Annotated in this window: 50 protein-coding genes and 1 riboswitch (2 of these 51 running past the window's edge); of the genes, 29 read left to right on the top strand and 21 right to left on the bottom strand. The window is 53.4% G+C overall.

Annotation, left to right across the window (positions count from 1 at the left end; genetic code table 11):
* Positions 1–332, bottom strand: the start of a protein-coding gene (gene lptD, locus OGY15_RS21790) for an LPS assembly protein LptD (RefSeq protein WP_151216721.1). 2029 nt of this gene lie to the left of the window's left edge; the window shows 332 of its 2361 coding nt (coding positions 1–332); the start codon lies at positions 330–332; its stop codon lies off the left edge, out of view.
* Positions 333–586: 254 nt separating this feature from the next.
* On the opposite strand from lptD, the gene djlA reads away from it, so the two are divergent.
* Positions 587–1402 carry a co-chaperone DjlA gene (gene djlA / locus OGY15_RS21785; protein ID WP_005124510.1) on the top strand — a complete coding sequence of 272 codons (816 nt, stop codon included), beginning with the start codon at positions 587–589 and terminating at the stop codon, positions 1400–1402.
* Positions 1403–1561: 159 nt separating this feature from the next.
* On the opposite strand, the gene rluA is transcribed toward djlA, so the two are convergent.
* The 6 genes from rluA to araB form a co-directional block, all read right to left on the bottom strand.
* A complete protein-coding gene (rluA, locus tag OGY15_RS21780; RefSeq protein ID WP_003018849.1) occupies positions 1562–2221 on the bottom strand; it encodes a bifunctional tRNA pseudouridine(32) synthase/23S rRNA pseudouridine(746) synthase RluA in 660 nt (219 codons plus the stop codon).
* A gap of 11 nt (positions 2222–2232) precedes the next feature.
* On the bottom strand, positions 2233–5139 hold the full coding sequence (gene rapA, locus OGY15_RS21775) for an RNA polymerase-associated protein RapA (RefSeq protein WP_151224541.1): 2907 nt from the start codon (positions 5137–5139) through the stop codon (positions 2233–2235).
* Positions 5140–5270: 131 nt separating this feature from the next.
* Positions 5271–7622 carry a DNA polymerase II gene (gene polB / locus OGY15_RS21770; RefSeq protein ID WP_286541062.1) on the bottom strand — a complete coding sequence of 784 codons (2352 nt, stop codon included), beginning with the start codon at positions 7620–7622 and terminating at the stop codon, positions 5271–5273.
* Positions 7623–7713: 91 nt separating this feature from the next.
* Positions 7714–8409 (bottom strand): L-ribulose-5-phosphate 4-epimerase, encoded by a 696-nt coding sequence (gene araD / locus OGY15_RS21765; RefSeq protein WP_286541061.1) that lies wholly within the window; start codon positions 8407–8409, stop codon positions 7714–7716.
* A 97-nt stretch (positions 8410–8506) separates the two neighbouring features.
* Positions 8507–10009 carry an L-arabinose isomerase gene (gene araA / locus OGY15_RS21760; protein WP_151224542.1) on the bottom strand — a complete coding sequence of 501 codons (1503 nt, stop codon included), beginning with the start codon at positions 10007–10009 and terminating at the stop codon, positions 8507–8509.
* Positions 10010–10019: 10 nt separating this feature from the next.
* On the bottom strand, positions 10020–11729 hold the full coding sequence (gene araB / locus OGY15_RS21755) for a ribulokinase (RefSeq protein WP_187253714.1): 1710 nt from the start codon (positions 11727–11729) through the stop codon (positions 10020–10022).
* Positions 11730–12069: 340 nt separating this feature from the next.
* On the opposite strand from araB, the gene araC reads away from it, so the two are divergent.
* Positions 12070–12915 (top strand): arabinose operon transcriptional regulator AraC, encoded by an 846-nt coding sequence (gene araC, locus OGY15_RS21750; protein WP_151216725.1) that lies wholly within the window; start codon positions 12070–12072, stop codon positions 12913–12915.
* Positions 12916–13034: 119 nt separating this feature from the next.
* The gene (locus OGY15_RS21745; RefSeq protein ID WP_151224543.1) at positions 13035–13802 is read left to right on the top strand and encodes a DedA family protein; all 768 of its coding nucleotides are present in this window, start codon (positions 13035–13037) and stop codon (positions 13800–13802) included.
* A 57-nt stretch (positions 13803–13859) separates the two neighbouring features.
* Here the strand turns inward: OGY15_RS21745 and thiQ are convergent, their stop codons facing one another.
* The 4 genes from thiQ to sgrR form a co-directional block, all read right to left on the bottom strand.
* A complete protein-coding gene (thiQ, locus tag OGY15_RS21740; protein ID WP_286541058.1) occupies positions 13860–14561 on the bottom strand; it encodes a thiamine ABC transporter ATP-binding protein ThiQ in 702 nt (233 codons plus the stop codon).
* On the bottom strand, positions 14545–16155 hold the full coding sequence (gene thiP / locus OGY15_RS21735) for a thiamine/thiamine pyrophosphate ABC transporter permease ThiP (RefSeq protein WP_151216728.1): 1611 nt from the start codon (positions 16153–16155) through the stop codon (positions 14545–14547). Before thiP ends, thiQ begins: the two co-directional genes overlap by 17 nt.
* On the bottom strand, positions 16131–17114 hold the full coding sequence (thiB, locus tag OGY15_RS21730; RefSeq protein WP_151216729.1) for a thiamine ABC transporter substrate binding subunit: 984 nt from the start codon (positions 17112–17114) through the stop codon (positions 16131–16133). The genes thiP and thiB overlap by 25 nt, the downstream gene beginning before the upstream one ends.
* A 30-nt stretch (positions 17115–17144) precedes the next feature.
* A riboswitch (TPP riboswitch) is annotated at positions 17145–17268 on the bottom strand.
* Positions 17269–17301: 33 nt separating this feature from the next.
* Positions 17302–18957: an HTH-type transcriptional regulator SgrR gene (sgrR, locus tag OGY15_RS21725; protein ID WP_151224546.1), complete on the bottom strand. Its 1656-nt coding sequence runs from the start codon at positions 18955–18957 to the stop codon at positions 17302–17304.
* Positions 18958–19056: 99 nt separating this feature from the next.
* On the opposite strand from sgrR, the gene sgrT reads away from it, so the two are divergent.
* Both sgrT and OGY15_RS21715 read left to right on the top strand, forming a co-directional pair.
* The gene (gene sgrT, locus OGY15_RS21720) at positions 19057–19185 is read left to right on the top strand and encodes a glucose uptake inhibitor SgrT (RefSeq protein WP_003018817.1); all 129 of its coding nucleotides are present in this window, start codon (positions 19057–19059) and stop codon (positions 19183–19185) included.
* A gap of 108 nt (positions 19186–19293) precedes the next feature.
* A complete protein-coding gene (locus tag OGY15_RS21715; protein ID WP_252838418.1) occupies positions 19294–20472 on the top strand; it encodes a sugar efflux transporter in 1179 nt (392 codons plus the stop codon).
* Positions 20473–20514: 42 nt separating this feature from the next.
* Here the strand turns inward: OGY15_RS21715 and leuD are convergent, their stop codons facing one another.
* The 5 genes from leuD to leuL all read right to left on the bottom strand — a co-directional run bounded on the left by leuD (position 20515) and on the right by leuL (position 25372).
* Positions 20515–21120, bottom strand: a complete 606-nt coding sequence (gene leuD, locus OGY15_RS21710) for a 3-isopropylmalate dehydratase small subunit (RefSeq protein ID WP_151224548.1) — start codon at positions 21118–21120, stop codon at positions 20515–20517.
* 10 nt (positions 21121–21130) lie between these two features.
* Complete coding sequence (gene leuC, locus OGY15_RS21705) at positions 21131–22531, bottom strand: 3-isopropylmalate dehydratase large subunit (protein WP_286541053.1); 1401 nt, start codon at positions 22529–22531, stop codon at positions 21131–21133.
* A gap of 2 nt (positions 22532–22533) precedes the next feature.
* Positions 22534–23625: a 3-isopropylmalate dehydrogenase gene (gene leuB / locus OGY15_RS21700; protein ID WP_003845728.1), complete on the bottom strand. Its 1092-nt coding sequence runs from the start codon at positions 23623–23625 to the stop codon at positions 22534–22536.
* Complete coding sequence (leuA, locus tag OGY15_RS21695) at positions 23625–25196, bottom strand: 2-isopropylmalate synthase (RefSeq protein WP_048212702.1); 1572 nt, start codon at positions 25194–25196, stop codon at positions 23625–23627. The genes leuB and leuA overlap by 1 nt, the downstream gene beginning before the upstream one ends.
* A gap of 89 nt (positions 25197–25285) precedes the next feature.
* Complete coding sequence (leuL, locus tag OGY15_RS21690) at positions 25286–25372, bottom strand: leu operon leader peptide (protein WP_048998978.1); 87 nt, start codon at positions 25370–25372, stop codon at positions 25286–25288.
* A gap of 657 nt (positions 25373–26029) precedes the next feature.
* On the opposite strand from leuL, the gene leuO reads away from it, so the two are divergent.
* The 23 genes from leuO to mutT all read left to right on the top strand — a co-directional run bounded on the left by leuO (position 26030) and on the right by mutT (position 53154).
* A complete protein-coding gene (gene leuO / locus OGY15_RS21685; protein WP_151216734.1) occupies positions 26030–26977 on the top strand; it encodes a transcriptional regulator LeuO in 948 nt (315 codons plus the stop codon).
* Positions 26978–27295: 318 nt separating this feature from the next.
* Positions 27296–29020, top strand: a complete 1725-nt coding sequence (ilvI, locus tag OGY15_RS21680; RefSeq protein WP_151216735.1) for an acetolactate synthase 3 large subunit — start codon at positions 27296–27298, stop codon at positions 29018–29020.
* A 2-nt stretch (positions 29021–29022) separates the two neighbouring features.
* The gene (ilvN, locus tag OGY15_RS21675; RefSeq protein WP_003829566.1) at positions 29023–29514 is read left to right on the top strand and encodes an acetolactate synthase small subunit; all 492 of its coding nucleotides are present in this window, start codon (positions 29023–29025) and stop codon (positions 29512–29514) included.
* Between the two features lie 180 nt (positions 29515–29694).
* Positions 29695–30699 (top strand): catabolite repressor/activator, encoded by a 1005-nt coding sequence (cra, locus tag OGY15_RS21670; protein WP_003018794.1) that lies wholly within the window; start codon positions 29695–29697, stop codon positions 30697–30699.
* A 610-nt stretch (positions 30700–31309) separates the two neighbouring features.
* Positions 31310–31768 (top strand): division/cell wall cluster transcriptional repressor MraZ, encoded by a 459-nt coding sequence (gene mraZ, locus OGY15_RS21665; protein WP_005124560.1) that lies wholly within the window; start codon positions 31310–31312, stop codon positions 31766–31768.
* 1 nt (position 31769) lies between these two features.
* Positions 31770–32711 carry a 16S rRNA (cytosine(1402)-N(4))-methyltransferase RsmH gene (rsmH, locus tag OGY15_RS21660; protein WP_042312345.1) on the top strand — a complete coding sequence of 314 codons (942 nt, stop codon included), beginning with the start codon at positions 31770–31772 and terminating at the stop codon, positions 32709–32711.
* Positions 32708–33073, top strand: a complete 366-nt coding sequence (gene ftsL / locus OGY15_RS21655; protein ID WP_151216736.1) for a cell division protein FtsL — start codon at positions 32708–32710, stop codon at positions 33071–33073. Before rsmH ends, ftsL begins: the two co-directional genes overlap by 4 nt.
* Positions 33074–33088: 15 nt before the next feature.
* Positions 33089–34855 carry a peptidoglycan glycosyltransferase FtsI gene (gene ftsI, locus OGY15_RS21650; RefSeq protein ID WP_151224550.1) on the top strand — a complete coding sequence of 589 codons (1767 nt, stop codon included), beginning with the start codon at positions 33089–33091 and terminating at the stop codon, positions 34853–34855.
* Positions 34842–36329: a UDP-N-acetylmuramoyl-L-alanyl-D-glutamate--2,6-diaminopimelate ligase gene (murE, locus tag OGY15_RS21645; protein WP_286541048.1), complete on the top strand. Its 1488-nt coding sequence runs from the start codon at positions 34842–34844 to the stop codon at positions 36327–36329. Before ftsI ends, murE begins: the two co-directional genes overlap by 14 nt.
* Complete coding sequence (gene murF / locus OGY15_RS21640; RefSeq protein WP_187259103.1) at positions 36326–37684, top strand: UDP-N-acetylmuramoyl-tripeptide--D-alanyl-D-alanine ligase; 1359 nt, start codon at positions 36326–36328, stop codon at positions 37682–37684. Before murE ends, murF begins: the two co-directional genes overlap by 4 nt.
* Positions 37678–38760 carry a phospho-N-acetylmuramoyl-pentapeptide-transferase gene (mraY, locus tag OGY15_RS21635; protein WP_045439803.1) on the top strand — a complete coding sequence of 361 codons (1083 nt, stop codon included), beginning with the start codon at positions 37678–37680 and terminating at the stop codon, positions 38758–38760. Before murF ends, mraY begins: the two co-directional genes overlap by 7 nt.
* Positions 38761–38762: 2 nt before the next feature.
* A complete protein-coding gene (gene murD / locus OGY15_RS21630) occupies positions 38763–40079 on the top strand; it encodes a UDP-N-acetylmuramoyl-L-alanine--D-glutamate ligase (protein ID WP_151216738.1) in 1317 nt (438 codons plus the stop codon).
* Positions 40079–41323: a cell division protein FtsW gene (ftsW, locus tag OGY15_RS21625; protein ID WP_149691212.1), complete on the top strand. Its 1245-nt coding sequence runs from the start codon at positions 40079–40081 to the stop codon at positions 41321–41323. Before murD ends, ftsW begins: the two co-directional genes overlap by 1 nt.
* Positions 41320–42387 carry an undecaprenyldiphospho-muramoylpentapeptide beta-N-acetylglucosaminyltransferase gene (murG, locus tag OGY15_RS21620; RefSeq protein ID WP_151216740.1) on the top strand — a complete coding sequence of 356 codons (1068 nt, stop codon included), beginning with the start codon at positions 41320–41322 and terminating at the stop codon, positions 42385–42387. The genes ftsW and murG overlap by 4 nt, the downstream gene beginning before the upstream one ends.
* Positions 42388–42438: 51 nt before the next feature.
* Positions 42439–43914 carry a UDP-N-acetylmuramate--L-alanine ligase gene (murC, locus tag OGY15_RS21615; RefSeq protein WP_151216741.1) on the top strand — a complete coding sequence of 492 codons (1476 nt, stop codon included), beginning with the start codon at positions 42439–42441 and terminating at the stop codon, positions 43912–43914.
* A complete protein-coding gene (locus tag OGY15_RS21610; protein ID WP_187253720.1) occupies positions 43907–44827 on the top strand; it encodes a D-alanine--D-alanine ligase in 921 nt (306 codons plus the stop codon). The genes murC and OGY15_RS21610 overlap by 8 nt, the downstream gene beginning before the upstream one ends.
* 1 nt (position 44828) lies before the next feature.
* Positions 44829–45662: a cell division protein FtsQ gene (gene ftsQ, locus OGY15_RS21605; RefSeq protein ID WP_003018758.1), complete on the top strand. Its 834-nt coding sequence runs from the start codon at positions 44829–44831 to the stop codon at positions 45660–45662.
* Positions 45659–46921 carry a cell division protein FtsA gene (gene ftsA, locus OGY15_RS21600; protein ID WP_003018755.1) on the top strand — a complete coding sequence of 421 codons (1263 nt, stop codon included), beginning with the start codon at positions 45659–45661 and terminating at the stop codon, positions 46919–46921. The genes ftsQ and ftsA overlap by 4 nt, the downstream gene beginning before the upstream one ends.
* A 62-nt stretch (positions 46922–46983) precedes the next feature.
* The gene (ftsZ, locus tag OGY15_RS21595; protein ID WP_003018753.1) at positions 46984–48135 is read left to right on the top strand and encodes a cell division protein FtsZ; all 1152 of its coding nucleotides are present in this window, start codon (positions 46984–46986) and stop codon (positions 48133–48135) included.
* Positions 48136–48235: 100 nt separating this feature from the next.
* On the top strand, positions 48236–49153 hold the full coding sequence (lpxC, locus tag OGY15_RS21590; RefSeq protein WP_003018750.1) for a UDP-3-O-acyl-N-acetylglucosamine deacetylase: 918 nt from the start codon (positions 48236–48238) through the stop codon (positions 49151–49153).
* 282 nt (positions 49154–49435) lie between these two features.
* The gene (secM, locus tag OGY15_RS21585) at positions 49436–49942 is read left to right on the top strand and encodes a secA translation cis-regulator SecM (RefSeq protein ID WP_151216742.1); all 507 of its coding nucleotides are present in this window, start codon (positions 49436–49438) and stop codon (positions 49940–49942) included.
* Positions 49943–50002: 60 nt separating this feature from the next.
* Entirely contained in the window at positions 50003–52708 is a 2706-nt protein-coding gene (gene secA, locus OGY15_RS21580) for a preprotein translocase subunit SecA (protein ID WP_151216743.1), read from the top strand.
* A 56-nt stretch (positions 52709–52764) separates the two neighbouring features.
* Positions 52765–53154 (top strand): 8-oxo-dGTP diphosphatase MutT, encoded by a 390-nt coding sequence (gene mutT, locus OGY15_RS21575; RefSeq protein ID WP_151216744.1) that lies wholly within the window; start codon positions 52765–52767, stop codon positions 53152–53154.
* A 93-nt stretch (positions 53155–53247) separates the two neighbouring features.
* Here the strand turns inward: mutT and yacG are convergent, their stop codons facing one another.
* From yacG to coaE, 3 genes are read right to left on the bottom strand one after another with little or no spacing between them, the layout of a single operon-like run.
* On the bottom strand, positions 53248–53442 hold the full coding sequence (yacG, locus tag OGY15_RS21570) for a DNA gyrase inhibitor YacG (RefSeq protein WP_003018740.1): 195 nt from the start codon (positions 53440–53442) through the stop codon (positions 53248–53250).
* Positions 53443–53451: 9 nt separating this feature from the next.
* On the bottom strand, positions 53452–54195 hold the full coding sequence (gene zapD / locus OGY15_RS21565; protein WP_151216745.1) for a cell division protein ZapD: 744 nt from the start codon (positions 54193–54195) through the stop codon (positions 53452–53454).
* Positions 54195–54815 carry a dephospho-CoA kinase gene (coaE, locus tag OGY15_RS21560; RefSeq protein ID WP_210904432.1) on the bottom strand — a complete coding sequence of 207 codons (621 nt, stop codon included), beginning with the start codon at positions 54813–54815 and terminating at the stop codon, positions 54195–54197. Before coaE ends, zapD begins: the two co-directional genes overlap by 1 nt.
* A 225-nt stretch (positions 54816–55040) precedes the next feature.
* On the opposite strand from coaE, the gene OGY15_RS21555 reads away from it, so the two are divergent.
* On the top strand, positions 55041–56084 hold the full coding sequence (locus tag OGY15_RS21555; protein WP_003018732.1) for a GMP reductase: 1044 nt from the start codon (positions 55041–55043) through the stop codon (positions 56082–56084).
* A 31-nt stretch (positions 56085–56115) separates the two neighbouring features.
* On the opposite strand, the gene hofC is transcribed toward OGY15_RS21555, so the two are convergent.
* Both hofC and gspE read right to left on the bottom strand, forming a co-directional pair.
* On the bottom strand, positions 56116–57318 hold the full coding sequence (gene hofC / locus OGY15_RS21550; RefSeq protein ID WP_286541036.1) for a protein transport protein HofC: 1203 nt from the start codon (positions 57316–57318) through the stop codon (positions 56116–56118).
* Positions 57308–57671, bottom strand: partial view of a type II secretion system protein GspE gene (gspE, locus tag OGY15_RS21545; RefSeq protein ID WP_286541034.1) — the 3' portion only. The gene runs 1022 nt beyond the window's last position; the window shows 364 of its 1386 coding nt (coding positions 1023–1386); its start codon lies beyond the right edge, outside the window; the stop codon is at positions 57308–57310. Before gspE ends, hofC begins: the two co-directional genes overlap by 11 nt.

Here is a 57671-nt window from a genome sequence, read left to right as displayed (position 1 = left end):
TGAACGTTGCCCAGCGCATCGACGGTACGTACTGGCTCAGGCTGGCCTTCAGCCTGCTTCTGATGAAGCTGCACTTCGTCGGCCTGCAGGCGGCTGTTACCCTGCGCAATATCCACGTTGCCGGTAAACACCGCATCATCCGGGTAATTCCCTTTTGCGTTGTCGGCATTGATAGTGACGGGTAATTCATTGGTCTCGCCCTGCACCAGAGGACGGTTATAGCTTGGCACGCCTAACATGCACTGTGAGGCGAGATCGGCTGCCAGACCCTGTTGGCTATAAAGGGCGCTGGCAATCATGGTGGCCAGAAGAGTGGGAATACGTTTTTTCATACGTTGTATTTATTGTTCCATCATCAGTAGCGTCGCGCGTGACAAACGGTCACAGCCTAACTTATCTCATCTTCACTGCGCTAGTGTTAATCCTGCCGATTAAGGCTCCGTGGTGTTAGGCACGGCATTGAATGACAGGTATGATAATGCAAATTATAGGCGATGTCCCACAATTGACCGCTGCCATAAATCGGTAAAAGCACCTTATATTGTGGGACATAGCCTGGCTGAGAGCAGAAAGATTTGGGGAGTCTATGCAGTATTGGGGAAAGATAATTGGCGTAGCCGTGGCTTTAATGATGGGCGGCGGCTTCTGGGGTGTGGTTCTGGGCCTGTTAGTTGGCCACATGTTCGACAAAGCCCGCATGCGCAAAATGGCGTGGTTTGCCAACCAACGTGAACGCCAGGCGCTGTTTTTTGCTACCACTTTTGAGGTGATGGGGCATCTGACCAAATCCAAAGGCCGTGTCACGGAAGCCGATATTCATATCGCCAGCCAGCTGATGGACCGGATGAATTTGCACGGCGACTCGCGTACGGCCGCACAACATGCTTTCCGGGTGGGAAAATCGGATAATTACCCATTACGTGAAAAAATGCGTCAGTTTCGCAGCGTCTGTTTTGGTCGATTCGATCTGATCCGCATGTTCCTGGAGATTCAGATTCAGGCGGCATTTGCCGATGGATCATTGCATCCTAATGAGCGTGAAGTGCTGTATGTGATTGCTGAAGAGTTGGGTATCTCACGGACCCAATTTGATCAGTTCCTGCGTATGATGCAGGGCGGCGCGCAGTTTGGCGGTGGATATCAGCAGCAGTCCGGCGGCGGTGGCTGGCAGCAGGCGCAACGTGGCCCGACGCTGGAAGACGCCTGCAATGTGCTGGGGGTGAAAGCGACCGATGATGCGACTACGATTAAGCGCGCATACCGCAAGCTGATGAGCGAGCACCATCCGGACAAACTGGTTGCGAAAGGTCTGCCGCCAGAAATGATGGAAATGGCGAAGCAAAAAGCGCAGGAAATTCAAAAGGCTTACGAGCTAATCAAAGAACAGAAAGGCTTCAAGTAAATATACACGGCATCCTTCAGGCTGCCTCTTTGTTGGCTGAACTGTGAAACCCCAGTCGCATAGTTATCTGTGCTCCTGGGGATTTCTTCGTTTGCCGCCTCGATGCATCTCGAATGATTTGTATTAATAAGTAAAAACGAAATGTGTCACAGCAACGTTTTAAAAATCCGCCGGGACTTTAAACGTCATACTGTTGCCGTATTCGGGATGCGTGATGGTTAGCATTTCGGCGTGCAGCAGCAGACGGGGTGCCAACGCCAGTGCTTCGGGCGGAGCATAGAAGCGATCGCCGAGGATGGGATGCCCTAATGCCAGCATATGCACACGCAGCTGGTGGGAGCGTCCGGTAATCGGTTTCAGTACGACCCTCGCGGTGTTATCTGCTGCAAACTCCACCACCTCATACTCGGTTTGCGCCGATTTCCCGGTTTCATAACACACTTTCTGCTTTGGCCGATTTGGCCAGTCGCAAATTAGCGGTAAATCAACCAGACCTTCGGCAGGAGCAGGATGTCCCCACACGCGCGCGACATACTGTTTCTTCGGCTCACGTTCGCGAAACTGGCGTTTTAGCTCGCGCTCTGCCGCTTTCGTTAGCGCCACTACAATCACGCCGCTGGTGGCCATATCCAGACGATGGACGGATTCAGCCTGCGGATAGTCGCGCTGAATACGCGTCATCACGCTGTCTTTGTGTTCATCCAGACGACCCGGTACGGACAACAAGCCGCTCGGCTTGTTGACTACCATAATGTGTTCATCCTGATACAGGATAACCAGCCAGGGTTCCTGCGGCGGATTGTAGTTTTCCATCCCCATGTATGGCTCCGTTACTGATGCGTCACGACGATCAGACGCAGGGCATCAAGACGCCATCCCGCCTGGTCCAGGCTTTCCATCACCTGCTGACGGTTACTTTCAATTGCGCTGAGTTCGTCATCACGGATGTTCGGGTTAACGGCGCGCAGCGCTTCCAGACGGGAGAGTTCCGCCGTCAGTTTTTCGTCCGCTTCTTTACGTGCCGCGTCGATCAGCGCACGAGCCGATTTTTCCACCTGCGCCTCACCGAGTTGCAGAATGGCATGAACGTCCTGCTGCACGGCGTTGACCAGTTTACTGCCAGTATGGCGGTTAACAGCGCTGAGTTGGCGGTTAAAGGTTTCGAATTCAACCTGCGCGGCAAGGTTATTGCCGTTTTTATCAAGCAGCATACGTACCGGCGTTGGCGGCAGGAAACGGTTTAACTGCAGCTGTTTCGGCGCTTGCGCTTCAACCACATACACCAGCTCAACCAACAGGGTGCCAACCGGTAATGCTTTGTTTTTCAACAGAGATATTGTGCTGCTACCCGTGTCGCCGGAGAGGATAAGATCCAGACCATTACGGATTAACGGATGCTCCCAGGTAATAAACTGTGCGTCTTCACGCGACAGGGCGACATCACGTTCGAACGTAATGGTGCAGCCATCTTCCGGCAGTCCTGGGAAATCAGGCACCAGCATATGATCGGACGGCGTCAGCACGATTAAATTGTCACCACGGTCATCCTGATTAATACCAACGATATCAAACAGGTTCATGGCGAAGGCGATCAGGCTGGTATCGTCGTCCTGCTCTTCAATACTCTCAGCCAGTGCCAGCGCTTTTTCGCCGCCGTTAGAGTGGATCTCCAACAGGCGATCTCGACCTTGTTCCAGTTGCGCTTTCAACGCGTCATGCTGTTCGCGGCAGGTTTTGATTAGATCATCAAAGCCATCGGTATTTTCTGGCTCAGCCAGGTAGCCGATCAGGTTGTTATATACCGTGTCATAGATAGTACGTCCGGTCGGGCAGGTGTGCTCGAACGCATCCAGACCTTCGTGGTACCAGCGCACCAGTACGGATTGCGCGGTTTTTTCTAAGTAAGGCACGTGAATCTGAATATCATGCGCCTGACCAATACGGTCCAGACGACCAATACGCTGTTCCAGCAGATCCGGGTTGAACGGCAGGTCAAACATCACCAGATTGCTGGCGAACTGGAAGTTACGCCCCTCGGAGCCGATCTCAGAGCACAGCATCACCTGGGCGCCGCTATCTTCTTCGCTAAACCAGGCCGCAGCGCGGTCACGTTCAATGATCGACATGCCCTCATGGAACACGGCGGCGCGGATACCTTCGCGCTCGCGCAGCACCTGCTCCAGCTGTAGCGCGGTGGTGGCTTTCGCACAAATAACGAGTACTTTTTGCGAGCGGTGGCTGGTCAGGTAGCCCATCAGCCATTCCACGCGCGGATCAAAATTCCACCAGGTGCCGGTGTCGCCTTCGAATTCCTGATAAATCTGTTCCGGATAGAGCATGTCGCGCGCCCGGTCTTCCGCACTCTTACGCGCGCCCATGATGCCGGAGACTTTAATCGCCGTCTGGTATTGGGTTGGCAAGGGTAGCTTGATGGTATGCAGCTCGCGTTTCGGGAAGCCTTTCACGCCGTTACGGGTGTTACGAAACAGCACGCGGCTGGTGCCGTGTCTGTCCATTAGCATTGAAACCAGCTCCTGACGCGCGCTCTGGGCGTCTTCGCTGTCGCTGTTTGCCGCCTGCAATAACGGTTCAATGTCCTGTTCGCCAATCATGTCACCTAACATGTTCAGCTCATTGTTGCTTAGCTGGTTGCCTGCCAGCAGCATGGCGACGGCATCGGCGACCGGACGGTAATTTTTTTGTTCTTCAACAAACTGGGCGAAATCGTGGAAGCGACTTGGGTCCAGCAGGCGCAGGCGCGCAAAGTGGCTTTCCAGGCCCAACTGTTCCGGTGTTGCGGTCAGCAGCAGGATGCCCGGTACGCGTTCTGCCAGTTGTTCAACGGCCATATATTCACGGCTGGGCGCGTCTTCGCTCCACACCAGGTGATGGGCTTCATCGACAATAAGCAGATCCCATTCGGCGTCACACAGATGCTCCAGGCGCTGTTTACTGCGACGGGCAAAGTCCAGCGAACAGATAACTAACTGTTCGGTTTCAAACGGATTGTAGGCGTCGTGCTGCGCCTCTGCATAACGCTCATCATCAAACAGCGCAAAGCGCAGGTTAAAACGACGCAGCATTTCGACCAACCATTGGTGCTGTAACGTCTCCGGAACGATGATCAATACACGCTCTGCGGCGCCTGACAGCAGCTGTTGATGCAGGATCATCCCGGCTTCAATGGTTTTACCTAAACCCACTTCGTCAGCCAGCAATACGCGAGGAGCATGACGACGACCGACGTCATGAGCAATGTTGAGCTGGTGAGGGATCAGGCTGGTACGTTGACCACGCAAACCACTCCACGGCATACGATACTGCTCGCTCTGAAATTTACGTGCGCGATAGCGCAGTGCAAAGCGGTCCATACGGTCAATCTGACCGGCAAACAGGCGATCCTGTGGTTTGCTGAAGACCAGCTTGCTGTCGAGCAGCACTTCACGCAGCGTGACACCGGTTTCTTCGGTATCAAGGCGAGTTCCGATATAGGAAAGCAGGCCGTTTTCTTCTTTTACTTCATCGACATGCAGTTGCCAGCCTTCATGGCTCGTTATCGTATCACCAGGATTGAACATCACGCGGGTCACGGGGGAATCACTGCGCGCATACAGACGGTTTTCGCCCGTCGAAGAGAAAAGTAATGTGACGGTTCGTGCATCCATGGCGACAACGGTACCAAGTCCCAATTCGCTTTCTGTATCGCTGATCCAGCGTTGACCAAGTGTAAAAGGCATATATGTTCGGCTCTATATCTTTAGTTGCAGGCAATACTCACCCTCTGCCAGAGTAAAGGGGCAGCAAGTGTATTGGGGTCCAGGAATGGAAAGGGCGCTATGGTACTGGATGGCGACGGTTTCGTCACGCGTCAAAATAACCCCAGTTGCCCTGTAAGTAGTGTAGCAAAGTTATCATCGATAAAGGGAAGTATTCCCTCGGCAACTGGCTGGATCTGCCGGGTCAAATAGTGCTCATAGTCAAGAGCAGAAAGCTGATAATCCACGGGTTCTGGACCATTTATCGTCCAGACATATTTAATGGTACCGCGATTCTGATACTGCGGCGGACGTCCCAGCTTTACATTTTGCTCATCGGCGAGGCGCGCGGCGCGCACGTGTGGCGGCACATTGCGCTGGTATTCGCTTAACGGGCGACGCAGGCGTTTGCGATACACCAGTTGGTCGTCCAGTTCACCCGCCATCAGACGGTCGATAGTCTCGCGAATAAACTCCTGATAAGGTTGGTTACGAAAAATTCGTAGGTACAGCTCTTGCTGAAACTGTTGAGCCAGCGGCGTCCAGTCAGTTCGTACCGTTTCCAGGCCCTTAAACACCATGCGTTGCTCTGCGCCTGTCTGAATCATCCCGGCGTAGCGTTTTTTGCTGCCGGTATCTGCGCCGCGAATGGTCGGCATCAGAAAGCGACAAAAATGGGTTTCAAATTCCAGCTCCAGCGCGCTGGTCAGTTTTTGCTGCTTCAGCGACTGCGCCCACCAGTCATTGACGTAACTCACCAGCTCCTGACCAATCCGGGCTGCATCATCCTCTGAGTGTGCTTTTTTAAGCCAGACAAAAGTGGAGTCGGTATCGCCATAGATGACATCGTAGCCCTGAGCTTCAATCAGCGCTTTGGTCTGACGCATGATCGCGTGGCCACGCATGGTGATGGACGAAGCCAGCCTCGGGTCGAAAAAGCGGCAGGCGGTGGTTCCCAGCACGCCGTAAAACGCGTTCATGATGATTTTCAGTGCCTGTGAGAGCGGCTTATTCCCGTGGCGTTTTGCTTCATCGCGCCCGTGCCAGATCTGGGTCACGATTTCGGGCAGGCAGTGCTTTTCGCGTGAGAACCAGGCGTCAAGGAACCCTTCGGTACTGTGCTCCCGATCCGGATGCGCCATCCCTTCGATAAGCCCCACCGGATCGATCAAGAAGGTACGAATAATTGACGGGTACAGGCTTTTGTAATCCAGCACCAGCACGGAATCGTACAGACCCGGGCGTGAGTCCATCACGTAACCGCCGGGGCTGGCGTGCGCAGGGATTTCACCCAGATTCGGTGCAACGTAGCCCGCCCGGTGCATTCGCGGCAGGTAGAGATGGCCAAACGCGGCGACTGAACCGCCGTGCCTGTCGACCGGCAAGCCGTTAACCGTTGAACGCTCCAGCAGAAATGGCATGATCTCGGTTTTATGAAAAATGCGGGTGACCAGTTCACAGTCTTTGAGATTGTAGGTGGCAAGCGCGGGCTTATCGTGGGCAAACCGGCGATCGATTTCGTCCATTCTGTCCCACGGGTTATCAATCGACTTCCCCTCACCCAGCAACTCTTGCGACACTGTTTCCAGTGAGAATGATGAGAAATTCCAGAATGCGGATTTGAGCGCCTCAATGCCGTCAATAATCAGACGACCTTTAGCCTGTGCGAAGAAGACGCCATTTTTGAAGCCATGCTCGCGCCACTCCAGTTCGCTGTTATCGCGGCCAAAACGCAGGGGAATGCGGTAACGCTCGGCATGTTTTTGCAAAACGCGAAGATCGAACTGCACCACGTTCCAGCCGATGATGACATCAGGATCGTGCCGGGTAAGCCAGTCATTGAGCTTCTCCAGTAACTGCGGGCGACTCGTCACATACTCAAGCTGAAAGTCGAGCGCGGAGGCATCGCCATTCGCCGGACCGAGCATATAAACAATTCGCTGCCCGCAGCCTTCAAGGCCGATGCAGTACAGTTCACCGTGGCGGGTGGTTTCGATATCCAGAGAGACCCACTTCAGCGGAGGCCGGTAATCTGCGTGCGGCTTCAGGCGAGCATTAACGATAGCGCCATTACGCAGGTCGCCATCCACCCAAACGGGAGAGGTGATAAAGCGCTCCATCAAATACCGCTCCGGCGGACGTACATCGGCCTCGTAGACCGTTACACCATTTTCGCGCAGCAGTTTTTCCAGTCGCATAAGCTGGCGATGTGAGTGGCAATACAGGCCAGAAACTGGCTGACGATGAAAGTCTTGCAGCTGAAGCGGCGTCAGGCGATAACCTTTTTCGGTACGTAACAGTGTGGTGACGCGGGGTGTCTGGTTGGTGGGGATAAAAGCGACCGACTCCTGCGGCGCAAGCGTGACCTGCAATGGCCCGCTGTCTGTTGCCAGCCAGAATGAAACCTCTGTCCCCTGCGGGGTATCCCGCCAGTGCCGGGTTAAGATAAAGCCTGCCTGCGCCACGCTGTGTATCCATTAAAAAACCAGGCATGATTATAGCCTGGTTCTGATAGATTTGCTGTGGTTTTATACAGTTGTCCTGTGCCGGCAGAGACTACTGTCCGTAATAGGCTTTTGCGCCGTGTTTGCGCAGGTAGTGTTTATCTAACAGGGTTTGCTGCATATCCGGCAACTGCGGCGCGAGCTGGCGGCAGAAAATCCCCATGTAGGCGACTTCTTCCAGCACGATGGCGTTGTGTACGGCATCTTCGGCATTTTTTCCCCAGGCGAACGGACCGTGAGAGTGCACCAGCACGCCTGGCATCTGCGAAGCATCAATGCCTTGTTGCTCAAAAGCTTCCACGATCACGTTACCGGTTTCCCACTCATATTCGCCGTTGATTTCTTCCTCGGTCATTTTCCGTGTGCAGGGAATCGTGCCGTAGAAATAGTCCGCATGAGTGGTCCCCGTGGCGGGAATAGACTGACCCGCCTGCGCCCAGATGGTTGCATGACGGGAATGGGTGTGAACAATGCCGCCAATGGTGGGGAAAGCCTGATACAGCAGGCGGTGCGTTGGGGTATCGGAGGAGGGCTTTTTATTACCTTCCACCACTTCACCGGTTGCAATACTGACAACGACCATATCGCCGGCAGTCATTACGCTGTAATCGACACCGGAGGGTTTAATCACAAACACGCCGCGCTCGCGATCGACAGCGCTAACGTTTCCCCAGGTCAGCGTCACCAGGTTGTGCTTTGGCAGCGCCAGATTCGCTTCCAGTACCTGACGTTTAAGATCTTCTAGCATGTTAACTCCTGAATGCCGGATGGCGCTTCGCTTATCCGGCCTACGGTGATTTGTAGACCCGGTAAATGAAATGCCACCGGGCAATCCGTTTCGACAATTAACGTTTGAACCCGTAATACACGTCGTTCCAGCGTAGCGAGTCTTTAAAGGCAGGCAGGCGGGTATCGTTGTCGATCACGGCGATCTCGATATCGTGCATTTCTGCGAACTGACGCATATCGTTCAGATCCAGCGCGTGACTGAAGACGGTGTGGTGCGCGCCGCCGGCAAGGATCCAGGCTTCAGATGCGGTCGGCAGATCGGGCTGAGCCTTCCACAATGCGTTGGCCACCGGCAGTTTCGGTAGGGAGTGCGGCGTTTGTACCGTGTCGATGCAGTTAACCAGCAGGCGAAAACGATCGCCGAGATCGATCAGGCTGGCAACCACGGCCGGGCCGGTTTTGGTGTTGAAGATCAGACGGGCAGGATCATCTTTACCGCCAATACCGAGGTGCTGAACGTCGAGGATTGGTTTCTCTTCCACCGCGATGGACGGGCACACTTCCAGCATGTGAGAACCGAGTACCAGATCGTTGCCTTTCTCGAAGTGGTAGGTGTAATCCTCCATAAATGAGGTGCCGCCCTGCAGACCGGTTGACATCACCTTCATGATGCGAAGCAGAGCGGCGGTTTTCCAGTCGCCTTCGCCCGCAAAGCCGTAGCCTTGCTGCATTAGACGCTGTACGGCCAGACCCGGGAGCTGTTTCAGGCCGTGTAAATCTTCAAATGTGGTAGTGAAGGCGTGGAATCCTCCCTGTTCCAGGAAGCGCTTCATCCCCAGTTCAATACGTGCCGCTTCCAGTACGTTCTGACGTTTTTCACCGTGGACTTGTGTGGCCGCCGTCATGGTGTAGGTGCTTTCGTACTCGTCGATCAGCGCATTGATTTCGCCGTCGCTAATTGCGTTCACGACCTGTACCAGGTCGCCTACGGCCCAGGTGTTGACCGAGAAACCGAACTTGATCTGCGCGGCAACTTTATCGCCGTCAGTGACCGCAACTTCGCGCATGTTGTCGCCAAAACGGCAGACTTTCAGATGGCGAGTATCCTGTTTGGACACGGCCTGGCGCATCCAGGAGCCGATGCGTTCGTGCGCCTGTTTGTCCTGCCAATGACCGGTGACCACGGCGTGCTGCTGACGCATACGTGCGCCGATGAAGCCGAACTCACGGCCGCCGTGTGCGGTTTGGTTCAGGTTCATAAAGTCCATGTCAATGCTGTCCCACGGCAGGGCAGCGTTGAACTGGGTGTGGAACTGAAGTAGCGGTTTGTTGAGAATCGTCAGGCCGTTGATCCACATTTTCGCTGGCGAGAAGGTGTGGAGCCACACCACCATTCCTGCGCATTTGTCGTCGTAGTTGGCGTCGCGACAGAGGTTGGTGATTTCATCCGGACGCGTGCCCAGCGGTTTTAATACCAGCTTACAGGGCAGTTTGGCTTCAGTATTCAGTGCGTTAACGACGTGCTCCGCATGTTGGGTTACCTGACGCAGGGTTTCAGGGCCATACAGATGCTGGCTACCAATCACAAACCACACTTCATAGTTATCAAAAATCGTCATTGTCGTGTCCTTAATGTGTCAGGGTTGCCAGGTCTACCGGGGCTTGTTGCGCCGGAGCGGCAGTCGGAAGGTATTGTTGTTCAGCGCTAATCGCCCACTGTTGGTAGCGGCGGTAAAGCTGTTCAAAACGTTGAGCCTGTTCTGGGCGAGGTTGCAGTGTGTTTTCCACGGCACTCGCCATTTTTTGCTGAGCGGCCGGGATATCGGCATGTACTTTCGCGGCAACGGCGGCGAAGATAGCCGCGCCGAGTGCGCAGCACTGGTCGGAGGCGACAATTTGTAGCGGACGGTTTAGCACGTCACAGCAGGCCTGCATGATGACCGGATTTTTACGGGCGATGCCGCCTAACGCCATCACGTTATTAACTGCAATGCCCTGTTCGGTGAAGCATTCCTGAATGGCACGCGCGCCAAAGGCCGTGGCGGCAATCAGCCCACCGAACAGCGCGGGTGCGTCGGTGGCCAGATTGAGATCGGTAATCACCCCTTTCAAACGCTGATTGGCATTGGGCGTACGGCGACCGTTAAACCAGTCGAGCACCACCGGCAGGTGATCCAGTGACGGATTTTTTGCCCAGGCTTCGGTGAGTGCTGGCAGCAGTTGTTTTTGGCTGGTTTTAATCTGGGTCTTAAGCTCCGGATGCTGCGCCGCAAGCTGCTCCAGCGGCCAGCTCAGCACGCGGCTAAACCAGGCATAGATATCGCCAAATGCGGACTGTCCCGCTTCGAGGCCAATAAAATCAGGCACTACGCTGCCATCAACCTGACCGCATATGCCTTTCACCGCGCGTTCGCCGACGCTGTGTTTGTCGGCAATCAGAATGTCGCAGGTCGACGTGCCGATGACTTTTACCAGCGTATTGGGCTGTGCGCCCGCGCCGACCGCCCCCATATGGCAGTCAAAAGCGCCGCCTGCAATCACCACGCTTTCCGGTAGTCCCAGACGCTGCGCCCACTCGGCGCACAAGGTGCCAACCGGCAGGTCGGCCGTGAAGGTATCGGTAAACATTGGGTATGGCAGATGGCGGTTAAGGATGGGGTCGAGCTCATCAAAGAAACTGGCTGGCGGTAGGCCGCCCCAGCTTTCATGCCACAGGGATTTGTGTCCGGCGCTGCAGCGTCCGCGGCGAATATCCTGCGGACGTACGGTATTAGAGAGCAGGGCCGGAACCCAGTCGCACAACTCAATCCACGAAACCGCGGCCTCTGCGACCGCGTCATCCTGGCGGGTCACATGCAGGATTTTGGCCCAGAACCATTCGCTGGAATAAATACCGCCGATATAGCGGGAGTAATCGATCTTGCCTGGCGTGTGGCACAGACGGGTAATCTCTTCCGCTTCTTCGACTGAGGTGTGATCTTTCCACAGGACAAACATTGCATTCGGGTTTTCAGCGAACTCCGGACGCAGCGCCAGTACGTTGCCCTCGGCATCGATAGGCGCCGGGGTTGAGCCGGTACTGTCAACGCCAATCCCGACCACTTCCGCGCGCTGTTCAACACTCAGTTCGGCCAGCACGGTTTTCAGCGCCGTTTCCATTGACTCAATATAGTCGCGCGGATGATGGCGAAACTGGTTGTTCGGGCCGTCGCAATACAGACCTTCCTGCCAACGTGGGTACCATTCTACGCTGGTGGCGATCTCTTCACCGGTGGCACACTCCACTGCCAACGCGCGTACTGAATCACTACCAAAATCGAGGCCAATTGTTATCGCCATCGTCTTACTCCATCCAAAAATACGGGTATGGATAAACAGTAGTGACAAGGGATAAAAACCGTCAGGCAGGATCCGCTAATCTTATGGATTAAAATGCTGTGGCATCACAAAATGTGACGCCGTGCAAATAATCAATGTGGACATTTCTGCCGTAGTTATAGACACTTTTGTTAGCCGGTTTTGACGTTGGCTTGGTACATATTTTTTCACAAAGTGCTTTTCACAAGCGGGGTTGATGGTCCATTACCGCAGACACAGCGGCCCGCAGGGGCGATGGTGATGATGTCTGGCGTAATATGGACAAATTGTTTCTTAGCAGAACATAGGGAGTATTGAAATTATGGCTGAAACGCAAAACGATCCCCTGCTGCCGGGCTATTCGTTTAACGCGCATTTGGTGGCTGGATTAACCCCCATTGAGGCGAACGGATACCTGGATTTTTTTATCGACAGGCCGTTGGGTATGAAGGGCTATATCCTCAATCTTACCATCCGTGGCGAAGGGGTTATCAATAATCAGGGTCAGCAGTTTGTCTGCCGTCCCGGGGATATTTTGCTGTTTCCTCCTGGAGAAATTCACCACTATGGACGACACCCCAACGCCAGTGAGTGGTATCACCAGTGGGTTTACTTTCGCCCGCGCGCCTACTGGCAGGAGTGGCTGACCTGGCCGGCCATTTTCGCCCAGACTGGCTTTTTTCGTCCGGACGAAGCGCATCAGCCGCATTTTAACGAACTGTTTGGGCAGATAATCAACGCCGGGCAGGGAGAAGGCCGCTATTCCGAGCTGCTGGCGATTAATTTACTGGAGCAGTTATTACTGCGACGTATGGAAGCCATTAATGAATCGCTGCACCCACCTATGGACAACCGCGTGCGCGATGCCTGCCAGTACATCAGCGATCACCTGGCGGACAGTAATTTTGATATTGCCAGCGTCGCACAACACGTCTGCCTGTCGCCTTCCCGTTTGTCGCATCTGTTCCGCCAACAGTTGGGCATCAGCGTATTAAGCTGGCGCGAGGATCAGCGTATCAGCCAGGCCAAGCTATTGTTAAGTACGACGCGTATGCCCATTGCTACGGTGGGTCGCAATGTTGGTTTCGACGACCAACTCTATTTCTCGCGCGTTTTCAAAAAATGTACCGGCGCCAGTCCGAGCGAGTTTCGCGCTGGATGTGAATAAAAAGTGAATGATGTGTCCTGAAAGTTGTCATAACTCGCAATCTATTCAGACAATTGATGGCTTGACGAAGTTGAGAAGGGTTAGCAGAATCCCTGCTTCGTAAATCTGACGGACACATTATGCAAGCATTGCTGGAACACTTTATTCTCCAGTCCGCCCTGTACTCTCTGATCGCCGTACTTTTGGTGGCCTTTCTGGAGTCGCTGGCGCTGGTTGGCCTGATTCTGCCCGGTACCGTGATGATGGCGGGGCTGGGGGCGCTGATTGGTAGTGGCGAACTGAACTTCTGGCATGCCTGGCTTGTGGGCATCATTGGTTGCTTATTGGGAGACTGGATCTCCTTCTGGCTGGGCTGGCGTTTTAAAAAGCCGCTGCACCGTTGGTCGTTCATGAAAAAGAACAAGGCGTTGCTGGATAAAACCGAGCACGCGCTGCATCAGCACAGCATGTTTACCATCCTGGTGGGGCGCTTTGTTGGCCCGACGCGGCCTTTGGTGCCGATGGTGGCGGGTATGCTGGATCTACCTGTCGCGAAATTTATTGTGCCCAATATCATCGGCTGTGTGTTGTGGCCACCGTTCTATTTTCTGCCGGGTATCCTGGCGGGGGCAGCAATCGATATTCCTGCTGATATGCAGAGCGGGGATTTCAAATGGTTGCTGCTGGCGACGGCGCTGCTGCTGTGGGTAGGCGGTTGGTTTTGCTGGCGATTGTGGCGCAGCGGCAAAGCGGCTGTCGATCGCTTAACCGCGTATTTCCCCCGCAGCCGTTTGTTGTATCTGGCGCCGTTGACGCTCGGCATCGGCGTGGTTGCGTTGGTGGCGTTGCTGCGACATCCACTGATGCCGGTGTATATCGATATTCTGCGTAAAGTCGTGGGTTACTGACGAATCTTTTGCCGGATGGCGCTAATGCTTATCCGGCCTGGGAAATCTGCCAACTTGTCATCCGGTTTTAATGCCCAATAGCGCCGAGGCGCTAGCGTTGCCGCTTAACAGATCGTCCGTATCGCCCTGCCAGGCGATGCGCCCGTCGGCGACCACAATCGAGCGGGGCGCAATTCGCGCCGCATCTTCTACGCTGTGGGAAACCATCAGTAACGTCAGTTGCTTCTCGCGACAGACTTCGGCCACCAGCGTTAACATCTCCTGGCGCAGCGCAGGGTCTAGTGCAGAAAAAGGTTCATCAAGCAGCAAAATGGGTTGTTCGCGTACCAGACAACGCGCCAGCGCCACGCGCTGTCGTTGCCCGCCGGAAAGCTCTCCGGGCAGTCGCTCCAGCAGTGAGTCAATTCCCATTTGCCGGGCGATGAAGTGCATTTTCTCCCGTTGCGATGCGTTCAGCTTCAATCCAGGATTAAGGCCCAGGCCGATATTTTGCTGCACGTTCAGATGACTGAACAGGTTGTTTTCCTGAAACAGCATCGAAACGGGGCGACGAGAGGGCGGTGTGGTGGTGTGATCTTCACCTGCAATCATCATGGTGCCGCTGGCTGGCGTGAGAAAGCCGGCTATCAGATTCAGCAGCGTGCTTTTCCCGGCGCCGCTTGGCCCGAGTATCGCTACCTGCTCACCGCGCGCGATTGACAACGTAAAGCGCATTGGCAAATGGTGATAAAGCCATGTGATATCAATCAGTTTTAACATTTCGCCCCGGCAATTTCTCAATAACAGTAAACAGTGTAAAGCACAGGATCAGCAGCAATAACGCCGTCACCGCGCCATCCTGACTGCGATAAGATCCAATCTGCTGATATAAATAAAACGGCAGGGTGCGGAAATCCTCGTTGCCAAATAACGCCACTACGCCAAAATCACCAATCGACAGCACACAGGCAAATGCCATCGCCTGCGCCAGCGGGCGCTTCAGGGCGCGAAGTTCAACCATTTTCAGGCGCGACCATCCCTCGATTCCTAACGACTGGCACAACATACTGTAACGCGCGGTCACGTCACGCATTGGGTTTTCCAGCACCTTCAATGCGTAGGGGATCGCCATGAGTGCATTGGTAAAAATGACAATGCCGTCAGCGGATTCGGGGAGCCCAACAGTATTATTGAGCAGCAGAAAGAAGCCGGTTGCCAGCACGATGCCTGGCATAGCGAGGATCATCATGCCGCTCAGCTCCAGCATTTGTCCTGCCAGCATCTGTTGGCGGGCACGCAGTTCACGACTACTCCATAACAGCATCATGGTGAGTATGACGCACAACGCACCTGCCGCCAGCGCGATGCGCAGTGAGGTTCCCAACGCCTGCCATAGTGCTGGCTGCGTAAGCACATCCAGTACCTGACGGTTAAGACCATCGACAATCACCGCCAGCAGCGGCGGTAGCAACAGCAGCAGGGCCAGAATAATCAGCAGCGAGTCGGCCAGACGGCTGTGCAAACGATCGTCTGGATCGCGCCAGCCCTGAACCAGTGTGGTGCCCGGCGCAATAGCACGGCTCAGGCGTTGGCTGAGTAGCACCAGCGCTAAACAACACAGCATCTGGATCAACGCCAGCATGGCGGCGCGGGCAGGATCGTAATCAAAATTCAGCGCCTGATAGATAGCCAGTTCGATAGTGGTGGCCTGTGGCCCGCCGCCCAGCGACAGAACGGTGGCGAAGCTGGCGAAGCACAGCATAAAGATGAGCGCTGCGACGGGAAGGATTTGCCGACGAAGCCACGGCCATTCAACAAAACGGAAGAAATGCCAGCCGCGCATCCCGAGTTGAGCGGCTAACTGTCGCTGTTCGCCGGGAATATTCTCCAGCGACTGCAACAGCAGACGGCTGGCCATCGGCAGATTGAAAAAGACGTGCGCCAGCAGAATGCCCTGCAAACCGTAAGGCGAAAAGGTCCATTCCAGCCCTAAGGCATGCCAGAGCGAGGCCAACCAGCCCTGACGACCATAGACGCTAAGAATACCGAATACCGCGACCAGCACCGGCAGGATTAACGTCATGGCGCACAGGCGCAGCAGCGCCAGACGTCCTGGAAAACGGCGACGATAGAGCGCCCGGGCAAGGAAAATCGCCGGGATAACCGACAACACAGCGGATAGAAAAGCCTGCCAGAAAGAAAAGCGCACCACATGCCACAGGTAGTCATCTTGCCACAGCGAGGACCACTCTCCCTGCGGGGCGTTAAACCACAGCGCCAGAAACGCGGCCAGGGCCACGGTCACCATCAGCGTGGCGGCGGTAAGCCCTGGAACCAGCCAGCCGGGAATTAACGGCTGACGGCGCGTTGCCATTCGCTAATCCATGCCTGACGTTGAGCCGCAACCTGCTGCGGGGTAAATTCGAGCGCAGTGGCTGGTTTTTCCAATTGCTCAAATCCTGACGGTAGGGCGACCTGCGTCACCGGATACATCCAGTTGCCGGTTGGAATCGCATTCTGGAATGCCGTAGACACCATAAACTTGAGGAACTTCTCGGCCAGTTCCGGCTGCTTGCTGGCCGCAGTACGCGCGGCGACTTCCACCTGCAAATAATGGCCTTCGCTAAAGTTAGCGGCGGCGTAGTTGTCTTTTTTCTCGGCGATGATGTGATAAGCCGGAGAGGTGGTATAGCTGAGTACCAGATCGCTTTCACCTTTCAGGAACAGGCCGTAGGCTTCACTCCAGCCCTTGGTGACGGTGACGGTTTTTGCCGCCAGTTTCTGCCAGGCCTCTGGCGCTTTATCGCCATAGACTTTCTGCATCCATAGCAGCAGACCCAGCCCCGGCGTGCTGGTACGCGGATCCTGATAAATGACGCGCCATTTTTGGTCGCTTTCAACCAGTTCCTTCAGGCTTTTAGGCGGATTCGTCAGCTTGTTTTTATCATAAACGAAGGCGAAATAACCGTAGTCAAACGGAACGAAGGTATCGTTTTTCCAGCCACCGGGCACGTTAACGGCGTCACTTGCTACGCCACTTTTGGCGAACAGGTTAGTTTGTGTAGCGGCTTCCAGAAGATTGTTATCCAGGCCCAGCACAACGTCGGCTTTGCTGTTTTTTCCTTCCATGCGCAGGCGGTTAAGCAGCGAAACGCCATCTTCCAGCGCGACCAGTTTCAATTCACAGTTGCAGTCAGCTTCAAACGCTTTTTTGATTGTCGGACCCGGCCCCCAGTCAGCAGCGAACGAGTCGTAGGTATAGACGGTCAGTACAGGTTTGGCGAAGACAGGCGCTGCGCACAGCAGTAAAAGCGGAAGACATTTTTTAAACACTTTGCACCTCAAGAGTTGGGTGGCAAAGGACTTGAGATAAGCCTCAAATCCCTTCGCCGGCATTATCCGGATCAGGTTCGACGGGTATCTCTCAGCCCATACGCAGATCGAATGATTTTGTGTATGTTTTTATTTAGCACCCCGTTGAGAACGGCGTTAGTGTAATGATTTTGTTGCTTAGCAGCAATTAAGGATCCGGCGGAGCAAACCACGCCGATTTAAAATCAAACCAGCCGAGAGTATTCATACGCAGTCCGCGCATACTGCGCTGCCCCTGAATGATCAGCCAGTGGTGGATTAACGGCACAATGGCCTTTGTGGCGAGCAGCTGTTGGCACCATGCAGCCAGGCTCATTTCGCCCGTTCGCCAGCGGGCCGCATCGTTTTCCCAGTCACGCGAGATACAGTTTTGCAGTAACGGGACTTCGCACAAATGGGCGAACAGTGAGAAGTCGAGCGGTAGGGTAAAGTTGGCGCTGTTAAGCCAGATATCGCTGACGATTTCTCCTGCATGCCATTGATCGTAGTCGATCTCCTGAATAGTCAACTGCACCTGATGCTGCGCCAGCAACGTCTTCATGATCTGCGCAATAATCCGATGTTCGATGTGATCGCGATAGTAGGTGATCGTCAGCGTTTCCAGCCCGGCGGGTTTTTCACCATGGCCGGGTTTTGCGTGATGCCAGCGGGGGAGTAAACCATACGCGGGAAACCACAGTCGCTGGTACTGTTCGTCGGCGTGGCAGATTAAATTGGTCGGCGAGAGAATGCGGCTTACCCATTCGCGGACCTCCTGGTTAGCTCCACGGTGGCTACGCGCATCAAACAGCAGGTAGTAGCAACCTTCTTCGAGGCGGCTTTCGATCGCCTTTTCATCCTCGGTGGGACCTTGTAGCGTCAAACCGCCGCCTGGCTCTTCGCCGATGTCAGGTAATACCCAAACGTTAACTTCGTCGATCAGGGCCCGGTAGCCAAAGTAATCATCAAATGCATGAATTTTCAGTTGGTTATTGGTGTTTCGTATTACCGCATACGGACCGGTACCAATCGGGTGACTGGAGAAGTTGTTTAGCGTTTCCCATTCTCGCGGCAGGATCATGGCGGGGACCTGCCCCAATAGCCAGGGAAGCCAGCGGTCTGGCTGGGCCAGATGGATATCCAGCGTCCAGGCCGTGGGAGAGACGATCTGCGTGATGTGTGAGTACAGCGGCAGGCTGTTAATGCGCATCAGTGAGGCGATAACATCTGCCATTTCCAGTTCGCGGCCATGATGAAAATGGATCCCCGGACGCAGGAAGAATCGCCAGTGTAAAGGTGAAATTTGCTGCCAGTGATGGGCAATGTCCGCTTCCAGTTCCCCATTTTCCTCATTTACCCGAATTAAGGCGCTGAAGATTTGCCGGGCGATATGGGTTTCGGAGCGGCGTAATGCCGTGCCGGGCAGCAGGTTGTGCATGGGGCGATAATAGAGAACGCGCATGATATGCCGACCCTGGCGAAAGCTGCGACCCAGATGGGAGACCAGCATTTGCCGTACGGCCGTTTTGTCACCGACCAGTTGCACCAGTTGATCGATGCGATCCTGTTCCAGTAGGTCTTCCGCGCGCTGCTGCTGGAGCGCCAGCCCGGTATAGAGGAATGTCAGTCGCGAGCGTTTACCTCGTCCAACTTCAGCTTCCCACGTTAACCAGCCGCGATCTTGCATGGTATTAAGCAGCGTACGCATATGGCGGCGCGAGCAGCTTAGCAGTTCCGCCAGCTCGTTCAGCGTCGTGTCTTGCGTTTTGCCGTCACAGCATTGCCACAGACGGATGAACTGTTGTTGCAAACGACCAGAAGACATAAAAGGGGAACTCCTGCGGAAAACTCAGCAATTTTATAATCCCTATATTAAGCCAATAATAGATTCCGATGAAGCGATGAGACAACGAAGGGGTCATCTATGCGTCAGTTCTGGTTGAAGTACTTTACCACGACAGAAAAATCGTCCTGGTTGGCTTGCCTGAGCGCACCGCAGCGCTTAAAGATGCTCGAAGAGCTGATGCAGTGGGAGATGACATCTGACTCCTGAATTGGAAATTGCAGACATCATGTGTGACTGAGTATTGGTGTTAATCGCCGCGCCAGCAGGTATTATCTGCTGGCTTTTTTCGTTTCAGCTGCGCTTAAAAGGAAAGATATGCTCTGGATTATGACCATGGGACGGCGCCTCAACGGCGTTTACGCGGCATTTATGCTGGTCGCTTTTATGATGGGCGTGGCGGGGGCATTGCAGGCACCCACTCTGAGTCTGTTCCTGAGCCGTGAAGTCGGAGTGCAGCCATTTTGGGTCGGGCTGTTTTATACCGTCAATGCGATTGTCGGGATCGTCGTCAGCCTTGGCCTCGCGAAACGATCCGACAGCCAGGGCGATCGGCGTAAGCTGATCATGTTCTGCTGCCTGATGGCGATTGGCAACGCGCTGCTGTTTGCCTTCAATCGCCATTATCTCACGTTGATCACCTGTGGTGTGCTGTTGGCCTCGCTGGCGAATACAGCCATGCCGCAGTTGTTTGCGTTGGCGAGGGAATATGCGGATAACTCCGCGCGTGAAGTAGTGATGTTTAGTTCGGTGATGCGTGCGCAGCTTTCGCTGGCCTGGGTGATCGGACCGCCGCTGGCCTTCATGCTGGCGCTGAATTACGGCTTCACGGCAATGTTTTCTATTGCCGCAGGGATTTTTGCCATTAGCCTGGTGCTGATTGCGCTGATTCTGCCGTCTGTCGCTCGGGTGGAGCAGCCCGTTGACGTGCCGTTGGAACAGACCGGCGGTTGGCAGGACAAAAATGTGCGTATGCTATTTGTTGCCTCCACGCTGATGTGGACCTGCAACACTATGTACATCATCGATATGCCGCTGTGGATAAGCCTTGAGCTGGGTTTGCCGGACAAGCTGGCCGGGATCCTGATGGGGACGGCGGCCGGGCTGGAAATTCCGGCGATGATTCTGGCGGGCTACTACGTGAAGCGCTTTGGTAAACGGCGAATGATGATCGCCGCCGTCGCGGCAGGTGTGCTGTTTTACCTTGGGCTGATCTTCTTTCATAGCCGGACAGCACTGCTGGTGCTGCAACTGTTTAACGCGATCTTCATCGGCATTATTGCCGGGATAGGCATGCTGTGGTTTCAGGATCTAATGCCCGGACGTGCGGGTTCAGCGACCACATTATTTACCAACAGTATTTCGACCGGCGTCATCCTCGCGGGGGTGATTCAGGGTGCTGTTGCGCAAAGTTACGGGCATTTTGCCGTTTATTGGGTGATTGCGGCGATTTCTATGGTCACGCTGATGATGACCGGGCGGGTGAAGGACGTGTAATGACGTTGCCGGATGCAATATGCACATCCGGCATAACAAGGTCTAGCGCATAAACGCCGGCTGCTTGTCTTCGTACTCAGTGATGGCCGCTTCATGCTGCAGCGTCAGCCCGATGCTGTCGAGACCATTCAGCATGCAATGACGGCGGAAGTCGTCGATTTTAAAGCGATAGGACTTCTCGCCCGCTTTCACTTCCTGCGTCTGGAGATCCACTTCAAATTTAATCCCCGGATTGGCTTTTACCAGATCGAACAGTTCATCAACCTGCGCATCGCTCAGGGTGACCGGCAGCAGTTGGTTATTGAAGCTGTTGCCGTAGAAGATGTCGGCGAAGCTTGGGGCGATCACCACTTTAAAGCCATAATCGGTCAGCGCCCACGGCGCATGTTCGCGAGATGAGCCGCAGCCAAAGTTTTCCCGCGCGAGCAGAATTGACGCACCTTTATATTCCGGGAAGTTCAGCACGAAGTCAGGATTAGGTTGTTGGCCTTTTTCGTCCAGAAAACGCCAGTCGTTGAACAGATGAGCGCCAAAACCGGTGCGAGTAACCTTCTGCAAAAACTGTTTGGGAATAATAGCGTCGGTATCAACGTTGGCGGCATCCAGTGGGACAACCAGGCCGGTATGCTGGGTAAATTTCTCTGCCATGGTAGTTTCCTTATTTGATGCTGCGAATGTCGGCAAAATGACCAGTAACGGCGGCAGCGGCGGCCATGGCCGGGCTGACTAAGTGTGTGCGACCACCGCGGCCCTGACGGCCTTCAAAGTTGCGGTTGCTGGTGGAGGCACAGCGCTCGCCTGGGTTCAGGCGGTCATTGTTCATCGCCAGACACATCGAACAGCCCGGTAAACGCCATTCAAACCCAGCTTCGATGAAGATCTTGTCCAGACCCTCCGCTTCCGCCTGCGCTTTCACCGGACCAGAACCCGGCACTACTAGCGCCTGTACGCCCGGCGCGACTTTGCGCCCTTTGGCGATTTCTGCCGCTGCGCGTAAATCTTCAATACGCGAGTTGGTGCAGGAACCGATGAACACTTTATCAATAGCGACTTCTGTTAAGGGAATGCCCGGTTTTAATCCCATGTAAGCCAACGCTTTCTCAGCCGATGCGCGCTCTACCGGATCGGAAAATGACGCCGGGTCGGGAATATTATCGTTCACTGAGATGACCTGACCCGGATTCGTTCCCCAGGTAACCTGCGGCGCAATCTCTTCTGCCTGCAGGGTGACGACGGTATCAAAGGTTGCGTTGTCGTCGGTTTTCAGTGTGTTCCAGTACTCAACCGCGTAGGTAAAATCTTCGCCCTTCGGAGCGTGTAAACGCCCTTGCACATAGTTAAAGGTGGTTTCATCCGGTGCGACCAGACCCGCTTTGGCACCCATTTCAATGGCCATGTTACACAGGGTCATTCGGCCTTCCATACTCAACGCGCGGATGGCTTCGCCACAAAACTCAACCACGTGTCCAGTACCGCCTGCGCTACCGGTTTTACCGATAATCGCCAGCACGATATCTTTGGCAGTAATGCCTGGGGCTGCTTTGCCATTGACTTCAATCTTCATGGTTTTAGCGCGCCCTTGTTTCAGGGTTTGCGTCGCCAGCACGTGTTCAACTTCAGAGGTGCCAATACCAAAGGCCAACGCGCCAAACGCGCCGTGTGTAGCGGTGTGGGAATCGCCGCAGACGATGGTCATTCCCGGCAACGTCACGCCTTGTTCAGGCCCCATTACATGGACGATCCCCTGATACGGATGGTTCAGATCGTACAATTCGACACCAAATTCATTGCAGTTTTTGATCAATTCCTGCATCTGAATACGCGCCATTTCGCCGGAGGCGTTAATGTCTTTGGTCTGTGTGGAGACGTTGTGGTCCATGGTGGCAAAGGTTTTACCTGGCTGGCGAACTTGACGTCCATGCGCGCGCAGCCCATCAAATGCCTGCGGAGAGGTCACTTCATGCACCAGATGTCTGTCGATATACAACAGCGGGGTTTCGTTTTGCGCCTCATAGACGACGTGCGCATCAAACAATTTTTCGTATAACGTTTTGGCCATGATTACACCCCTTCTGCGACATAACGGGCAATAATGTCACCCATTTCATCGGTACCGACTGCGGCAGCGCCACGGGCTAAGTCACCGGTGCGAATACCTTCTTCTAATGCGCGGTTGATGGCGCTCTCAATTGCGGTTGCCGCATCATTGGCGTCCAGGCTGTAGCGCAGCAGCAGCGCCAGTGACAGGATTTGCGCGATCGGGTTGGCAATGTTTTTTCCGGCGATGTCCGGGGCGGAGCCGCCAGCGGGCTCGTACAGGCCAAAACCCTGATCATTCAGGCTGGCGGACGGTAACATGCCCATTGAACCGGTGATCATGGCGCACTCGTCAGACAGAATATCGCCAAACAGGTTGGAACACAGCAGCACGTCGAACTGCGAGGGATCTTTGATCAACTGCATTGTCGCGTTGTCGATGTACATATGCGCCAGTTCAACGTCCGGATATTCATTCGCAATTTCATTGACGATTTCGCGCCACAGAATCGATGTTTGCAGTACGTTTGCTTTATCAATCGACGTGACTTTACGGCGACGCTGGCGAGCGGATTCAAACGCGATACGCGCAATACGTTCGATCTCGAAACGGTGATAAACCTCGGTATCAAACGCTTTTTCATGCTGTCCGCTGCCTTCGCGGCCTTTTGGCTGACCGAAGTAGATCCCGCCGGTCAGTTCGCGCACGCACAGGATGTCGAAACCGTTGGCGGCAATATCTGCACGCAGAGGGCAAAATGCTTCCAGTCCCTGGTACAGCTTAGCCGGACGCAGGTTGCTGAATAATTTAAAGTGCTTACGCAATGGCAGCAGCGCGCCGCGTTCAGGTTGCTGGTTTGGCGGCAGGTTTTCCCATTTCGGGCCGCCAACGGAGCCAAACAAAATGGCGTCAGCTTGCTCACAGCCTTCAACCGTCGCAGGCGGCAACGGCTGGCCGTGGTTATCAATGGCCGCACCACCCACGTCGTAGTGGCTGGTGGTAATGCGCATGTTAAAACGGTTGCGGATTGCGTCCAGTACCTTCAAGGCTTGCGCCATCACTTCCGGGCCAATACCGTCACCCGGCAAAACAGCAATATGATAATTCTTCGACATCACACGGTTTCCTTGTTGTTCTCGTTGTTCTGAGCTTTGCGTTGCAATTCTTTTTCGACTTCTTCAGCGCGCCAGATGTTGTTCAGCACATGGACCATCGCTTTTGCGGAAGATTCGACGATATCCGTTGCCAGACCGACGCCATGGAAGCGACGACCATTATAGTTGGCAACGATATCCACCTGACCCAGCGCATCTTTACCGTGCCCTTTGGCGGTCAGACTGTATTTCACCAGTTCGATGTTATATTCGGTGACACGGTTGATGGCCTGATAGATGGCATCGACTGGACCGTTACCGTTCGCCGCTTCGGCTTTAACTTCTTCACCGCAGGCCAGTTTGACGGAGGCGGTGGCGATGTCATTTGAGCCGGACTGCACGCTGAAGTAATCCAGACGGAAATGCTCTGGCTCTTCTTGCTGTTTGTTAATAAAGGCCAGCGCTTCCAGGTCGTAATCAAATACCTGACCTTTTTTATCCGCCAGTTTCAGGAAAGCGTCGTACAGGTTGTCCAGGTTGTATTCATTTTCTTTATATCCCATCTCGTCCATACGGTGTTTTACCGCAGCGCGTCCGGAACGAGAGGTCAGGTTCAACTGTACCTGGTTCAGGCCGATGGATTCAGGGGTCATGATTTCGTAGTTTTCACGATTTTTCAGCACACCATCCTGATGGATACCAGAAGAGTGGGCAAACGCGCCGCTACCAACAATCGCTTTGTTGGCCGGGATAGGCATGTTGCAGATTTGGCTGACTAACTGACTGGTACGCCAGATTTCCTGGTGATTAATGCGGGTCTGTACGTTCAAAATATCTTTGCGTACTTTGATTGCCATGATCACCTCTTCCAGTGAGCAGTTACCGGCGCGTTCGCCGATACCGTTCATTGCGCCTTCCACCTGGCGAGCACCTGCGTGAACGGCTGCCAGTGCGTTGCCAACGCCCAGACCTAAATCATCATGGGTGTGCACGGAGATAATGGCTTTATCGATATTCGGTACGCGCTCATACAGGCCGGAAATAATTCCGCCAAACTCAAATGGCATGGTGTAACCGACGGTATCGGGGATATTGATGGTTTTTGCACCTGCGTTAATCGCGGCTTCTACCACGCGGGCCAGATCGGCGATAGGAGTACGTCCCGCATCTTCACAAGAGAACTCCACGTCATCCGTATAATTACGCGCACGCTTAACCATGTAGATTGCTCGTTCGATCACTTCATCCAATGTGCTGCGTAATTTCGTCGCGATATGCATCGGTGAGGTGGCGATAAACGTATGAATACGAAAAGCTTCTGCGACCTTCAGCGATTCCGCGGCAACGTCGATATCTTTTTCTACGCAGCGGGCTAAGGCGCACACGCGGCTGTTCTTAACCTGACGAGCGATGGTTTGTACGGATTCAAAGTCACCTGGAGAAGAAACCGGGAAACCCACTTCCATCACGTCAACGCCCATACGCTCGAGGGCCAGCGCAATCTGCAGTTTTTCTTTCACACTCAGGCTCGCCTGTAACGCCTGTTCACCGTCGCGTAAGGTGGTATCGAAAATAATGACTTGCTGGCTCATGGTTTTGGTCCTTGGTCTTTAGGGCGCCTTGCTTCGAGCATAAAAAAACCCGCGCAACGGCGCGGGTTTTTGTCTTAACTGGAGCTGACTTAATGCTGAATGTCGTCCACCAGTCTACCGCGCAATGAAGATGCGTTTAGTAGTAGTAGACCGTTAAAACGAGCAATGTAAGTCATCAATCTGGCTCCAGGCGAATGCGATATGCTTTTAGTGGTACTGGATATGAGGTCTGATGTCAACCCCATGCCTCGTAAATGCCCTGCTTAAGGGATAAAGTTTCAACAAAACTTAAGCGAATTGTGCTGAATTTTTCTGGGTATATAAAATTAATTCACTGAGGGCTGAACACAGTTTTCACGGTTTGACATATTTGAGCATACTTATTTGCATTTATTGTAACGATGAACTTGAGATATCATCCCGATTGGGATTTTATATCTTTATGATTTATCTATTTTTATAGTAACTATGAATGGGTATGACCAGTGTACCACCCCAAAATTGATAAATTAATGTTAACTTTTAATGTATTAATAATATAAACATTTAATTAAAACTTAAATACGTATTCATGAGGCGTATGATTGTTTATTCGCCATGCTTATGGTTATATTGCTTTTGAAATTTAAACATATGAATCATCGCGCAATGACTTCTTCCGCGCGGCGTTTGTAGTGTTTTTTTGCACATTCAGATTTGTGCCTTTATGTTTTCCTAATTTTAATGTTTTCTCTTTTTCTCATTTTATATGCATGGTAAATCATATTAACGGAGGTTATTTCTTCACTCCGTCTGGGATTAAAAGGGAGTTTAGAGTGACAGTGGAGTTAAATATGCCAGAAGTAAAAATAATAGATAAACCAAATCTTATAGAGATGGGGAAGCCACAGCTTCGCATGGTTGATCTAAATTTATTAACCGTCTTTGATGCGGTGATGCAGGAACAAAACATTACTCGTGCTGCCCATTCATTGGGGATGTCGCAACCTGCAGTCAGTAATGCGGTTGCGCGCCTGAAGGTCATGTTCAACGATGAACTTTTTGTGCGTTATGGTCGCGGGATCCAGCCGACTGCCAGGGCCTTCCAGCTATTTGGTTCCGTTCGCCAGGCGTTGCAATTAGTACAGAACGAACTGCCAGGTTCGGGCTTTGAACCTGGCAGCAGCGAGCGTGTATTCAATCTTTGCGTATGCAGTCCGTTAGATAATATCCTTACTTCGATGATTTATAATCGGGTTGAACAAGTCGCGCCAAACATTAATGTCGTATTTAAATCTTCGCTCAACCAGAATACAGAACATCAATTACGTTATCAGGAAACTGAGTTTGTTATTAGCTATGAAGACTTCCGTCGTCCGGAATTCACCAGTATTCCGTTATTCAATGACGAAATGGTGTTAGTGGCGAGCAAAAAGCATCCGCGCATTAGTGGTCCGCTGCTGGAAAGCGATCTCTATAATGAACAGCATGCCGTGGTTTCGCTCGATCGCTTCGCTTCATTCAGTCAACCGTGGTACGACACCCCGGATAAACAATCCTGCGTGGCCTATCAGGGCATGGCATTAATTAGCGTTCTTAATATTGTATCGCAAACGCATCTGGTCTCTATAGCGCCACGTTGGTTGGCAGAGGAGTTTGCCGATTCTTTAGAGCTGCAGGTATTGCCTTTACCTTTAAAATTGAACAGCCGCACATGTTATCTTTCCTGGCATGAAGCTGCGGGGCGCGATAAAGGGCATCAATGGATGGAAGAACTGTTAGTCTCTGTCTGTAAACAGTAGCCACTGGCAGAATAAACTGGATAGCTCATCTGGTTTATTCTGCTTTTCGATTTATATCTGAAATTTTATGCTGAACTCTGGTTTTTATGCTTACCTGAAAGTATAAAAAAATAGACTAATTGCTGTAAGTCCCCCTTTTTAAGCGATTATTTATCATATCAATTGCTTATGCTGGTTTAATTCTCCATATATTCGATTCTTTCCTTCATTTTATTCTTATTTACTCCGGTGTCACCCCTTCGGAGTCAATTGCCATGCGTCATCGTCAGCGGTTAATGTGTTGTTAAACCGTTATTCATTATAAGAGTGAGGCAAGCCATGGAGATGTTGTCTGGAGCCGAGATGGTCGTCCGATCGCTCATCGATCAGGGTGTGAAGCAGGTATTCGGTTATCCCGGGGGGGCCGTCCTCGATATTTATGATGCGTTGCATACAGTCGGCGGTATTGATCATGTGCTGGTTCGTCATGAGCAAGCCGCAGTACATATGGCTGATGGTTTGGCGCGTGCCACGGGAGAGGTGGGCGTCGTTTTAGTCACTTCCGGACCGGGGGCAACCAATGCGATCACCGGTATTGCAACAGCCTATATGGATTCCATTCCGTTGGTGATCCTCTCCGGGCAGGTCGCTACTTCACTGATTGGTTACGATGCCTTTCAGGAGTGTGACATGGTGGGCATATCCCGTCCGGTGGTAAAGCACAGCTTTCTGGTTAAACAAACGGAAGACATCCCGCAGGTGCTGAAAAAAGCCTTCTGGCTGGCGGCAAGCGGTCGTCCGGGACCTGTGGTGGTGGATTTACCGAAAGATATTCTGAATCCCGCGAAGAAACTGCCTTACAGCTGGCCAGAGTCAGTGAGTATGCGTTCGTATAATCCGACGACGACCGGGCACAAAGGACAGATAAAACGGGCTTTGCAGACGCTGGTCGCAGCGAAGAAACCGGTTGTGTATGTGGGAGGCGGGGCGGTGAATGCTGCCTGCCACGAACAGCTGAGGCAGATGGCTGAAGCACTTAATCTGCCAGTTGTCTCCTCGCTAATGGGCTTAGGTGCGTTCCCGGCAACGCATCGCCAGGCGCTGGGCATGTTGGGTATGCATGGTACTTACGAAGCCAATATGACCATGCATCATTCCGATGTGATCTTTGCCGTCGGCGTTCGCTTCGATGATCGCACGACCAATAACCTGGCAAAATATTGCCCGAATGCGACCGTGCTGCATATCGACATCGATCCGACCTCTATTTCAAAAACTGTCACGGCAGATATTCCGATTGTGGGCGATGCTCGCCTGGTGTTGGATCAGATGCTTGAACTGCTGGAGCAGGAGAAGTCGCTGCAGCCGCTGGATGATAACCGTGACTGGTGGCAACACATCGAGCACTGGCGTGCCCGTCAATGCCTGAAATACGACACGCAAAGCGAAAGTATTAAACCGCAGGCGGTGATCGAAACCATCTGGCGCCTGACGAAAGGGGATGCGTATGTGACCTCTGACGTTGGCCAGCATCAGATGTTTGCCGCACTATACTATCCGTTTGATAAACCGCGGCGCTGGATCAACTCAGGCGGCCTCGGCACCATGGGATTTGGTTTGCCCGCGGCGTTAGGCGTGAAAATGGCGCTGCCGGATGAAACGGTGGTCTGCGTCACCGGAGATGGCAGCATTCAGATGAACATTCAGGAGCTGTCGACGGCGCTGCAATATGAGCTGCCTGTGCTGGTACTCAACCTTAACAACCGTTATCTCGGCATGGTCAAACAGTGGCAGGACATGATCTATTCTGGGCGTCATTCCCAATCTTACATGCAGTCGCTACCCGATTTTGTGCGCCTGGCTGAGGCTTATGGGCATATCGGTATCCAGATTAATCGGCCTGATGAACTGGAGAGCAAGCTGGGCGAAGCGCTGGAACATGTGCGTAACCACCGTCTGGTGTTTGTCGATGTTACCGTCGACGGTAGTGAACATGTCTACCCGATGCAGATTCGTGGAGGCGGGATGGATGAAATGTGGTTAAGCAAAACGGAGAGGACCTGATTATGCGCCGGATATTATCAGTATTGCTGGAAAACGAGTCGGGTGCATTATCGCGTGTTATTGGCCTCTTCGCCCAGCGTGGATACAACATTGAAAGCCTGACCGTCGCGCCGACTGACGATCCGACCTTATCGCGGATGACGATCCAGACGGTTGGAGATGAGAAAGTCCTGGAACAGATCGAAAAGCAGCTTCACAAACTGGTGGACGTTTTGCGCGTCAGCGAACTGGGGCAGGGTGCTCACGTTGAACGAGAAATTATGCTGGTGAAAATTCAGGCCAGCGGTTATGGCCGGGAAGAGGTGAAACGCAACACGGAGATTTTCCGCGGGCAAATTATCGACGTTACGCCGTCTATCTACACCGTACAACTGGCGGGCACCAGCGATAAGCTGGATGCGTTTCTGGCAACGCTGCGTGAAGTCGCTAAAATTGTGGAAGTCGCTCGTTCCGGCGTGGTGGGGCTTTCCCGCGGCGATAAAATCATGCGCTAATCATGATCGGGTTCTTAATTCGCAAGCCCAACGACTCAGGTTGGGCTTTTTTTTGCGAAATCAGCGGTAACCAGAGACAAAAGCGGTTGCCGGAGTCATTATTCTGCGCTTAGATGTTAATAAATTTAACCCATGCCATCTCAAAGGTTATGGTTTGTACATTTTACGCAAGGGGCAATTGTGAAACTGGATGAAATCGCTCGGTTGGCCGGCGTTTCGCGAACGACTGCAAGCTACGTTATTAACGGTAAAGCAAAGCAATATCGCGTAAGCGACAAAACGGTTGAAAAAGTCATGGCGGTGGTGCGCGAGCATAATTACCACCCTAATGCCGTGGCGGCCGGGCTGCGTGCTGGACGCACACGTTCTATTGGGCTTGTGATCCCGGATCTCGAGAACACGAGCTATACCCGGATCGCAAACTATCTGGAGCGTCAGGCGCGTCAGCGCGGATATCAATTGCTGATTGCCTGCTCTGAAGATCAGCCGGATAACGAAATGCGCTGTATTGAGCATCTTTTACAACGCCAGGTTGATGCCATTATCGTGTCGACCTCCTTGCCGCCTGAACATCCGTTCTATCAGCGTTGGGCGAACAGTTCATTCCCAATTGTGGCGCTGGACCGCGCGCTGGATCGCGAACACTTTACCAGCGTCGTGGGCGCAGACCAGGATGATGCGGAAATGTTGGCGGAGGAACTGCGTAAATTCCCTGCTGAAACCGTGCTCTATCTGGGGGCGCTCCCTGAATTATCCGTCAGTTTCCTGCGCGAACAGGGTTTCCGTACCGCGTGGAAGGACGATCCGCGTGAAGTGCATTTCCTGTATGCCAACAGCTACGAGCGGGAAGCGGCCGCGCAATTGTTTGATAAATGGCTGGAAACGCATCCCATGCCTCAGGCGCTGTTTACCACGTCGTTTGCCCTGCTGCAGGGAGTGATGGATGTGACCCTGCGTCGCGATGGTCAATTACCGTCTGATTTAGCGATTGCGACGTTTGGCGATCACGAACTGCTCGACTTCCTGCAGTGCCCGGTACTGGCGGTGGCGCAGCGCCATCGTGATGTTGCAGAACGCGTGCTGGAGATTGTATTGGCAAGCCTTGACGAGCCACGTAAACCAAAACCAGGTTTAACGCGTATACGGCGTAATCTGTACCGTCGCGGTATTCTCAGCCGTAACTAAGTCCTCTCTATTGATGACGTCGACAGGATATCTCTGGCGTCATCAAATTTGCCATTATCAGAAATAACCGCATTATAATTAAGAATATTCTTTAGAATTATCTTAATTTCATCTTAAATAATGGCGAATTAAAAAAGCAACTAACCATTTTCGGGTTATTGATACGTAACTGCGCGTTACGGTTGTATTATTTTGTTACATGCTTGTATGGAATTGACGAATTAACAAACACTTCGCTGCCGTACTGCGACAATCTCGCCCCTGCCTCACTCCTGTGCGGTGTACAGACTGATTAACTGGTACTGTTATCTCGCTGCATATTGTCCTAAAATGCCGCTCGCGTCGCAAACTGACACTTTATATTTTCTTCTGATGATATTCAGTTGTTTTAAACAATGATGAGTTGTTGGATTTTTTTCTTACAAATATTCATGACGTTAATTTGCTTCGTTTGCTGTACGGAATTTGCTCAACGCAGATATTAGCCGTAAACAATGGGTTTTTTGCTCCGCTAAGCGCCGTGACTTGCTTGACAAGGTTTTCCTCCGCTCCGTAAACTCCTTTAAGTGGGAATTTGTGGGATAAAGTGGTAATCGGGGGTGAGACTGGCATGTTCCGGGGAGCAACGTTAGTTAATCTCGACAGTAAAGGGCGCTTATCGGTGCCTACCCGTTATCGGGATCAACTGCTCGAGAGCGCTACCGGTCAAATGGTTTGTACCATTGACATCCATCACCCGTGCCTGCTGCTGTACCCCCTGCCTGAATGGGAAATTATCGAGCAGAAGTTATCGCGTCTGTCGAGCATGAATCCAGTTGAGCGTCGCGTACAGCGCTTATTGCTGGGTCATGCCAGCGAATGTCAGATGGATAGCGCTGGTCGATTATTGATAGCGCCCATTCTGCGGCAACACGCAGGGCTAACGAAAGAAGTGATGCTGGTTGGGCAGTTCAATAAGTTTGAGCTGTGGGATGAAACGACCTGGTATCAACAGGTCAAGGAAGATATCGACGCTGAGCAGTCTGTTACCGGCGCGCTGTCGGAACGATTGCAGGATTTGTCTCTATAAAATGATGGAAAACTATAAACATACAACGGTGTTGTTGGATGAAGCCGTAAACGGCCTGAATATTCGTCCAGACGGCATCTACATTGACGGGACATTTGGTCGCGGCGGTCACTCACGTCTGATCCTCTCACAGCTTGGCGAAGAAGGACGTTTACTGGCTATCGATCGCGATCCGCAGGCGATTGCCGTTGCACAGACGATTACTGATCCCCGTTTTTCCATCGTACATGGACCTTTTTCTGCGCTGGCTGACTATGTCGCCGAACGCGGACTGACCGGTAAGATCGACGGGATTCTTCTCGATCTTGGGGTTTCTTCTCCGCAGCTTGATGACGCGGAACGCGGATTCTCATTTATGCGTGACGGTCCATTAGATATGCGTATGGACCCAACACGTGGTCAGTCAGCAGCTGAATGGCTGCAAACCGCCGATGAAGCAGACATTGCCTGGGTGATTAAAACCTTTGGCGAAGAGCGCTTCGGCAAGCGCATTGCTCGCGCCATCGTAGAGCGCAATCGCATCGAACCGATGACCCGCACCAAAGAGCTGGCGGAAGTGATTGCGGCGGCAATGCCGGTGAAAGACAAATTCAAACATCCCGCGACCCGTACCTTCCAGGCGGTGCGCATTTGGGTGAACAGTGAACTGGAGGAGATAGAGCAGGCGCTAAAAAGCTCGCTCAGCGTGCTGGCACCAGGAGGTCGCCTTTCGATAATCAGTTTCCATTCGCTTGAAGATCGCATTGTGAAACGCTTTATGCGTGAACAAAGCCGTGGTCCTCAGGTTCCGGCTGGAATACCGATGACCGAAGCGCAGATCAAAAAGCTGGGCGGCCGTGAGTTAAGAGCACTAGGCAAGATGATGCCGGGCGAAGAAGAGGTTGCTGAAAATCCTCGTGCCCGTAGTTCAGTTCTGCGTATTGCAGAGAGGACGAACGCATGATCGGCAGAGTGACAGAAGCCCTCAGCAAAGTTAAGGGATCGATAGGAAGCAACGAGCGCCATGCCTTGCCTGGCGTGATCGGTGATGATCTTTTGCGGTATGGGAAGCTGCCACTCTGCCTGTTCATTTGCATTATTTTGACGGCGGTTACCGTCGTGACCACAGCACACCATACGCGGTTACTGACCGCGCAGCGTGAGCAACTTGTTCTGGAGCGAGATGCGTTAGATATCGAATGGCGCAACTTGATCCTTGAGGAGAATGCGCTCGGTGATCATAGCCGTGTTGAACGGATCGCAACGGAAAAGCTGCAAATGCAGCATGTTGATCCCTCACAAGAAAACATCGTAGTACAAAAATAAGGATAAACGCGACGCATGAAAGCAGCGGCAAAAACGCACAAACCAAAACGCCAGGAAGAACAAGCCAACTTTATCAGTTGGCGTTTTGCGTTACTGTGCGGCTGTATTTTGCTGGCACTGGGTTTTCTGCTGGGGCGCGTTGCCTGGCTGCAAATCATCGCGCCGGACATGCTGGTACGTCAGGGCGATATGCGCTCTCTGCGCGTCCAGGAAGTGTCCACCTCGCGCGGAATGATTACCGACCGTTCAGGACGTCCGCTGGCGGTGAGCGTACCGGTGAAGGCGATTTGGGCCGATCCGAAAGAGGTGCATGATGCAGGCGGCGTGAGCGTTGGCGAGCGCTGGCGAGCGCTGTCGACGGCCCTGAATATCCCGCTTGATCAACTGGCTTCCCGCATTAACGCCAACCCGAAAGGACGCTTTATCTATCTGGCACGTCAGGTAAACCCTGACATGGCTGACTACATCAAAAAACTCAAGCTGCCAGGGATTCACCTGCGTGAAGAGTCCCGCCGTTACTATCCTTCCGGAGAAGTGACCGCTCACCTCATCGGTTTTACTAACGTCGACAGTCAGGGGATTGAAGGCGTTGAGAAAAGCTTCGACAAATGGCTCACCGGACAACCGGGTGAGCGTATTGTACGTAAAGACCGTTATGGCCGCGTCATTGAGGATATTTCCTCTACCGACAGCCAGGCGGCGCATAACCTTGCGCTGAGTATTGATGAGCGTTTACAGGCGCTGGTCTACCGTGAACTGAATAACGCTGTGGCCTTTAACAAGGCGGAATCAGGCAGCGCGGTGCTGGTGGATGTAAATACTGGTGAAGTGCTGGCGATGGCGAACAGCCCGTCTTACAACCCAAACAATCTCACCGGTACGCCAAAAGACGCTATGCGCAACCGTACCATTACCGACGTGTTTGAACCGGGTTCTACCGTTAAGCCGATGGTGGTGATGACGGCGCTGCAGCGTGGCGTTGTACGCGAAAACACCGTGCTCAACACTATCCCTTACCGAATTAATGGCCACGAAATCAAAGACGTGGCGCGTTATAGCGAATTGACCCTCACCGGGGTTTTGCAGAAGTCGAGTAACGTCGGTGTTTCCAAGCTGGCGTTAGCGATGCCGTCCTCAGCGTTAGTAGACACTTACTCACGTTTTGGGCTGGGAAAAGCGACCAATTTGGGGTTGGTCGGAGAACGCAGTGGCTTATATCCTCAAAAACAACGGTGGTCTGACATAGAGAGGGCCACCTTCTCTTTCGGCTACGGGCTGATGGTAACGCCGTTACAGTTAGCGCGAGTCTACGCAACGATCGGCAGCTATGGCGTTTATCGCCCGCTGTCGATTACCAAAGTTGATCCTCCCGTTCCGGGCGAGCGTATCTTCCCGGAAGCGACCGTACGCACCGTGGTGCACATGATGGAAAGCGTGGCGCTGCCCGGTGGCGGCGGCGTGAAGGCGGCGATTAAAGGCTATCGTATCGCCATTAAAACCGGTACGGCGAAAAAAGTAGGGCCGGATGGCCGCTACATCAACAAATACATTGCTTATACCGCAGGCGTTGCGCCTGCGAGTCAGCCGCGCTTCGCGCTGGTTGTTGTTATCAACGATCCGCAGGCGGGTAAATACTACGGTGGCGCCGTTTCCGCGCCGGTCTTTGGTGCCATCATGGGCGGCGTTCTGCGCACCATGAACATCGAGCCGGATGCGCTGACAACGGGCGATAAAAATGAATTTGTGAATAATCAAGGCGAGGCAACAGGTGGCAGATCGTAATTTGCGCGACCTTCTTGCTCCATGGGTGCCGGGTGCACCGGAGCGAGCACTGCGGGAGATGACGCTCGACAGCCGTGTGGCTGCATCAGGCGATCTCTTTGTCGCAGTATTGGGTCATCAGGCGGACGGGCGTCGGTATATCCCGCAGGCGATAGCGCAAGGTGTGGCTGCCATTATTGCAGAAGCAAAAGATGAAGCTGCTGACGGTGAAATCCGCGAAATGCACGGTGTACCGGTTATCTATCTGAGCCAGCTTAACGAACGCTTATCTGCACTGGCAGGCCGTTTTTACCACGAGCCTTCTGAGAAAATGCGTCTGGTCGGCGTGACCGGGACGAACGGTAAAACCACCACCACCCAATTGCTGGCACAGTGGAGCCAACTGCTTGGTGAAACCAGCGCGGTAATGGGCACGGTAGGCAATGGCCTGTTGGGTAAAGTGATCCCAACGGAAAACACCACCGGTTCAGCCGTTGATGTCCAGCATGTGCTGGCAGGGCTGGTTGCGCAGGGTGCCACGGTGGGCGCGATGGAAGTCTCCTCGCACGGTCTGGTGCAACATCGTGTGGCGGCGCTGAAGTTTGCCGCCTCGGTATTCACCAACCTGAGCCGCGATCATCTGGATTACCACGGCGATATGGAGCACTACGAAGCCGCGAAATGGCTGCTGTATTCCACGCACCATTGCGGTCAGGCTATTGTCAATGCGGATGATGAAGTCGGTCGTCGCTGGCTGGCAAAATTGCCGGATGCGGTTGCTGTGTCGATGGAAGGCCATATCAACCCGAACTGTCACGGTCGTTGGTTAAAAGCGATTGACGTGGATTATCACGACAGCGGCGCGACGATTCGATTTTCCTCCTCATGGGGCGACGGCGAAATTGAAAGCCGCCTGATGGGGGCGTTTAACGTCAGCAATCTGCTGCTGGCGCTGGCAACGCTGCTGGCGCTGGGGTATCCGTTAGCTGATTTACTGAAAACGGCGGCACAATTACAGCCGGTTTGCGGGCGCATGGAAGTGTTCAGCGCACCGGGTAAAACCACCGTGGTGGTTGATTACGCCCATACGCCAGATGCGCTGGAAAAAGCGCTGCAGGCAGCGCGTTTGCACTGCACTGGCAAACTGTGGTGCGTCTTTGGCTGCGGCGGGGATCGCGATAAAGGCAAACGTCCGTTGATGGGCGCAATTGCCGAGCAGTTTGCAGATGTTGTTGTGGTGACCGATGACAACCCGCGTACCGAAGAGCCGCGCGCCATTATTAACGATATTCTGGCGGGGATGCTGGATGCCGGGCAGGCGAAGGTGATGGAAGGTCGCGCAGAAGCGGTGACAAACGCCATTATGCAGGCGAAGGAAAACGACGTGGTGCTGGTGGCCGGGAAAGGTCACGAAGACTACCAGATCGTCGGCGCACAGCGCCTTGACTATTCTGACCGCGTAACGACAGCGCGCCTGCTGGGGGTAATCGCATGATTAGCGTAACGCTCAGCCAACTGGCTGAGATCCTCCGTGGCGAACTGAAAGGGGCCGATCTGACCCTTGATGCGGTGACAACCGATACGCGTAAAGTGACGCCAGGCTGCCTGTTTGTGGCACTGAAAGGCGAACGTTTTGACGCTCATGATTTTGCCGACAAGGCACAAGAGAGCGGGGCGGGCGCGCTGTTGGTCAGCCGTCCTCTGGACACCGATCTGCCGCAGTTGATTGTTAACGATACGCGTCTGGCGTTTGGTGAACTGGCAGCGTGGGTACGCGCCCAGGTTCCGGCGCGTGTTGTCGCGTTGACCGGCTCTTCTGGTAAAACGTCAGTCAAAGAGATGACGGCCTCCATTTTGAGTAAGTGTGGCAACACGTTATATACCGCGGGAAACCTGAATAACGACATCGGCGTTCCGATGACGCTGCTGCGCTTAAACAACGATTACGACTATGCCGTGATTGAGCTCGGCGCCAATCATCAGGGTGAAATCGCCTGGACCGTTGGCCTGACTCGCCCGGAAGCCGCGCTGGTGAACAACCTTGCCGCCGCGCATCTGGAAGGTTTCGGCTCTCTGGCGGGCGTAGCGAAGGCAAAAGGTGAGATTTTTACCGGCCTGTCAGCGAACGGTATCGCCATTATGAATGCCGACAACAACGACTGGCTGAACTGGCAGAACATTATCGGCAATCGCAAAGTCTGGCGTTTTTCGCCGAATGCGGCTAACAGCGACTTTTCGGCGGCCAACGTACATGTGACCTCACACGGCACGGAATTTACGCTGCAAACGCCAACCGGAAGCATTGATGTTCTGCTACCGCTGCCGGGTCGCCATAACATTGCTAACGCCCTGGCGGCGGCGGCGCTCGCTATGGCGGTAGGCGCGACACACGATGCGATCAAAGCGGGTCTGAAGGATTTGCAAGCGGTACCGGGGCGTCTGTTCCCGATTCAACTGGCAGAAAACCAACTGCTGCTGGACGACTCCTATAACGCTAACGTCGGATCCATGACCGCAGCGGTACAGGTGCTGTCTGAAATGCCAGGCTATCGCGTGCTGGTGGTTGGCGATATGGCAGAGCTTGGCGCGGAAAGCGAAGCATGTCACGTGCAGGTGGGTATCGCTGCGAAGGCGGCGGGTATCGACCGTGTGCTGAGTACAGGGAAACTGAGTCAGGCAATTAGCCATGCCAGCGGCGTTGGTGAGCATTTTGCGGATAAAACCGCGCTGACCGCGCATCTTAAAGCATTGATTGCAGAACATCAGGTCATGACGATTTTAGTGAAGGGTTCACGTAGTGCCGCCATGGAAGAGGTAGTACGCGCATTACAGGAGAATGGGACATGTTAGTTTGGCTGGCCGAACATTTGGTCAAATATTATTCCGGCTTTAACGTCTTTTCCTATCTGACGTTTCGCGCCATCGTCAGCCTGCTGACCGCGCTGTTCATCTCTTTGTGGATGGGCCCGCGCATGATCGCCCGCTTGCAAAAAATGTCCTTCGGACAGGTCGTGCGTAACGACGGTCCGGAATCGCACTTCAGTAAACGCGGTACGCCTACCATGGGCGGGATTATGATCCTCACCGCAATTGTTATCTCTGTTCTGTTGTGGGCATACCCGTCGAACCCGTACGTCTGGTGCGTGCTGGTGGTTCTGATCGGTTACGGCATTATCGGTTTTGTCGATGACTACCGCAAAGTAGTACGCAAAGACACCAAAGGCCTGATTGCGCGCTGGAAATATTTCTGGATGTCGGTGATTGCGCTGGGCGTGGCCTTTGCGCTGTATCTGGCCGGTAAAGATACTCCGGCGACCGAGTTGGTGGTGCCGTTCTTTAAAGACGTGATGCCGCAACTGGGTCTGTTCTATGTTCTGCTGGCGTACTTCGTGATTGTGGGGACCGGCAACGCGGTCAATCTCACCGACGGTCTGGATGGCCTTGCCATTATGCCGACTGTGTTCGTCGCAGCAGGCTTTGCGCTGGTGGCGTGGGCGACCGGTAACATGAACTTCGCCAGCTATCTGCACATTCCCTATTTACGTCATGCGGGTGAGCTGGTGATCGTCTGTACGGCGATTGTCGGCGCGGGCCTGGGCTTCCTGTGGTTTAACACCTATCCGGCGCAGGTCTTTATGGGCGACGTCGGATCGCTGGCGCTGGGCGGCGCGCTGGGCATTATTGCCGTGCTGCTGCGTCAGGAGTTCCTGCTGGTGATCATGGGCGGCGTATTTGTTGTAGAAACGCTGTCGGTCATTCTGCAGGTTGGCTCATTTAAGCTGCGCGGACAGCGCATCTTCCGTATGGCGCCGATTCACCACCACTATGAACTGAAGGGCTGGCCGGAACCGCGCGTCATTGTGCGCTTCTGGATTATTTCGCTGATGCTGGTGCTGATTGGCCTGGCAACGCTGAAGGTACGTTAATCATGGCTGATTACCAGGGTAAAAAAGTCGTCATTATCGGTCTGGGGTTGACCGGACTGTCCTGCGTGGATTTCTTCCTGGCGCGTGGCGTGACGCCGCGCGTGATGGATACCCGTGCGACGCCGCCTGGTCTGGATAAATTACCGGAAGCGGTTGAGCGTCATGTTGGTAGCCTGAATGATGACTGGCTGCTGGCTGCCGATCTCATCGTCGCCAGCCCTGGTATTGCCCTGGCGCACCCTTCGTTGAGCGCTGCTGCTGATGCCGGGATTGAAATTGTTGGCGACATTGAGCTGTTTTGTCGCGAAGCTCAGGCGCCGATCGTCGCGATCACCGGGTCCAACGGGAAAAGTACCGTCACTACGCTGGTCGGCGAGATGGCGAAAGCTGCCGGTGTGAATGTGGGGGTTGGCGGTAATATTGGCCTGCCTGCGCTGATGCTGCTGGACGACGAACGCGAGCTGTATGTTCTCGAGCTGTCGAGCTTCCAACTGGAAACAACCTCCAGTTTACAGGCCGTGGCGGCCACCATTTTGAACGTCACCGAAGATCATATGGACAGGTATCCGTTTGGCCTGCAGCAGTACCGTGCGGCCAAACTGCGCGTCTATGAGAACGCGAAAGTATGTGTGGTCAACGCCGATGATGCGCTGACCATGCCGATTCGCGGGGCGGATGAGCGCTGCGTGAGCTTTGGCGTCAATATGGGGGACTATCACCTGAATCGTCAGCAGGGCGAAACCTGGCTGCGGGTGAAAGGGGAAAAAGTCCTCAACGTGAAAGAGATGACGCTTTCAGGTCAGCATAACTATACCAACGCCCTGGCTGCGCTGGCGCTGGCGGATGCCGCAGGTTTACCACGGGCGTCGAGTCTGAAAGCGCTGACCACCTTTACCGGTCTGGCGCACCGTTTTCAGTTGGTGCTGAACCATAACGGCGTACGCTGGATTAACGATTCTAAAGCCACCAACGTCGGCAGCACTGAAGCCGCACTGAATGGCCTGCACGTTGACGGCACGCTGCATCTGCTGCTGGGCGGCGACGGGAAATCCGCTGACTTTATGCCGCTGCAGCGTTACCTGACCGGCAATAACATTCGTCTGTACTGCTTTGGCCGCGATGGCGCGCAACTCGCCGCTCTGCGACCTGAGATTGCGGAACAAACTGAAACTATGGAGCAGGCTATGCGTCTGCTTGCGCCGCGCGTGAAGTCGGGCGATATGGTGCTGCTGTCGCCAGCCTGCGCCAGCCTCGATCAGTTCAAGAACTTTGAGCAACGCGGTGATGTCTTTGCCCGTCTGGCGAAGGAGTTGGGTTGATGCGCTTATCTCTCCCTCGTCTGAGACTGCCGCGCTTACCAGGACTGGGTGTCCTGGCGTGGATCTTCGCGGCGCTTAAAGGCTGGGTGATGGCTTCGCGTGATAAAGACGCCGACAGCCTGATCATGTATGACCGCATGCTGCTGTGGCTAACCTTTGGTTTGGCGGCTATCGGCTTCGTGATGGTGACATCGGCATCGATGCCCGTAGGGCAACGCCTGGCGGGTGATCCTTTCCTGTTTGCTAAGCGTGACGCGTTGTACATCTTCCTCGCGTTTTGTCTGGCGATGGTGACGCTGCGTCTGCCGATGGAGTTCTGGCAAAAGTACAGTACGACGATGCTGATAGCCTCAATCATCATGCTGCTGATCGTGCTGGTGGTGGGTAGCTCCGTTAACGGGGCGTCGCGCTGGATTGCGTTGGGTCCGCTGCGTATTCAGCCAGCAGAATTTACCAAGCTGTCGCTGTTCTGTTATCTCGCCAATTACCTGGTGCGTAAAGTGGATGAGGTGCGTAACAACCTGCGCGGCTTCTTAAAACCGATGGGCGTGATCCTGGTGCTGGCTATTTTACTGCTGGCGCAGCCTGACCTTGGTACGGTGGTGGTGCTGTTTGTTACTACTTTGGCGATGCTGTTTCTCGCCGGCGCGAAACTGTGGCAGTTCATCGCCATCATCGGCATGGGGATTTCGGCGGTCGTACTGCTGATCCTTGCCGAGCCGTATCGTATTCGCCGCGTAACTTCTTTCTGGAACCCGTGGGAAGATCCGTTCGGCAGCGGTTACCAGCTGACACAATCTCTGATGGCTTTTGGTCGCGGTGAGGTTTGGGGACAAGGCTTAGGTAATTCAGTACAAAAACTGGAGTATTTACCGGAAGCGCACACCGACTTCATCTTCGCCATCATTGGGGAGGAGCTGGGTTATATCGGTGTGGTATTGGCACTTTTAATGGTATTCTTCGTCGCTTTTCGCGCGATGTCGATTGGTCGTAAAGCGCTGGAAATTGATCACCGTTTTTCAGGCTTTTTAGCCTGCTCCATCGGGATCTGGTTTAGCTTCCAGGCGCTGGTAAATGTCGGTGCGGCGGCAGGTATGCTGCCAACCAAAGGTCTGACGTTGCCGCTGATCAGTTATGGTGGTTCCAGTTTGTTGATTATGTCGACGGCCATCATGTTTTTGTTACGTATTGATTATGAAACGCGTCTGGAAAAAGCCCAGGCGTTTACACGAGGTGCACGATGAGTGGTCAACCGAAGCGGTTAATGGTGATGGCGGGCGGTACCGGCGGGCATGTGTTCCCGGGGCTGGCGGTCGCGCACCATTTAATGGCGCAGGGCTGGCAGGTTCGTTGGCTGGGCACCGCCGATCGTATGGAAGCGGACTTAGTGCCGAAACATGGCATTGAAATTGACTTTATTCGCATCTCCGGTTTGCGTGGCAAAGGCGTTAACGCACTGCTTGCCGCGCCCGTGCGTATTTTTAATGCCTGGCGTCAGGCGCGCGCCATCATGAAGCAGTTTAAGCCTGATGTGGTGCTGGGTATGGGCGGCTACGTGTCTGGCCCTGGCGGTCTGGCGGCCTGGTCATTAGGCATTCCGGTGGTTCTGCATGAGCAGAACGGCATTGCTGGATTAACCAACAAATGGCTGGCGAAGATTGCAACGAAGGTGATGCAAGCCTTTCCTGGCGCATTCCCAAATGCGGATGTGGTGGGCAACCCGGTACGTACTGACGTGCTGGCGCTGCCATTACCTGAAGCGCGTCTGGCTGGACGTGAAGGTCCGGTTCGCGTGCTAGTCGTCGGTGGTTCTCAGGGCGCACGCGTGCTTAACCAGACGATGCCGCAGGTTGCCGCCAGGCTTGGTGATGCGGTGACTATCTGGCATCAGAGCGGTAAAGGTGCGCAGCAAACCGTTGAGCAGGCTTATGTCGACGCGGGACAACCGCAACACAAGGTCACTGAGTTTATTGATGATATGGCGGCAGCTTACGCGTGGGCGGATGTCGTGGTCTGTCGCTCAGGTGCGCTGACGGTGAGCGAAATTGCCGCCGCAGGTTTGCCTGCGCTGTTTGTACCGTTCCAGCACAAAGACAGACAGCAATACTGGAATGCGCTGCCGCTGGAGAAAGCGGGCGCGGCCAAAATTCTTGAGCAGCCGCAGTTTACTGTGGATGCCGTCGCCAGCACCCTTGCCGGGTGGTCGCGAGAAACCTTATTAACCATGGCAGAACGTGCGCGCGCCGCATCCATACCGGATGCCACAGAGCGTGTTGCAAACGAAGTGAGCCGGGCTGCCCGGGCGTAATTGTGGTGATGCCTTTTGCATCGCATGAACTAAGAAGTTAATGGCTAAAGAATGAATACACAACAACTGGCAAAACTGCGTTCCATCGTGCCCGAAATGCGTCGCGTTCGGCACATTCACTTTGTCGGCATCGGTGGTGCTGGTATGGGCGGTATTGCCGAAGTTTTGGCCAATGAAGGTTATCAGATCAGCGGTTCTGACTTAGCGCCGAATCCGGTGACGCAGCAGTTGACGAATCTGGGCGCCACGATTTTCTTTAATCACCGCCCGGAAAACGTGCGTGATGCGAGCGTGGTGGTGGTATCCAGCGCTATTTCTGCAGATAACCCGGAAATTGTTGCGGCGCATGAAGCGCGCATTCCGGTGATCCGTCGTGCTGAAATGCTGGCGGAGTTAATGCGTTTTCGTCACGGTATCGCCATTGCCGGGACGCACGGTAAAACCACGACCACGGCGATGGTCTCCAGCATCTATGCGGAAGCGGGTCTGGATCCGACTTTCGTCAACGGTGGTCTGGTGAAAGCAGCAGGCGTCCATGCGCGTCTGGGTCATAGCCGTTATTTGATTGCCGAAGCGGATGAGAGCGACGCATCATTCCTGCATTTGCAGCCGATGGTGGCGATTGTCACCAATATCGAAGCTGACCATATGGATACCTACCATGGCGACTTCGAAAATTTAAAGCAGACGTTTATAAATTTCCTGCATAACTTGCCGTTTTATGGTCGTGCGGTGATGTGTGTTGACGATCCGGTGATCCGCGAACTGTTACCGCGAGTCGGCCGTCAAACCACAACCTATGGTTTTAGCGACGATGCCGATGTGCGCGTTGAAGATTACCAGCAGATCGGCCCACAAGGGCACTTTACGCTGCTGCGCCAGGGGATGGCTGATTTACGCGTTACGTTAAACGCGCCGGGTCGCCACAATGCCCTGAATGCGGCGGCGGCGGTGGCGGTCGCGACAGAAGAAGGTATTGAAGACGAGGCTATTTTACGTGCGCTGGAAAGTTTCCAGGGGACCGGGCGTCGTTTTGACTTCCTCGGTGAATTCCCGCTTGAGCCGGTGAACGGTAAAACCGGGACTGCGATGCTGGTTGATGATTATGGTCATCACCCAACGGAAGTTGACGCCACGATCAAAGCTGCGCGCGCGGGCTGGCCGGACAAAAATTTGGTGATGCTGTTCCAGCCGCACCGGTTCACACGTACGCGCGATTTATACGACGACTTTGCCAACGTGCTGACCCAGGTCGATGCGCTGCTGATGCTGGATGTGTATGCCGCAGGCGAAGCCGCGATTCCGGGTGCTGACAGCCGCTCGCTGTGCCGTACGATTCGCAGTCGCGGTAAGATCGATCCGATTCTGGTCTCCGATCCGGCCCTGGCGGCTGAAATGTTGGCCCCCGTATTAACCGGCAACGATCTGATTTTGGTGCAAGGCGCTGGAAATATCGGCAAAATCGCGCGTTCCTTAGCTGAAATCAAACTGAAGCCGCAAAACCCGGAGGAAGGACAACATGGCTGATAAAATCGCGGTCCTGTTAGGGGGAACCTCCGCAGAGCGTGAAGTATCGCTGAATTCCGGCGCGGCCGTGCTGGCTGGGTTACGTGAAGGTGGTGTGGATGCCCATCCGATTGACCCAAAAGAGGTTGATGTCACTCTTCTGAAATCAATGGGTTTTCAGAAGGCGTTTATTGCGCTGCATGGTCGTGGTGGTGAAGATGGCACGTTGCAGGGCATGCTGGAGCTGATTGGCCTGCCGTATACTGGCAGCGGCGTCATGGCTTCCGCGATTTCGATGGACAAACTGCGCAGCAAGTTGCTGTGGCAGGGCGCAGGTTTACCCGTCGCACCTTGGGTTGCGCTGACCCGCGCTGAGTTCGAAAAAGGTCTTAGCGATGAAGTGGTTACAAAAATTTCTGCGTTAGGCCTGCCGCTAATTGTGAAGCCAAGCCGTGAAGGCTCTAGCGTAGGGATGTCAAAAGTTGAAGAAGAAAATGCTTTGCATGGTGCATTAGCATTGGCTTTTCAGCATGATGAAGAAGTACTGATTGAAAAATGGCTCAGTGGCCCGGAATTTACAGTTGCGATGCTCGGCGAAGAAATTTTACCGTCAATACGTATCCAACCCGCGGGAACCTTCTATGATTATGAGGCGAAGTATCTCTCTGATGAGACACAATATTTCTGCCCAGCAGGTCTGGAAGTCGAACAAGAGGCCCGTTTGCAGGAATTAGTCCTGAAAGCATGGACCGCATTGGGCTGTAAAGGTTGGGGCCGTATTGACGTCATGCTGGACAGCGATGACCAGTTTTATCTGCTGGAAGCCAATACCTCTCCGGGTATGACCAGCCACAGCCTGGTGCCGATGGCGGCGCGTCAGGCGGGTTTGAGCTTCTCGCAGTTGGTGGTACGAATTCTGGAGTTGGCGGACTGATATGTCGCAGGCTGCGCTGAACACACGAAACGGTGATGAAGAAGAAGTAAACTCCTCACGCCGCAATAATGGAACGCGTCTTGCAGGAATACTGTTTCTGTTGACAGTGCTGTGCACCGTGTTTGTCAGCGGCTGGGTAGTATTGGGATGGATGGAAGATGCGCAGCGTTTGCCATTGTCAAAACTGGTGTTAACCGGTGAACGGCATTACACGCGCAATGACGATATCCGTCAGTCCATCCTGGCGCTGGGCGCTCCGGGAACCTTTATGACTCAGGATGTGAACATCATCCAGAGCCAGATTGAACGTCTCCCCTGGATCAAACAGGCGAGCGTCAGAAAGCAATGGCCTGATGAATTGAAGATTCATCTGGTTGAATATGTGCCAATAGCGCGTTGGAATGACCAACATATGGTGGATGCCGAAGGAAATACGTTCAGCGTCCCAACCGGTCGGGCCAATAAGCAGGTATTACCCATGTTGTACGGGCCGGAAGGCAGCGCGAGTGAAGTGTTGCAAGGGTTCCGTGATATGGGGCAGGTGCTGGCTAAGGATAGATTCACCCTGAAGGAAGCGGCAATGACCGCTCGTCGTTCCTGGCAGTTGACGCTGAATAACGATATTAAGCTGAATCTGGGCAGGGGCGATACGATAAAACGTTTGGCTCGCTTTGTGGAACTCTACCCGGTTTTACAGCAGCAGGCGCAAACCGATGGCAAACGGATTAGCTACGTTGATTTGCGTTATGACTCAGGAGCGGCAGTAGGCTGGGTTCCCTTGCCTCCTGAGGAATCTAATCAGCAACAGAATCAGGCACAGGCAGAACAACAATGATCAAGGCGACGGACAGAAAACTGGTAGTTGGACTGGAGATTGGCACCGCGAAGGTAGCCGCTTTAGTAGGGGAAGTTCTGCCCGACGGTATGGTCAATATCATTGGCGTGGGCAGTTGCCCATCGCGAGGTATGGATAAAGGCGGGGTGAACGACCTTGAGTCTGTGGTGAAGTGCGTACAGCGCGCCATTGACCAGGCTGAACTGATGGCAGATTGCCAGATCTCCTCTGTGTATCTGGCGCTTTCCGGTAAACACATTAGCTGTCAGAATGAAATTGGTATGGTGCCCATTTCCGAAGAGGAAGTGACGCAGGAAGATGTGGAAAACGTGGTTCATACGGCAAAGTCCGTACGTGTTCGCGATGAACATCGCGTTCTGCACGTTATTCCGCAGGAATACGCCATTGACTACCAGGAAGGTATCAAAAATCCGGTCGGTCTTTCCGGCGTGCGTATGCAGGCAAAAGTCCACCTTATAACCTGCCACAACGACATGGCGAAGAACATCGTCAAAGCTGTTGAACGTTGTGGTCTGAAAGTTGACCAACTGATTTTTGCCGGGTTGGCAGCCAGTTATTCCGTCTTGACGGAAGATGAACGTGAGCTGGGTGTCTGCGTGGTCGATATTGGTGGTGGTACAATGGACATCGCCGTTTATACTGGCGGGGCGTTGCGCCACACTAAAGTTATCCCTTATGCAGGGAATGTCGTGACCAGCGATATCGCGTATGCCTTTGGTACGCCGCCAAGCGATGCCGAAGCCATCAAAGTGCGTCATGGTTGCGCACTGGGTTCCATCGTGGGTAAAGACGAGAGCGTTGAAGTGCCAAGCGTGGGGGGGCGTCCACCGCGTAGCCTGCAACGTCAGACTTTGGCAGAGGTCATTGAGCCGCGTTATACCGAGCTGCTCAACCTGGTCAACGAAGAAATTTTGCAATTACAAGAACAGCTTCGTCAGCAGGGTGTGAAACATCATCTGGCGGCGGGGATTGTGTTAACCGGCGGTGCTGCGCAAATTGAAGGCCTTGCGGCCTGCGCACAACGTGTGTTCCATACGCAAGTGCGTATTGGCGCACCGCTGAATATTACCGGTCTGACGGATTATGCTCAGGAGCCGTATTATTCAACGGCGGTGGGGCTGCTTCATTACGGGAAAGAATCCCATTTGAGTGGTGAGGCTGAAGTAGAAAAACGCGTAACGGCATCAGTTGGCTCGTGGATCAAACGACTCAATAGCTGGCTGAGAAAAGAGTTTTAATTTTTAAAGAGACCGACGCACATTAACGGTCTCAGGCGACAGGCACAACGGAGAGAGAAACTATGTTTGAACCTATGGAACTTACCAATGACGCGGTGATTAAAGTCATCGGCGTCGGCGGCGGTGGCGGTAATGCCGTTGAACACATGGTGCGCGAGCGCATCGAAGGTGTTGAATTCTTCGCGGTGAATACCGACGCGCAGGCGTTGCGTAAGACGGCGGTAGGACAGACCATTCAGATTGGTAGCGGCATCACCAAAGGTCTGGGCGCGGGTGCAAACCCGGAAGTCGGTCGCAATGCGGCAGATGAAGATCGTGAAGCTCTGCGTGCAGCGCTTGACGGTGCAGACATGGTGTTTATCGCCGCTGGCATGGGCGGCGGTACCGGTACTGGTGCAGCGCCAGTAGTGGCTGAAGTGGCAAAAGATTTAGGTATCCTGACCGTTGCTGTCGTGACCAAGCCTTTCAACTTTGAAGGCAAGAAGCGTATGGCATTCGCGGAGCAGGGTATCACTGAGCTGTCCAAACACGTGGACTCTCTGATCACTATCCCGAATGACAAACTGTTGAAAGTGCTGGGTCGCGGGATCTCCCTGCTGGATGCGTTTGGCGCTGCGAATGACGTGCTGAAAGGCGCAGTACAGGGTATCGCTGAACTGATTACCCGTCCGGGTCTGATGAACGTCGACTTTGCAGACGTGCGTACCGTGATGTCTGAAATGGGCTACGCAATGATGGGTTCTGGCGTGGCGAGCGGTGAAGATCGTGCAGAAGAAGCGGCTGAAATGGCAATTTCTTCTCCGCTGTTGGAAGACATCGATCTGTCCGGCGCACGTGGCGTGCTGGTCAACATTACTGCGGGCTTCGACCTGCGTCTGGATGAATTCGAAACCGTGGGTAACACCATCCGTGCCTTTGCATCGGATAACGCGACCGTGGTAATCGGTACCTCTCTGGACCCGGATATGAACGACGAACTGCGCGTAACCGTTGTTGCGACTGGAATTGGTATGGACAAGCGTCCTGAAATCACTCTGGTAACCAACAAGCAGGTACAACAGCCGGTAATGGATCGTTACCAACAACACGGCATGGCGCCGTTGACGCAAGAGCAAAAACCGGTAGCGAAAGTGGTTAACGACAATACGCCGCAAACCACTAAAGAGCCGGATTATCTGGATATCCCAGCATTCCTGCGTAAGCAAGCTGATTAAGAATTAGCTGGAATTTGGGAATCTGCGCTCTTTGTGCTAAACTGGCCCGCCGAATGTATAGTACACTTCGGTTGGATAGTTAATTTGGCGAGATTATACGATGATCAAACAAAGGACACTTAAACGTATCGTTCAGGCGACTGGCGTCGGTTTACATACCGGCAAAAAAGTCACGCTGACGCTACGCCCTGCGCCGGCCAACACCGGGGTCATCTATCGTCGCACCGACTTGAATCCTCCGGTAGATTTCCCGGCCGATGCCAAATCTGTGCGTGATACCATGCTCTGTACGTGTCTGGTCAATGAGCATGATGTGCGGATTTCAACCGTAGAGCACCTTAACGCTGCTCTGGCGGGCTTAGGTATCGATAACATTGTTATTGAAGTTAACGCCCCGGAAATCCCGATCATGGATGGTAGTGCTGCTCCATTCGTATACCTGCTGCTCGATGCGGGTATTGAAGAACTGAACAGCGCTAAGAAATTTGTTCGCATCAAAGAGACCGTTCGTGTCGAAGATGGCGATAAGTGGGCTGAATTCAAACCGTTTAATGGTTTCTCGTTGGATTTTACCATCGACTTTAACCATCCGGCGATTGATGCCAGCACGCAGCGCTATGCGATGAACTTCTCTGCAGATGCGTTCATGCGCCAGATCAGCCGTGCGCGTACTTTCGGCTTCATGCGTGATATCGAATATCTGCAGTCCCGTGGCCTGGCCTTGGGCGGCAGCTTCGATTGTGCCATCGTTGTTGACGATTATCGCGTATTGAACGAAGACGGTCTGCGTTTTGAAGACGAATTCGTTCGTCACAAAATGCTTGACGCGATTGGTGACTTGTTCATGTGTGGTCACAACATTATTGGTGCATTCACCGCGTATAAATCCGGTCATGCATTGAATAACAAACTGTTGCAGGCAGTCCTTGCAAAACAGGAAGCCTGGGAATATGTGACCTTCCAGGACGATGCAGAACTGCCTCTGGCGTTCAAAGCACCTTCGACCGTACTGGCATAACGACATACGCTGTCGTATAAATTCGACTGGTAAATCTGGCACTCTCTCCGGCCAGGTGAGCCAGTCGTTTTTTTATGTACTCATTAACGCAGTCTTTTCCAACGCAAATTTTTCCCTGCCACTAGGTTAAAATAGTGTGCGATCGCTGCTTTCTTGAGCATATTTACCCATGGCTGGTTGTCATTACTGCTGTGGAGCGTACGCTTTAATGATAAGATTCGTGCGCAAAAAAATGTTTTGCATTCGTAACCCCAAACGCAGGGTATATCAGGTGGCAAAAACGTGAGTGGAATACTGACGCGTTGGCGACAGTTAGGCAGACGGTACTTCTGGCCGCATCTCCTGTTGGGGATGGTCGCGGCGAGTTTTGGCCTGCCCGCGCTCAGTAATGCTGCTGAACCCAATACCCCTGCGAAGGCAACCGCCAGCAATCACGATCAATCCGGTAAAGTTAACTTTAGCCAGCTTGCTTTGCTGGAAGCGACCAATCGTCGCCCTAATTTTACCGTCGATTACTGGCATCAGCATGCCATTCGTACGGTTATTCGCCATCTTTCTTTTGCTATGGCTCCTCAGGCGTTGCCTGTTGCCGAAGAGCCGTTGCCAATCCAGGCGCACCATCTTGCGTTGCTGAATACGCTCAGCGCGATGCTGACGCAAGAAGGCAGACCGCCCGCGACCGTGAGTCGCGTGACATATACCCATTTTACCTCTCAGGCCGCGTTTAGCGTTCCGGTCTGGATCAGCCAGTTGCAGGGTATCCGCGCTGGTCCTCAACGCCTCAGCTAAAAAAGAACCTTTCAACTTATAATTTTTGACTCCGCACCGCGGGGCGTTTGAGATTTTATTATGCTAATCAAATTATTAACAAAAGTATTCGGTAGCCGTAACGAGCGTACGCTGCGTCGTATGCGTAAAGTGGTCAATGTTATCAACGCAATGGAACCGGAGATGGAAAAACTCTCCGATGATGAACTGAAAGCGAAGACCGCTGAATTCCGCGCCCGTCTGGAAAAAGGCGCCAGCGTTGAGAGCCTAATCCCGGAAGCGTTCGCGGTGGTCCGTGAAGCGAGTAAGCGCGTATTCGGCATGCGTCACTTCGACGTCCAGCTGCTCGGCGGCATGGTGCTTAACGATCGCTGTATCGCGGAAATGCGTACCGGTGAAGGTAAAACCTTGACCGCGACGCTGCCTGCCTACCTGAACGCATTGAGCGGGAAGGGTGTACACGTGGTGACCGTGAACGACTATCTGGCTCAGCGTGACGCCGAAAATAACCGCCCGCTGTTTGAATTCCTCGGCATGACCGTAGGGATCAACATGTCTGGCCTGCCAGCGCCAGCCAAGCGTGAGGCCTACAATGCCGATATTACTTACGGTACTAACAACGAATACGGTTTTGACTACCTGCGCGACAACATGGCGTTTAGCCCGGAAGAGCGTGTTCAGCGTAAACTGCATTATGCGCTGGTCGATGAAGTCGACTCCATCCTGATCGATGAAGCGCGTACGCCGCTGATCATTTCCGGTCCGGCTGAAGACAGCTCGGAAATGTATAAAAAAGTGAACAAAATCATCCCACACCTGATTCGTCAGGAGAAGGAAGATTCCGACACGTTCCAGGGGGAAGGCCACTTCTCTGTTGATGAGAAAGCGCGCCAGGTTAACCTGACCGAACGTGGTCTGGTACTGATTGAAGAGCTGCTGGTTAACGAAGGTATTATGGATGAAGGCGAGTCTCTGTACTCTCCTGGCAACATTATGCTGATGCACCACGTGACAGCCGCACTGCGCGCGCATGTGCTGTTTACCCGCGATGTCGACTACATCGTAAAAGATGGCGAAGTTATCATCGTCGACGAACACACCGGCCGTACTATGCAGGGCCGTCGCTGGTCTGATGGTCTGCACCAGGCCGTTGAAGCCAAAGAAGGTGTTGATATCCAGAACGAGAACCAGACGCTGGCATCCATTACCTTCCAGAACTACTTCCGTTTGTATGAAAAACTGGCTGGTATGACCGGTACCGCAGATACTGAAGCCTTTGAATTCAGCTCCATCTACAAATTGGATACCGTGGTTGTGCCGACCAACCGTCCGATGATTCGTAAGGATTTACCGGATCTGGTGTACATGACTGAAGCGGAAAAAATTCAGGCGATCATTGAAGATATTAAAGAACGTACCGCAAATGGCCAGCCGGTGCTGGTGGGTACTATCTCTATTGAAAAATCTGAAGTGGTCTCTAACGAACTGACCAAAGCTGGTATCAAACATAACGTTTTGAACGCCAAGTTCCACGCCAGCGAAGCGGATATCGTCGCGCAGGCGGGTTACCCGTCGGCCGTGACAATCGCCACTAACATGGCGGGTCGTGGTACCGATATCGTGCTGGGCGGTAGCTGGCAGGCGGAAGTTGCCGAGCTGGAAAACCCGACTCCGGAACAAATCGCGCAGATCAAAGCCGCCTGGCAGGTTCGCCATGACGCAGTGTTAGCTGCCGGTGGTTTACATATTATTGGTACTGAGCGTCATGAATCTCGCCGTATCGATAACCAGCTGCGTGGTCGTTCTGGACGTCAGGGGGATGCGGGTTCTTCTCGTTTCTATCTGTCGATGGAAGATGCGCTGATGCGTATTTTTGCCTCTGACCGCGTGTCCGGCATGATGCGTAAACTGGGTATGAAGCCAGGTGAAGCGATTGAACACCCGTGGGTCACCAAAGCGATTGCTAACGCGCAGCGTAAAGTGGAAAGTCGCAACTTCGACATTCGTAAGCAATTGCTGGAATATGATGATGTCGCCAACGACCAGCGTCGCGCAATCTACACCCAGCGTAACGAACTGCTGGACGTATCTGACGTTAGCGAAACCATCAACAGCATCCGTGAAGATGTCTTCAAAGCAACGATTGATGCCTATATTCCGCCACAATCTCTGGAAGAAATGTGGGATATCCCGGGTCTGCAGGAACGTCTGAAAAACGACTTCGATCTGGATATGCCGATTTCAGAGTGGCTGGATAAGGAGCCTGAGCTGCACGAAGAAACGCTGCGCGAACGAATTCTGGCAAACGCCGTAGAAGTTTATCAGCGTAAAGAAGAAGTTGTGGGCGCGGAGATGATGCGTCACTTTGAAAAAGGCGTGATGCTGCAAACTCTCGACTCCCTGTGGAAAGAGCACCTTGCGGCGATGGACTATCTGCGTCAGGGTATCCACCTGCGTGGTTATGCGCAAAAAGATCCGAAACAGGAATACAAGCGTGAATCCTTCTCTATGTTTGCATCAATGCTGGAATCACTGAAGTACGAAGTGATCAGCACCCTGAGCAAAGTTCAGGTGCGTATGCCTGAAGAAGTAGAAGCGATGGAGCAGCAGCGTCGCGAAGAAGCTGAACGTTTAGCGCAGATGCAGCAACTGAGCCATAAAGGTGATGATTCTGCTGCGGCAGAAGAGCTGGCGGCACAAACCGGCGATCGTAAAGTGGGTCGCAACGATCCGTGTCCTTGCGGTTCCGGCAAAAAATACAAACAGTGCCATGGCCGTCTGAGCTAAGTAAATAACTTACTGAAAAGGCGCAGAATTCTGCGCCTTTTTTATGGAAGATAAAGATGAAAATACTGCAGATCGCCGTCGGAATTATTCGTAATCCGCAACATGAAATTTTTATAACCCAGCGTGCGGCGGATGCCCACATGGCAAATAAGCTGGAGTTCCCCGGCGGAAAAATAGAAGCGGGCGAAACGCCGGAACAGGCGCTGGTTCGCGAGCTACAGGAAGAAGTTGGTATTACGCCGACTCAAAGCTCGTTGTTCGAAAAGCTGGAGTATCAGTTTCCGGACAGACATATCACGCTGTGGTTCTGGCTGGTTGAAAGCTGGGAAGGCGAGCCGTGGGGAAAAGAGGGGCAGCCAGCGCAGTGGATTGGGCAACATGCTTTGAATGCGGAAGATTTCCCGCCTGCGAATGCACCGGTCATTGAAAAGCTGATTGCTGGTTAATGGTGTTCGTCGCGCGTACGCCGGATAAGGTAACGCCGTATCCGGCAAATTAGGGCGGGGCTGTACGCTTGCCCGCCCTCCGTTTTAGTCGAATTACTTCTGTTCTTCACTCCAGTCGTCGCTTTCCGACAAGTCGCCTGAGCTTGGGATACGTTTCTCTTCTGCAGCCCACTCACCGAGATCGATTAACTGGCAGCGCTTGCTGCAGAATGGGCGAAACGGACTGACTTCAGCCCACACGACGGGTTTGCCGCAGGTTGGGCAGTTGACGATGGTTTGTTCAGACATGTTGACTCCTTAACAGCACGCCAGATCAAAATCTAGACGCTCAGGCACCTGGCCATTCTCGCTATCCAGCGGCATAAAACGAATGGCAAAACGGCTCTTATGACCAGAGATTTGCGGATAAAGCTGCGAATCAAGCGGCAGCTGCAAGCGAAGAAGATCCGCATCTTCGCCGTTGTCCTGGTAAAAACCATTCAGGCTGGTTTGCTTACGAAACGGCGCAGAGTTGCGAATTAAATCCAGCACCAGCGACAGCGCCTGATTGAGCGGATTCAGGCTGGCAAGCCAGGTTTCAACCTGCGCGTCGCGATGTGATTGCGGTAAATGTAACCAGATATGCAGGGTTGGCAGATCGAAACTGCAGCACCCGCCAGGAATGCTTAAACGTTGACGCACGAGGCCAATCAGACGATCTTCGCGTAGCGTTTGTCCAATCCGCGGGGCCGAAATCAGAATGCTGCCTGCGCTTTTTAACTGCTGGCGCAAAGCGTCGATCCTGCTTTGATCGACGCCGGGAACTTCAACCCAGGCCTGGAGTTTACGCTGTTGTCTTTCCAGCTCTTTGAGGAGTTCGGTACGGACTTCACCGCGTTCAAATACATCCAGTAAATCTCCGATATTACGGAAAAAATGCAGTGCACCTGCATGGTCCGCAATGGGTAAATTAACGGAGAGCTGTTGGATTAAAAACTCAATGCGCAGCCATGTACGCATCTTCTCATTGAGAGGGTGTTCAAAAAGGACCTGGGTGTGCATTACGGTTTTTCCTGTGAGACAAACTGCAACGCGCATTGCAAATAGAGCGCGTGCAGGCGGGCGACATCCGAAGCGATGGCTTCCGGTGCGCCATTATTATCAATAACATCGTCTGCCACGGCCAAACGCGCTTCACGCGTTGCCTGAGCAGCAAGAATTTGTTCCACATGCTCACGCGTGACGTCATCACGCTGCATAGTGCGTCTGAGCTGTGTATCGGGGTTAACATCTACCACCAGTACGCGGTTGGCTTTTTTATACAGCGAATTTTCCACCAGCAAAGGTACAACCCACAACAGATAAGGGGACGTCGCTTGCTGAAACTGGCGCTGCGTTTCCTGCTGAATAAGCGGATGGAGCAGGGCATTCAGCCATTTTTTCTCCTCTGGGGCGGAAAAAATGCGTTCGCGTAAAATGCGTCGCTGCAACGAGCCGTCTGCGGCAATCACCTCGGAACCAAAATGTTCTTCAATCGCCTTAAGGGCGGGTGTGCCGGGTTCAACCACCTGGCGCGCAATAATATCTGCATCAATGACGTTTATTCCGAGGTCAGCGAACGCATTTGCAACGGTGCTTTTACCACTGCCAATGCCGCCGGTTAAGGCTACCGTATACCTCATAGATGCAGATCCCGGAGTTTAAGTTTGATTATCAAACAGTTAAAAGTTAAGCGTGCGAAGGCGAGGCTGCTGCAGGATTAACCTGCTATTCGCCAGGTAAATTTATGGGATTGTAGCGTAAAAAAAGAGAATTTCGCAGTCTTGCACGGCATTGATTAGTGCGTATGATAGCGTCACTGGAGTTGTGAGTTTCGATTTTTCGCCATTAACCCCAGGAATCCGCACATGCGTATCGAAGAAGATCTGAAGTTAGGTTTCAAAGACGTTCTTATCCGCCCTAAGCGTTCTACTCTCAAAAGCCGTTCCGATGTTGAGCTGGAACGTCAATTTACCTTTAAGCATTCAGGTCAGACCTGGTCCGGCGTTCCCATTATTGCCGCGAACATGGACACTGTCGGTACGTTTGCCATGGCAACGGCGCTGGCATCCTTCGACATCCTGACCGCTGTGCACAAACACTATTCTGTTGAAGACTGGGCCGCATTCATCGCAGAGACTTCTGCCGATGTACTCAAACACGTAATGGTTTCAACCGGCACGTCTGACGCAGACTTCGAAAAAACCAAACAGATTCTGGCGCTCAACCCAGCGCTGAACTTTATCTGCATTGATGTGGCAAATGGCTACTCAGAGCATTTTGTTCAGTTTGTGTCGAAAGCACGTGAAGCATGGCCGACAAAAACGATTTGTGCGGGTAATGTGGTCACCGGAGAAATGTGCGAAGAGCTGGTACTTTCCGGCGCGGACATTGTTAAAGTCGGCATTGGCCCGGGTTCTGTATGTACCACGCGTGTAAAAACCGGTGTTGGCTATCCGCAACTTTCGGCGGTTATTGAATGTGCCGATGCTGCTCACGGTCTAGGTGGCATGATTGTCAGCGACGGTGGTTGCACGATGCCAGGTGACGTGGCAAAAGCGTTTGGCGGCGGTGCAGACTTCGTTATGCTCGGCGGTATGTTAGCTGGTCATGAAGAAAGCGGCGGCAAAATTGTTGAAGAAAACGGCGAAAAATTCATGCTGTTCTACGGCATGAGCTCTGAATCTGCCATGACGCGTCACGTTGGTGGCGTTGCGCAGTACCGCGCAGCGGAAGGTAAAACCGTTAAGCTGCCTCTGCGCGGCCCGGTTGATAATACCGCTCGCGATATCCTCGGCGGCCTGCGCTCTGCTTGTACCTATGTTGGTGCTTCCCGTCTGAAAGAGCTGACCAAACGTACAACGTTTATTCGTGTACAGGAACAAGAAAACCGCGTTTTCAATAGCCTGTAATATGATAGCTGGCGCGTTCTTCGCGCCAGCGTCATCCCACCCCGCTCATCGCATCTCCCAAATGAAAAATCGGTAAATACATCGCGACGACCAACGTACCGATAATCACCCCCGTAACGATCAGCAGCGCAGGCTCAAGTAGCGAAGCCAGATTCTCCGCCTGAGACAAGGTTTTATCGCCGTGGTGATGGGCCAGATTACGCAGCATGGCATCCAGCGAGCCGGATGCTTCACCTGTTCTGACCAGTTGTATACACAATGGGCTGAATTCACCACAATTTTTAAGCGCTAACCAGATGGGTTTTCCGGCGCTGATGTTGTGATGTACTTGTATTAATCGTTGCGACCAGAAAGGGTTGTCCAGCGTTTCAGCTACGCTCTCAAGGCCTTGCAGAAAAGGAATACCTGCATTTTGCGTTAATGCCAGAACAGTGAAGATTTGCGTGAGTTTTTGCCCTCTCACCATTGGCCCAATGACTGGAAGACCGAGCAGAAATTTCTGGCGCAGAATAAGCCAGTAGGGTTGTTGTTTTATCAGGTGATATACCGCAATCGCAACCATGCTGAATACTACTGCCAGCCATCCCCATTGGCTGCTAAAGTGCGCGATGGCAATAATCCACTGAGTAAGTACCGGTAGCGGAGTGTTGAACGTCCGGTAGATGGCGGCAAACTCAGGGAGTACAAACTGCAACATCGCAAATACGACCATCATTGCCATCGTGATGATGATAATCGGATAGCGCAGGGCTTTTTTCACTTTATCAGCGAGCTGCTGTTGATTCTGTTGCTGGCGCGCGAGTTCAAAACAGCAGTCGTCCAGCTTACCCGTAAGCTCTCCGGTGCGGATCATTGCCTGATAAAGCGGCGGAAAAACGTGTTGCCATTGCGATAGCGAGGTGGAGAGCGAAATCCCCTGCTCCATATCGTGAGCCAGCGTGCGCAGTAGCGCCTGCCACTGGCTGCTCGGGTGCTGTTCAGCCAGCAGAGTTAAGCTTGCCGAGAGCGTTAGTCCTGCTTTCAGTAATGTTGCCAGTTGATGTACGGTTTCGGCGCTTCTGTCGCGACTCCAGTGTGAAGTTTTGATGTGCATACGGTTAATGCGCAGTGGCATAATATGCATTTGTTCGAGAGCAAGTATCAATGAGGGGCGGGTATCAGCCCACAGTACGCCTTCCTGTGGATGACCTTCGTTGCTAATACCTTGCCAGCGCCAAAGCTGTTTAGCTGACATGGGGCATGCCCAGTACGCGGATCAGCTCTTCAAATGTTGTTAGCCCTTGTTCGACGGCCTGACAGCCATTTTCAAACAGCGTACTCATCCCCAATTGCTGCGCAGCCGATTCTACTGCGTCTACTGACGTCCCGTTGGCGATGCTTTGGCGCAATGCGGGCGTAACGGGAAGCACTTCAAACAATGCGGTACGGCCATAAAATCCGTGATAGCAGTGTTCGCAGCCAGCGGCTTGCCAACGTGGCAGTGGCGTAGGCCAGGCAGCTTCGGGGAGCGTGATTGGTTTTTCCAGACGTTGTCGGCAGTGGGGACACAGTTTTCTTACCAACCGCTGGGCAATAACGAGCGTCAGC

Source organism: Citrobacter sp. Cu231 (assembly GCF_030332265.1).
In the GTDB taxonomy this organism is placed as follows: domain Bacteria; phylum Pseudomonadota; class Gammaproteobacteria; order Enterobacterales; family Enterobacteriaceae; genus Citrobacter; species Citrobacter meridianamericanus.
The sequence above is the reverse complement of the archived record's forward strand: the minus strand, read 5'-3'. Positions and strand labels throughout refer to the sequence as shown.

Bases quoted from the DNA above. Each gene is read 5' to 3' on its own strand.
- ilvI (WP_151216735.1), top strand. From the start codon at position 27,296: ATGGAGATGTTGTCTGGAGCCGAGATGGTCGTCCGATCGCTCATCGAT.
- OGY15_RS21745 (WP_151224543.1), top strand. From the start codon at position 13,035: ATGCAAGCATTGCTGGAACACTTTATTCTCCAGTCCGCCCTGTACTCT.
- rapA (WP_151224541.1), bottom strand. From the start codon at position 5,139: ATGCCTTTTACACTTGGTCAACGCTGGATCAGCGATACAGAAAGCGAA.
- araA (WP_151224542.1), bottom strand. From the start codon at position 10,009: ATGACGATTTTTGATAACTATGAAGTGTGGTTTGTGATTGGTAGCCAG.
- leuL (WP_048998978.1), bottom strand. From the start codon at position 25,372: ATGACTTACATTGCTCGTTTTAACGGTCTACTACTACTAAACGCATCT.
- ilvN (WP_003829566.1), top strand. From the start codon at position 29,023: ATGCGCCGGATATTATCAGTATTGCTGGAAAACGAGTCGGGTGCATTA.
- ftsQ (WP_003018758.1), top strand. From the start codon at position 44,829: ATGTCGCAGGCTGCGCTGAACACACGAAACGGTGATGAAGAAGAAGTA.
- coaE (WP_210904432.1), bottom strand. From the start codon at position 54,815: ATGAGGTATACGGTAGCCTTAACCGGCGGCATTGGCAGTGGTAAAAGC.
- leuB (WP_003845728.1), bottom strand. From the start codon at position 23,625: ATGTCGAAGAATTATCATATTGCTGTTTTGCCGGGTGACGGTATTGGC.
- djlA (WP_005124510.1), top strand. From the start codon at position 587: ATGCAGTATTGGGGAAAGATAATTGGCGTAGCCGTGGCTTTAATGATG.
- secA (WP_151216743.1), top strand. From the start codon at position 50,003: ATGCTAATCAAATTATTAACAAAAGTATTCGGTAGCCGTAACGAGCGT.
- araD (WP_286541061.1), bottom strand. From the start codon at position 8,409: ATGCTAGAAGATCTTAAACGTCAGGTACTGGAAGCGAATCTGGCGCTG.
- mutT (WP_151216744.1), top strand. From the start codon at position 52,765: ATGAAAATACTGCAGATCGCCGTCGGAATTATTCGTAATCCGCAACAT.
- leuD (WP_151224548.1), bottom strand. From the start codon at position 21,120: ATGGCAGAGAAATTTACCCAGCATACCGGCCTGGTTGTCCCACTGGAT.
- ftsW (WP_149691212.1), top strand. From the start codon at position 40,079: ATGCGCTTATCTCTCCCTCGTCTGAGACTGCCGCGCTTACCAGGACTG.
- OGY15_RS21555 (WP_003018732.1), top strand. From the start codon at position 55,041: ATGCGTATCGAAGAAGATCTGAAGTTAGGTTTCAAAGACGTTCTTATC.
- murD (WP_151216738.1), top strand. From the start codon at position 38,763: ATGGCTGATTACCAGGGTAAAAAAGTCGTCATTATCGGTCTGGGGTTG.
- mraY (WP_045439803.1), top strand. From the start codon at position 37,678: ATGTTAGTTTGGCTGGCCGAACATTTGGTCAAATATTATTCCGGCTTT.
- OGY15_RS21715 (WP_252838418.1), top strand. From the start codon at position 19,294: ATGCTCTGGATTATGACCATGGGACGGCGCCTCAACGGCGTTTACGCG.
- leuC (WP_286541053.1), bottom strand. From the start codon at position 22,531: ATGGCCAAAACGTTATACGAAAAATTGTTTGATGCGCACGTCGTCTAT.
- sgrR (WP_151224546.1), bottom strand. From the start codon at position 18,957: ATGTCTTCTGGTCGTTTGCAACAACAGTTCATCCGTCTGTGGCAATGC.
- hofC (WP_286541036.1), bottom strand. From the start codon at position 57,318: ATGTCAGCTAAACAGCTTTGGCGCTGGCAAGGTATTAGCAACGAAGGT.
- murC (WP_151216741.1), top strand. From the start codon at position 42,439: ATGAATACACAACAACTGGCAAAACTGCGTTCCATCGTGCCCGAAATG.
- rluA (WP_003018849.1), bottom strand. From the start codon at position 2,221: ATGGGGATGGAAAACTACAATCCGCCGCAGGAACCCTGGCTGGTTATC.
- ftsL (WP_151216736.1), top strand. From the start codon at position 32,708: ATGATCGGCAGAGTGACAGAAGCCCTCAGCAAAGTTAAGGGATCGATA.
- lpxC (WP_003018750.1), top strand. From the start codon at position 48,236: ATGATCAAACAAAGGACACTTAAACGTATCGTTCAGGCGACTGGCGTC.
- araB (WP_187253714.1), bottom strand. From the start codon at position 11,729: ATGGCGATAACAATTGGCCTCGATTTTGGTAGTGATTCAGTACGCGCG.
- murG (WP_151216740.1), top strand. From the start codon at position 41,320: ATGAGTGGTCAACCGAAGCGGTTAATGGTGATGGCGGGCGGTACCGGC.
- sgrT (WP_003018817.1), top strand. From the start codon at position 19,057: ATGCGTCAGTTCTGGTTGAAGTACTTTACCACGACAGAAAAATCGTCC.
- ftsI (WP_151224550.1), top strand. From the start codon at position 33,089: ATGAAAGCAGCGGCAAAAACGCACAAACCAAAACGCCAGGAAGAACAA.
- mraZ (WP_005124560.1), top strand. From the start codon at position 31,310: ATGTTCCGGGGAGCAACGTTAGTTAATCTCGACAGTAAAGGGCGCTTA.
- yacG (WP_003018740.1), bottom strand. From the start codon at position 53,442: ATGTCTGAACAAACCATCGTCAACTGCCCAACCTGCGGCAAACCCGTC.
- ftsA (WP_003018755.1), top strand. From the start codon at position 45,659: ATGATCAAGGCGACGGACAGAAAACTGGTAGTTGGACTGGAGATTGGC.
- murF (WP_187259103.1), top strand. From the start codon at position 36,326: ATGATTAGCGTAACGCTCAGCCAACTGGCTGAGATCCTCCGTGGCGAA.
- rsmH (WP_042312345.1), top strand. From the start codon at position 31,770: ATGATGGAAAACTATAAACATACAACGGTGTTGTTGGATGAAGCCGTA.
- leuA (WP_048212702.1), bottom strand. From the start codon at position 25,196: ATGAGCCAGCAAGTCATTATTTTCGATACCACCTTACGCGACGGTGAA.
- zapD (WP_151216745.1), bottom strand. From the start codon at position 54,195: ATGCACACCCAGGTCCTTTTTGAACACCCTCTCAATGAGAAGATGCGT.
- thiQ (WP_286541058.1), bottom strand. From the start codon at position 14,561: ATGTTAAAACTGATTGATATCACATGGCTTTATCACCATTTGCCAATG.
- araC (WP_151216725.1), top strand. From the start codon at position 12,070: ATGGCTGAAACGCAAAACGATCCCCTGCTGCCGGGCTATTCGTTTAAC.
- ftsZ (WP_003018753.1), top strand. From the start codon at position 46,984: ATGTTTGAACCTATGGAACTTACCAATGACGCGGTGATTAAAGTCATC.
- OGY15_RS21610 (WP_187253720.1), top strand. From the start codon at position 43,907: ATGGCTGATAAAATCGCGGTCCTGTTAGGGGGAACCTCCGCAGAGCGT.
- thiP (WP_151216728.1), bottom strand. From the start codon at position 16,155: ATGGCAACGCGCCGTCAGCCGTTAATTCCCGGCTGGCTGGTTCCAGGG.
- leuO (WP_151216734.1), top strand. From the start codon at position 26,030: ATGCCAGAAGTAAAAATAATAGATAAACCAAATCTTATAGAGATGGGG.